The following is a 56,045-nucleotide window of genomic DNA, read 5'->3' on the forward strand; positions in this document are numbered from 1 at the left end:
GCCGCGGCGGCGGGCGCCGCGGCCGGCCGTTCCCGGCGCGTCCGGGCGTCCTGATACGTTGGTCACAGGTGCGCCGGGAAGTCTGGTCGGCAGGTCCGGCCCGACCCTGCCACCAGTGGAGCACCATGCGCACCGCCTCCCACCGCACACCCCGCCTGCTCGGACGCGGCACATGGCGCGAAGCGCTGCGCGTCGCCGACATCCTGCGCAAGGAGACCATCGGCGGGGCCCTGCTCCTGGCCGCCGCGCTCGCCGCGCTGGCCTGGGCCAACTCCCCGTGGGCGCAAGCGTACGAGGACCTGCGCGCGATGACCGTGGGACCCGCAGCCCTGCACCTGGACCTGGACCTCGCCACCTGGGCCGGTGACGGCCTGCTGGCCATCTTCTTCTTCGTCGCCGGGCTGGAGCTCAAACGCGAGTTCGTCGCCGGGGACCTGCGCGACCCGCGGCGGGCGGCGGTGCCGGTGGCCGCCGCCTTCGGCGGCGTGGCCGTGCCGGCGGCGCTGTACCTGGTGGTGGCCGGCGCGGACGCGGTACAGGGCTGGGCGATTCCCACCGCCACCGACATCGCCTTCGCCCTGGCGGTGCTGGCGGTGATCGGCCGGCACCTGCCCGCCGCGTTGCGCACGTTCCTGCTGACCCTGGCGGTGGTGGACGACCTCATCGCCATCGTCATCATCGCCGTCGCCTACACCATCCACCTGTCGGCGCTCCCGCTGCTGGCGGCCCTGGCGCCGCTCGCCGGCTTCGCCGTGCTGGTGCGACGGCGGGTGCGCTCGTGGTGGCTGCTGCTGCCGCTCGCCTTCTCGACCTGGGCGCTGGTGCACGCGTCGGGCGTGCACGCCACCGTGGCCGGGGTGCTGCTGGCCCTGACCGTCCCGGTGCCGCGCGGCGCGCGGGCGGGCGTCCCGGAGGACGGGCCCGGGCTCGCCGAGCACTTCGAGCACCGGTTCCGGCCGATCTCCGCCGGCTTCGCCGTCCCGGTCTTCGCCTTCTTCTCCGCCGGGGTGACCTTCGGCGGGCTCGACGGGCTCACCGGGACGCTCACCGAGCCGGTCGCGCTCGGTGTCGTGGCCGGACTGCTGGCCGGCAAGCCGATCGGCATCCTGGCCGCGACCTGGGGGGTGGCCCGTTTCACCCGCGCCACCTTGGACGAGGGTCTGACCTGGACCGACATGACCGGCCTGGCCGTCCTGTCGGGCATCGGGTTCACCGTGTCGCTCCTGATCGGAGAACTGGCCTTCGGCCCCGGCGGCGACGCTCACGCCACGGTCAAGGTCGCGGTCCTGACCGGCTCGCTGGCCGCCGCGCTGGCGGCCACGGTGATCCTGCGGTCGCGCGCCCGCGCCTACCGGCGCATCCACCAGGCCGAGACCGCCGACTCCGACCCCGATGGCATCCCCGGCCTCTACCGCGCGAACTGACCACCGCCGTCCGCCAGGGCCCCCTCGCGCCGATGGAGGACGCGGTCGAGACGGGTGGCGACGTAGCCGAGGGTGGACAGGGCGGTGACGATCAGCAGGTCGCCCGCGGCCAGGGGCCGGGTCCCGAGGACTTCGTGGAGCGGCGGGAGGTAGAGCCCGGCCAGCTGGAGCACGAGGGCTCCGGCGACCGCGAGCAGCAGCGCGGGGTTGGCCGAGGAGCCGGGCCGGGTGCGGGAGCCGATCGCCACCCCGAGCTGGGTGGCGCCGAGGGCGAAGAAGGCCATGCTCTGCCACGGGCGTCCGGTCTGGTGGGCCCAGATGGCGACGCCCAGGGTGACGGCGGTGAGGACGACGGCGATCCGGAGCACGCGCTGCCACAGGCCGGCCCCCAGGATGTCTGGGTGGGCGGCCGGGGCGGCCTGCTCATGGACCCCGGCAGGGCGGGCTCGCCGCCCAGGGCCACGCCCGGAAGCCCGTGGGTGAGCAGGTTGATCCACAGGATCTGCGCGGGCAGCAGCGGGAGTGTGAGCCCGGCGAACGGGCCCAGCAGCATCACGGCGATCTCGGCCGCGCCGCCGGACAGCCCGTAGACGAGGAAGCGGCGGATGTTGGTGTAGACGCGGCGGCCCTCCTCGACGGCGGCGACCACCGTGTCGAGGTCGTCGTCGGCCAGCACCAGGTCGGCCGCCTGGCGGGCCACCTCCGTGCCGCGCTCGCCCATCGCCACGCCGATGTCGGCGCGTCTCAGCGCGGGCCCGTCGTTGACGCCGTCCCCGGTCATCGCCAGCGTGTCGCCGCGATGACGCATGTTCTGGATGATGTCGAGCTTCTGCTCGGGCGTGGCCCGGGCGTACACGCTCGCGGTGCCCTCGCCCAGTGCGCCGGCGTCGCGGCAGTCGACGACCCGGCCGCCGGTCCCGATGATGCCGAGGTCGGTGGCGACGGCGCGGGCCGTCCCCGGATGGTCGCCGGTGATGAGGACGGGTCTGATCCCGGCGCGCTTGCAGGCGTCGATGGCGGAGGCCGCGGCCGGCCGCGGCGGATCGAGGATCGCGATCAGCCCGAGCAGCGTCAGCCCGCGCTCCTCGACGGTCGCCGGGACGTCGTCCAGGTCCGACGCGGCGACGGCCAGCACCCGGTAGCCGTTCTGGGCGAGCCGGTCGGCGCGCTCGCGGGCACGGGTGAGGACCGCGGTGGCGTCGGTCAGGACGGAGGTCTGGAGCAGCGCCTCAGGCGCGCCTTTACAGATCGTCCGGGCGTGGCCGCCGGGCGTCCGGTGGACGGTCGTCATGCGCTTGCGCCCGCTGTCGAAGGGCCGCTCGGCGACCCGGGGGAAGCGCTGCTGCGTCTGTGACCGGTCCAGCCGCAGCTTGGCGGCGGCGGCGAGCAGGGCGGCCTCGGTGGGATCGCCCAGCGCCTGCCACCGGCCGCGCGGGTCCGGCGTCAGTCGCGCGTCGTTGCACAATGCCGCCGCGGTCAGCAGGTCGGTGAAAGTATCGGCGCCGATGGCCCCTTCGGGGATGACCCGGCCGTCGGGGGCATAGCCGGAGCCGGTGAGCCGCGCTTCTCCGGCCGGGGTCCACACCAGCCGGGCGACCATTCTTCCCTCGGTGAGCGTGCCGGTCTTGTCGGTGGCCAGCACGGTGACCGAGCCGAGGGTCTCGACGGCGGGCAGCCTGCGCACCAGGGCGTTGCGTGCGGCCATGCGGCGCGCCCCCAGCGCCAGGCTCAAGGTGACGACCGCGGGCAGCGACTCCGGGACGGCCGCCACCACCAGGCTGATGGCGGTCACGACCATCAGCTCGACCGGCAGGCCGCGGACCAGGCCGTGGGCGAGCACGATCACGCACAGCAGCACGGTGACGCCGGCCAGCATGCGGCCGACATCGGTCAACCGCCGCTGGAGGGGGGTGAAACCGGCGCCGGTGACCATCATGGACGCTATGCGCCCGGCCGTGCCGGCCGCCCCGACCGCGGTGACCACCGCCCGTCCGCGCCCCCGGGCCACGACGGTGCCTGCGGACACCGGCCGGCCGGCGCCCTTGTCCACCGGGACGGACTCGCCCGTCAGGGCCGACTCGTCGATGAGCAGCCCGGCCGCCTCCACCAACTCGGCGTCGGCCGGGACGATGTCCCCCTCGGCCAGCACCACGACGTCCCCGACGACGACGCCGGCCGCCGGGACCTGCGTCTGCGTGCCGTCGCGGATCACGCGCGCCGTTGGAGCGGTCAGTTCGGACAGGGCGGTGATGGCGCGGTCGGCCCGGACCTCCTGAACCACCCCCACCGAGGTGTTGACCACGATCACCAGCATGATCACGGCCATGTCGGTCCAGTCGCCCGTGGCCAGGGTCAGCGCCGTCGCCACCAGAAGGACCAGGATGAGCGGGTCGCGGAGCTGCGCGGCGACGCGCCGCCACAGCGGGACGGGCGGTCTCCGGGGAAGCAGGTTCGCCCCGTCCCGTTCCAGTCGTGCGGCCGCCTCCGCGGACGACAGGCCGCGGCTCGCGGCGCTCGCGGTGACATCCTCCCTGGTCATGGGTCGCCTCCGGCGCGGCCGGCGAGTGATCGGGTCATGGTTCGAGCCTCTGACCGGCGACGCCGCGGGCACAGAGTCTTGGTCCCCCGGCGGGGCGGCGGGCCGGGCCGCACGGCCGGACGCGCGACCGCCGGTGCCCCGGATGGCGGCAGGTGTAAATTCGCAGGTAGAAGTTCTGATGGTCCTCGATGAGCCGTGGAGCGGTTGGTCGCGGAGACGACCCGACGGCCTCGTGACCGGCCTGAGTCGGACATTCTCGTCCGACATCCGAGGAGGCCGAGGTGATCACGAGACGTGAGTTCATGAAGACCGGCGCCGCAGGCGCCTTCCTCCTGGTCGCCGGGCGGCGCCTGCGCCTGGGAGGCGCAACGGCCGCACATGGCCGTACCTGACGGTCGAGCAGCGCCGCTACCGGTTCCGCTTCCTGAACGGCTGCAACGCGCGGGTCCTCGACCTGAAGATCGTCACGCGGCCCGCCGCGAAGCGCCCGGTGGCTCCGGCCCTGCCCTTCTGGCAGATCGGCTCGGACGGGGGGTTCCTGTCCGAGCCCGTCGAACTCGGCCGGCTCCTGCTCGCCCCGGCCGAGCGAGCGGACATGATCGTCGACTTCACCCGCATGCCCCAGGACGCGGAACTGTACCTCATCAACGAAGGGCCCGACGGGGCCTACCGCGGGGATTCGCGGGCCACCCCGGCCGACCCGGCGACGACCGGGCAGGTGATGAAGTTCCTCGTGCGGGAATCGGTGGAACCGGATCTCAGCGAGCCTCCCGACCGGCTCGCCCTTCCCGCGCCCGGCCCGCTCGCCCCGGCGACGAAGACGCGCAAGGTCGCTCTGCTGGAACAGACCTCGGCCACGATCGCCGGCGTCCCGCCGACGGCGGCGCTGCTCGGCACCGTCGACGGCGGGGTCAGGGCCAGGATGTGGTCCGATCCGATCACCGAGACCCCCGCGGCGGGCTCCACGGAGGTCTGGGAGATCCACAACCGGACGGTGGACGCCCACCCCATCCACATCCACGAGGCGCAGTTCGAGGTGGTCGACCGGCAGCCGTTCACCGGCGCCTCCCGGTCTCCGGAGCGTTGGGAGACGGGGTTCAAGGACACGGTGATCGCCTATCCCCACGAGATCACCCGGATCAGGGCGACGTTCGACCGGGCAGGGCTGTTCGTCTGGCACTGCCACCTCCTCGAGCACGAGGACAACGAGATGATGCGCCCCTACCGCGTGACAGGCTGAAGCCGGCCTGCCTCGCCGCGCACGCCGCGGAACGCCGGCAGCGGCCGCACGCCGTGATCCCGCCTCCGCCGCTGGTCGCGGCCGGCAGAAAACGCGTCGTACGCGGCATTTGGTGGCTGTAGCCTGACCCCTGCGGCACGTTCCAGGAACGTGAGGAGCAGGATGGCTCACCCGGATCCCGACGATCATCTCCGGCGCCGGCTGCGCACCTTGCAGCGGGTCGTGGGCGGTCCCACCGACGCGACGCTGGCTCGCCGCAGCGGGGTCGCGGCGGCCACCTTCTCCGAGGCGATGGCCGGCAAACGGCGACTGCGGGACGAATTCGTCGCCAAGGTCATCGCCGGCTGCGTGGCTTGTGCCCGCGCCGCGGGGAGAGCCGGGCTGGACGAGCAGCACGTTCTGCAGGCGCTGCGGCTTCCCGGCCACACCGCCGCGGACAACGGCATCTTCGAACGCGACGACTACCTGGACTCCTGCTCCTCGGTGCTCGACGAGGTCCGCGGACGGGCGGGAGCCACGATCGTGGTCGAGGGCCCCGCGGGCATCGGCAAGTCCGAACTGCTCGCGCGGGTGTGCGCGGAGAGCGCCGTGCGCGGGATCACCCCCTTGGTGGTGCGCGGCAACCAACTCGACCAGACGATGGCCTTCAGCGGCGTCCGGACGCTGCTCGGCCGCTGGGCGGCCGGCCACAGTGGCCACGACCGGCAGCGCCTGTTCGCCGGCGCCGCCGCGTTCGCGCGGGTGCCCCTCGGCCTCCCGCACACCCGGCGAGGTTCGGAGATCGGCCTCACCGAAGCCCTGTACTGGCTGCTGGTCAACGCCACCGACCCCGCCGGCGGCGACGAATCGCTGCTGCTGGCCGTCGACGACGCGCACTGGCTGGACGAGGAGTCGCTGAACTGGCTGGAGTTCCTCAGCGACAGGCTGGCCGGACTGCCCGTGGTGTTGCTGCTGGCCTGCCGGCCGGACGAGCCCGCGCAGCCACCGGCGCTCACCCGCGTCACCCTGCGCGCCACCTCCGTCATCCGGCCCCGGCCGCTCAGCCTGGACGCCGTGCGCGCCATCGTCGGCCGCGGCCTCGGACCTCCGGGCTCCCCTCCGGACGAGACGTTCTGCGCGGCCTTCCACAGGCACAGCGGCGGCAACCCGTTCTACCTGCGGTGGATGATCGACCTGGCCCGCGAGCGCCGGCTCGCGCCGACGGCCGGGTCCGCCGCGCGCGTCGCCCGCCTCACGCCCCGCCAGGTCGTGGTGCACCTCAACGAGCGGCTGCGCGCGCTCGGGCCGCCGGCGGAGCGGCTGGCCCGCACCATCGCCGTGCTCGGCCCCGGTATCCCCCTCGACCAGGCCGTCCACCTCGCCGGACTGACCTGTGAGGAGGGCAAGCGCGCGTACGACCTGCTCTGCAGAGCCGGGATCCTGGCCGACCACTCCAGCGTCGACTTCCGGCACCCGATCATCCGGAGCGCGGTCTACGACGACATCGACCCCTCGCAGCGCAGCGACACCCATCTCGCGGCGGCACGGTCGCTGCACCAGGCCGGCGCCGGCCTCCAGCCGGTGGCCGCCCATCTGCTGCGGGTGAACGCCGCGGGCGACCCCTGGGTGGTCGACCGGCTGGTCGCCGCGGCCGACGCGGCGATGAGCTCCGGCCTGGCGGCCACGGCGGCCCGCTACCTCGGGCGCGGGGTCGCCGAGCCGCCCCCGCCCGCCCGGCGTTGCCAGGTGCGAACGCGTTACGGGCAGGCGCTGGCACTGGGCGAGGTGGCCACGGCCATCCCCGAACTGCTCGCCGCCCGCGAGCAGGCCGCCGACGACGCCCAGGGCGTCGAGGCCGCGATCGCGCTCGCCAAGGTGTACGGCTACGCCAACCGGCTCGGCGACGCCGTCCGATCGCTCGACCGGGCCCTGGACGGCTGCCGGGACGACGGTCTCCGCGACCGCCTGCGGGCCGAGCAGTTGCTGTGGGCGACCTGGTGGGCCGACGACCCGCACCGGCCCGACCGCATGCTGCTGCTCGACCGGGCCGCCCCGCCGCTACGGGGCGCCACCCACGTGGAGCGTCTGATGATCGCCCTGCACGCGTGGAGCCTGGTGCTGCGCGGGGAGCCCCGCACCGCCGCGGCGCAGGCCATCGGGCCCGTGATCCGCGACGGCGTGTCGTTCGCCGACCTCGACCAGGGCATGGAGGTCGGCACCGTGACCGCGTTCGTCCACCTGTTCTCCGACGACCTGGCGACGGCCGGTCGCCTGTTCGAGCAGGCGGTGGACGAGTTCGACCGCAACGGCTGGCGCGGCACCCACCTCACCTTCGCCCGCGTCCACCTGGGCAACGTGGCCCTGCGGGAGGGCAGGATCGCCGACGCGGTCGCCGACGCCGAGATCGCGCTGCGCCTGGCCGACCGCACCGGCCCAGGAACGCCCGCGGAGCAGTTCGCCACCGGCACCCTGATCGAGGCACTGCTCGCGCGCGGCGACGTCGACCGTGCGGAGGCGGTGTACGGCGAGCGCCGATACGGCGCCTCTTCGGCCGACGCCTTGGTGCTCCCCATACCGAACGCGGTCCGCGGCGCCCTCCAGATGGCACGCGGCCAGACCGCCGGTGCCACCGCCACGCTGCGCCGGCTCGGGCAGTGGCTGGAACACGCGTCGCTGCTCAACCCGTCGGTGTGCATGTGGCGCTTCGACCTCGCCCAGGTGTTGCGGCACACCGCGCCGGACCAGGCCCGCGAGATCGTGGACGTCGGGACGCGGCGGGCGGAGCGATTCGGCAGCCCGCTGGTCCGTGCGCGAGCCCTGCGCACGCTGGCCGCGCTGCGACCGGCGTCGGCCGCGGAACCGCTCGAGGAGGCGGTCCGGATCCTGCGCCCCACCCCGCACCACCTCGAGCGGGCCCACGCTCTGGCCGAACTCGGCGCGGCCCTGACCCGGAGGGACCCCACGGCCTCGCCGCGGGCCGGCCGCGACGCGCGCGTGCCGCTGTCGGAGGCGCTGACCCTGGCCGACGAGTGCGGCGCCCTGGGTCTGGCCGACGCCGTCGCCCGGCGCCTCGGGGACGCTCCGCACCTCCAGCGCCGGCGGACCAACGCGCTGGACCCGCGCCGGCGACGCGTCGCCCTGCTCGCCGCGGACGGACGCTCCGAATCCGAGATCGCCTACAGCATGGTCCTCGACCTGGACACGGTCACCACGCTGCTCCGTGAGGCACACGACATCCTCGGAGTCGGCTCCCTCGCCGAACTGCGCCGCGCCCTGACGCGGTAACCGTGATCGCTGCCCCCTGAAACGGCGAGTCCTGTGACCCGGCAAGCCTTCTGCGGCGGATCGTGTGAACCGGCATGCCTCTGAACCGGTGTGCCCTTAGATCCGGCGGACCGTGTGAACCCGCATGCCGTCTGAACCGGTGTGCCCCCTGAACCGGCGGACCGTGCGACCGGCATGCCGTCTGTGGCGGCATGCCGGCCGAACCGGCACGGACCGGTCGCCGGACGCCGGAATCGTTCGGTTATTCGGCGGCGATGGCGGAGCCCCGGCGCGCTCGGTGAAATGACTCGACTCCTCCGATGACCGCGCCCCGCGGATCGGATCCCTCCAAAGGCGAAACGGAGCCGCATGTCGGGCCTCCGTCATCCTGTCCACGATCAAGGGGAAATGATGCCAAACGCAGCACATCGCGGCACGTTAGCCGGCCCGCGCAGGTCGGCGGCACGGTACGTGGGGGTCCTGAGCGCGGTCGCGCTGAGCGTGACCGCGCTCGGTGAGACCTCGGCTCTGGCCGATCCCGATCCCGCTCCCGGCGCGGGCAAGAACGCCCTCGAGGCCGTCCCGTTCAGCCACGTCCCGGCGGACATCCGGCAGAGGATGCTCGACCAGGTTCCGCTGAAGGAAGCGGCGTCGAAGATCTCCTGGGCCGTCGAGAAGGAAGGAGCGGCCGGCGGGTTCGCCGGCATCGTCCTGCAGCCCAAGTCGGTCGAGCTGTGGTGGAAGGGCAAGCTCCCCGCCTCCGTGAACAGTGCTCTGGCCAAGGCCCGCGGCGTCGCGGCCGTCGAGGTCAAGGCCGCGCGTCACTCCCGGGCCGAGCTCAAGAGGGCCGCGGCCGGCCTGCTGGCCGACCTGAGGAAGAACCCGCAGGGGGCGCTCACCCAGGTGGCCGGCTCGGTCACCGGCGCCGGGCTCGTCGTGACCACCAAGGCCGCGGCCAAGACGCTCGCCCCTCGGGCGACGACGGTCGGCGGCGTTCCGGTCACCTACGTCACGGGGGAGGTCCCGCAGGCCGACGGCCGGTACGACGACTACGCCCCCTACTACGGCGGCGGCGCGATCATCAACGACGACAACCACGCCCGGTGCACGGCCGGCTGGGCCGTCACCGACGGCGGCGGCCAGAGCTACCTGCTGACCGCCGGTCACTGCGGCCGGACCGGCGGCGGCTGGCACAACGGTTCCTGGACCACCCCCGGCACCGGCCTGTGGGTCGGAACCGGCGCCCAGGAGAACCCCGGTCACGACATCCTCCTCATCACCGCGAGCTCCGCCGGGCGCATCTGGGACGGCGACTCCTCCGGCACCTTCACCGCGGGCGTCGCCGGCTGGGACTGGGTCTACGCCAACGAGTGGGTCTGCCAGTCGGGCTCCACGAGCGGCGCCGTCTGCGGGATCCAGAACACCGCCGACTTCGCCTACGGAGGCTGGTACCTCGACGCCTACGGCAACACCGAGTACTGGTCGGACCTCATCGTCGCCCGCCGCACCGACGGCGGGCTGCCGAGCCAGGCCGGCGACAGCGGCGGCCCGGTCTTCGCCCTGAGCGGCGACTACAACGTCGTGGCGAAGGGAACGGTCACCGCCCACAACGGCTCGACCTTCTACTACCAGGACTTCGCCACGGCCGTCCGCGACTTCGGCATCTCCGTGAAGACCGGCTGAACCACTCCGCGGTTTCGACAACCTCATGAAGCCGGCCGAGCCGGCCCGCGACTCCGAGCCTTGCGCCGTGGACGCGGCGGCCGCTGACGTGAAGAGGGCGGACGCGAAGGCACACCCCGCGCCCGCCCCCTGGTCCACGGCCGGCGGATGCGGAGGTGGACCTCCCGCTCGCCCCCGCCCACGGTCGCGTCGCGCGATGCCCCGTGACCGCGACCTCGTCCAGGACTCTTCGCCGGAATCAGGCCGGATCGGCCCTCATTTCCGCCCGGCGGTCAAGGTGTCGTCCTGTCGCCACCGCAGTTCGTCGAGCACGTCCACCACGCCGTTGACCCGCCCGATCATGGCCACGATGGTCCGGGCCTCGCTGTGATGGGCGATCTCACCGCCGACGGTCACCACACCCTGCGACACCGAGACCCGGACCCCTGAGGTGTCCATCCACAGGGGGCCGCTGAGGATGTCGTCGCGGATCTCGGCGGCGATGTCGTCGTCGGTGCGCGTGAAGACCTTCAGCACGTCGTGACGGCTGACGATGCCCACCAGCAGGCCTTCCTCGTCGACCACCGGCAGCCGTTTCACCCCGTGCACGTCCATGGCCCGGGCGGCGGCCACCACACTGGCGTACGGCCTGCAGGTGATCGCCGGCGTGGTCATCAGCTCGGCGGCCGTCTCGCCGCGCGCCTTCTCCTCCGGGTCGGAAGCGCCGCCGATGCGCCGGCGCAGCCTGGCCCGCAGGGGAGGCCGGTAGTCCTCGCCGTAGTAACGCTGCCTGAACTCCTCCTTGCGCAGCAGATCGGCCTCGGAAAGGACGCCGATCACGTGTCCTTCGCCGTCCACCACCGGCACGGCGCTCACGCCGTGGCGCACGAGCACCTCGGCCACGTCCTTGAAGGGGGTGCTGCCGTTGACGGATGCGACCTGCCAGGTCATCACGTCCCGCACCTTCTTGTGCATGATCGGCTCCCTCCGGGCGCCGGCGTGGCGCCCGTCTCTCGCTGCGAGCGTCCCCGTCCGCGGCGGCGCCCACGCCCCGCCCACGCTCCTCTTCATCGAATCGTGGAACGGGATCAGCGGCGAAGAGACGAAGGTCCCCGTGCCCCAAGACATTCGGCCCCACCGGATCCGGATGGGCGGACCAGGCCTGCTCTGAGGGGGGAGCCGTCTCGACCACGTGGCTCACAAGCCGGTCGTGCTCCCTGGGCGTGCGCGACTCGCGGCGCTGCACCGTGAATCTCGGGGGTCCAGAGCAGGTTGAGGTACCGGGCGGGAGTGTGATCCGGCGGCGGCAAAGATCACATTCGAACCTGTGTACGACTCTGTGGAAACTGTGGATAACCCGCGGCATGCGATGGGGCGGGATGTGTGCCGTTGTGCACGTAAGCGGCGTTGTGTGGATTCGTACGTATAGACGCGGCGACGGTCGGCCTAACGTCTGGGATGTCCGAAACGAGCGATTCGGCGCCTCCCTCACGAAAGAAGCTTGTGATGAACGTTCAGCAGACCACCCGAACGACGACCTCCTGGCAGCGTCTGGCCGGCCGTGCCGCGGCCGGCGCGGTGACCGCGGTCCTGGCCGTCGGGATCGCGGCGATCCCCGCCGGTGCGGCGACCAGCCCGGCCGCGACCTCCACCGCCTCCACCGCCTCGGTGTCCGCCGCGTCCGCCGTTTCGACCGCCGGGCACGTGAGCTTCAGGCCCAAGAGCTACTACTTCGGTGCGGTGCTGCTGGGCAGGAACGAGGTGCGTGAGCCGGGCAAGAAGGTGAACGACCGGGACGGTGTCGCGGTGGCGAAGTTCCGCATCCAGGGAAACCGGATGTACTACCTGGTGCAGTGGAAGCGGACGGGCAGGCCGACCGCGTTCCACATCCACCGCGGCAAGGCCGGTGTGAACGGCCCGGTGGTGATCGATCTGCTGCACGATGGCACGATTCGCGGCAACTCCGCCTTCGGTTCGGTGCGGGTCAAGGACCTCAGCGTGCTGGCCGGGATCAAGAGGAACCCGGGGAACTGGTACGCCAACATGCACACCAAGCAGTTCGCCGACGGCGCCGTCCGCGGCCAGCTCCTCAAGACCGGCCGCTGGTAACCGGTCACCCGCGCGGAATCACGCACCGGTTCGGCAGGTCATAGGCCGGGCGTGAGGTGAAACGAAAGCCCACGTCGTGGCGAATAGAGATGTGGCCGGAGGCGCGTAACGCCTCCGGCCACATCGCCTTTCACGGGTCCCGTACGACCTCCTATCCCGCTTCCACCACAGCGGCGACGGATCAACCTCTCCATGACCGCCACGGACGGGCCGGGCGATGGCGTCAGAGGCCTCCGTGATTCCGGCCTCGGCCTCGAGGCCTCCTGGATTCCGGCCTCGGCCTCCGACCGCCCTTGCCGATGGCCCCCGCGACGCACTGAACCAGGAGCTCCCGAAGGAGCGACACCTCATCTCCTCCCTCCAAGGTACCCTAGGGGGGTACAGTATCTCCATGTGTTGCGTCGGCGGCGACGGTCGTCGCCGAGGGCAAGCTCGAGGAGAAGTCGATGAGCGTGGTCATCTGCACGGTTGAGGGCATGACCTGCGGCACCCGCGTGCCCTCCGTCAAGGAAGAGGCGGCGGCGGTGCCCGGTAGGACGACTGCCGAGATCGGCCTGGCCGGAGGCTCGCTGACCGTGGAAGGCGGCGGCCTCGTCGAGAAGACGCCGGTCATGGCCGCACTCCACGAGGCCGGCTACGCAGTGGCGGGTCGGCCATGAACGCCGGCGTCAGGTTCGGCGGATACGTCCTGGGCCTTGCCGTGGTCTTCGGTGGCGCCCTTGGCCTGGGAAAGGCGGTAGGACCGGTGAAGAGTACGTCCGAGGGACACAATGCGGCGCACGTCCCGGCGCGGAGCGCCACCCGCGAGGCGGCGCCGGCTCGGCGGCCGGCGGAAGATACCCCCGCGGGGCTCCAGGTGGCCCAGAGCGGCTACACCCTCACGCCACTCACCACGGGCGTCAGGCCGGACGCGGCGACCGACTTCCGCTTCACCGTCACCGGCCCCGACGGCCGGCCGGTCACCGATTATCAGGTCGGGCACGAGAAGAAGCTCCACCTGATCGTCGTGTCCCGCGACCTGCGAACATTCCAGCACCTGCACCCCGCTCTGACCTCTGACGGCATGTGGTCGGTCAAGCTCACGCTGCCCGGTGCGGGCGCCTACCGGGTGTTCGCCGACTTCGCGCCCACCGGTGGCAGCGCGATGACGTTGGGCGCCGATCTGCTGGTGGCAGGCGATTATGAGCCGAAGGCGTTGCCGGCGGTCACTCGCAAGGTCGACGTCGACGGCTACTCCGTCAGCCTCGGCGGCGACCTGACTCCCGGACGGTCGAGCAGGCTGACGTTGCGGGTGACCAAGAAGGGTGAGCCGGTGACCGATCTGGAGCCGTACCTCGGCGCCTATGGGCACCTGGTGGCCCTGCGGGCCGGAGACCTTGCGTACCTGCACGCCCATCCCGACGGCGCGCCCGGCGACGGCCGGACCAAGGCCGGACCCGAGATCGTCTTCCATGCCGAGGTGCCCAGCGACGGCGACTACCGGCTGTTCCTGGACTTCAAGCACGAAGGCCAGGTCCGCACCGCCGGCTTCACCCTGCGCTCCGCGCGGACGGCGGCTCAGACGCCGACGAGCCCCGAACCGGCGACCGCCAACCCCGAGCCCAGCGGACACGGCGACCACGGCCACTGAGCGAGAGAAACGAGAAAGTGATGTCCTCCCGCACCGATACCGCCGGAACGCGGTCGGACTTCGATCGGCGGCATGGCTCGCGCGTCTCGCGTCACCGCATCGAGCGCAACCTGAACAAGCTCGCCGGGTGACGCCAACGGTTGAGCACGCCACCGACGTTCTTCCGATACGAGTGCTGTTCACCACCTGATGGTGATCGGCCCCACGAGCATCGGGCGGTCAAGGATCTCCGGTGTGAACGGCACCCCGGTGACCTTTGCCGCCAATGCGAAGCCTCTCGGCACGGCGGTGTCGTAGTTGTCCTTCCAAGCGGTGTCCCAGGCGGCCTCGTCCTCTGGTTTGTCCAGCCCCATGCCCAGCTCCAGCATGGAGCGGTTGAGCCGGTCAGGATCGGAACCGTAACGCTCGTATGGGTGCCGCAGCCGGTAGCCGGTGACGACCGTGCCGTCGATCGCGTACTCGAAGCTGTGCTCGGCGGCGTAGTCGTGCCGGGTGACCGCAAGCACCTCACAGCCCCGCGACAGCTTGGTCACCACCTCGTGGAGCGTGACCAACCAGCCGTAGGGCTCGATGGCCACGCACCATTCACCGACCTGGACGACACCCACGTAGCCGCCGCCATCCCCGCCGTCCGTCTCCTCGACGAAGTCCAAGGCCTTCTCGTCGAGCCCGTCGAAGTCGGACTCCTCGCCGGAGTCCTCGCCACATTTGAAGCGGCGCACCACCTCCGCCGGGTCGAGCCCGCGGAAGAAGGCCACGCTGAAGATCACGCCCAGGCGTCCGCCACCCTCGTTCTCGCACACGTTGAGCCACTGGAACGGGGCCAGGAAGTCGGTTGCGGTCATGCGCGACATGGTGGCAGGCCGTCCCGACAATCTGATGTGACCCGGGTTCCGTGAAGTCGGCCCAGTTGTCTGTCATGCCGGCAGGGTCTTTGAGTGCAGCATCTCGTATCCGACCGGTCTGCACCTGACCTACGAACCGACCCGGAAAACAGTGATCGCCCGAGCCGAGCTCGGGCGATCATGTAGAAAGTGAGTCCGAGGGGCGACACCCTCGATACGTACATGCCCTTCACCGCATCCACAATGCTCGTTCTCCCTGGTCGAGAGGGGTGAGGCGAGGTGGGCCCAACCACTCGGGCGGTGCACCGGAGCTACGAACTGCTGATGGCGCAAACCCGTCGAGTTTCCTCAGATCCAGCTAGTGACGGACCAGCCATGGCCGGCGACGAGAACGAAGAGGAGGCCGAACCGTCAGTGGTGGACCGTGGCCGTCTCCGCGACCACGGCATCGTGGATCTCCACAGAGCGGCATGGCTATGGGCGCAGTCGAACCGGCTCCCGGACGGGGCTCTGCCTTCCGGGAAGGCCATAGTTCAGAGCCACTACGCGAGGGTGGAGCAGCGTGATATCCCCAAGCCTCAGTTCGTTGCCGCTGATCCCAATCGTGATGTCAGAGACACTGAGAGCGAGACACTGAGAGCTGCCTCCGAGGACGCGGCGCAGCTCCGGACTGTCGCTGCCGGCGAGTTTCCCGGTGAGGACGCGCATCGTCGGATGGATTGCACACTTCCCTTCCACGAGTAGCCTCGCCATGCGAAGGAAGACCCGATCCAGCCCGGGAAGCTCATCCGGTATCGGGAAGAAGACGTCGCAGTGGCGTTGGACGACGTCTAAATCATCAGCAAGTGTCCTCCAGCGCCGTACCTGCGCCAAGTGAGCTACCTTCTCCGGCGAATCGCGCCTCGTGAAGGCGAGCAGTCCACCGGTCCGCGGCGGACGCTCAGCGGCGCCGCCGACCGACCTCGACCGCGAAACCCTCCACACCGTGGAAAAGGTCCTCGACCGCCCGGCGCTGGCCGCCGTCTGAGTGACCACGGAAACCCATGCTTTGGCCTGCGGGACTCGTGGTCGGGGACGACTGCACCTCACTGTGAGACGGAACTCAGGTACGTGGCGACGACAGACCTCGAGCCGACGCACTGGCGATCCTCGGTGCGGCGAAGACCCGTCACTGAACACCACGACGACCAGGAGGAACGAACTGCGTCAACATGAAAAGGTTGACAACCGGCACGGGAGGATCATGGTCCAGCTTCTACAAAGCGATCCAGGACTTCTTGTCCCTCAACCAGCATCAACCGGGCCAAGTTGTCACCCTTTTCGGTATTGGCGAGCCAAACATCCGTCAAGCCGAACACCCAGTTTCGATTCTCGCCTTCACTCAAGATCCGCTCGAAGGCTTGACGGGGACTCAAGCCCCAGGCCTCGAATCCAGAGTCTCCGATATTTCCGGCAACAGCTAGGGCGTTCTTGAGGAGAACTTCCAGTGCGCTCAGTGCCATCTTCCTTGACTCGTCAGGTCCGGCGCTGGACACGATCGTCGCTCGATACATCACATGGCCGAGCGTCACCCAGTCATCCAGCCCCTCGTCCAGAACCTCTGCTATCAAAGCGCGGACATGCTCGTTCAACAGGATATGCACCTTAATTGGTCTGCCGGATGTGCACCTTGAGTAGTCTCCCGTTTGGGAGGCGTTGACCGAACTCGGTGGCCAGCCAGGCGTCCAGCGATGGAAGGACCTCGGCCTCCCGCAGGTACACGGTCTTGGGACGGTCCACCTTGTTGGCCAGCGCGTACTCGGCGGGGTAACGGCAGCGGTAGTGGGGCTGGTGGTTGTTCCGGTTGCCCTGCATCCGACGGTGGAAAGGACCGTCTCCTGGCCGGCCGGCTGCCGACGCTTACACCGCCGCTACGAACGCCGGGCCGACCACTTCGCGTCCTTCGTCGCCATCGCCGCAGCCCTCATCTGCTACCGCCGCCTCACCAAATGAGTCGTCGTCTTAGGTGGGACCCTGGCGGAGCACAACCAGCAGGGGGCTTCCACGGCTGCGTGTTCGTGTTCGACGGTGCCGCGCTGGCCAGCGAGAACACGGCATGCAGCACGTCGTCGGGCACTGGCTCGGGGCGGAACGCGCGGACCGAGCGACGGTCCGGATCAACCGCTCGGCGTATTCGGGCAGCAGAACATCAGTAGACATCGCTCTCCTTCTGGTCATGCTGCGGGGGTGTGTCCGGGCCGGTCGGCGCGGACGGTTGCTCGTCCGCCGGCAAGAACGTGTCGAGGAGCCTGTCGACGGCGGTCACCAGGCCGGTGGCCGAGCGGGCGGGGTCGAAGATCTGGCTGGTGATGTGGGCGCCGTCGACCAGCATCTGGATGAGGTAGGCGACCTGCCCCGGATCGGCCACCGGCAGTGGCTGGACGAGTTCGGTGAACAGTTCGAGGTAGTGGCGCTTTTGCTCCTGGGCCGCCACGCGCACCGGATGCGCCCGGTCGGGGAACTCCACGACGACGTTCGCCAGCGGGCACCCGCGATGTCCGGGCGCCACGATGGCCTCGGCGATCCCCGCGACCACGCGGCGTAACTGTGCGCGCGGATCATCGGGGTAGGCCGCGCGGACCGCCTCGATGACCTCACGCGGCGAGATGCCCCGTTCCCGTAGGTATGCCACTGCCAAATCGTCCTTCGACCCGAAGGCCCGGTAGATGCTCGGCTTGCCCACCCCGGACCGCTCGGCGATCTCCGCGACGCCGGTGCTTCGGACGCCCTCCTGATAGAACATCTCGCGAGCGGCGTCCCAGACGCGCTCTCCCGCCGGTGTCAGGCTCATCTGCCCTCCTGTCGTACCGATCGGTACGGTACCGTACCGACGGTACGCCCTACGTCAACCTGCTCCAGCTGGATCTCGATGGACTGCAGAGCGCCGTTGCTGGTCGCAGCCGATTCACGTGCGACTGCTCCCTCCGCGCGGGCGTGCTCCAGCTGTTCGGTCAGCTCCGTGAGCTCGTCCTTGCTGCGGCGGCGAACGCCGGCGAGTTCGGGCTCTCCGATGCGCCGTCGGTCGACGAGTTCGACTACGGCTCAACGCGCTGGCGGACCTCACCGCCGGACTGCTCAAGCAACTCGGCGTGACCCGGTACGCGATCGCCGTTCAGGACCACGGCGCCCCGATCGGCGGGCGGCCGACGATCCGCGACCCGGATGCGGTCGTCGCGGTGATCAGCCAGAACGGGAACGGCTACGACGAGGGCTTCGTCGCCGACACCTGGCAGGGCATCTGGCACTACCAGCGGGACAGCAGAAGCTCGAGGGTCGGCTTACGGAGTCCGCCTTCGAGACGCGAAAGGGTGCTCTCGTTGACCCCGGTCCGCCGGGCCACGCCGGCCAGCGTCATACCGCGCCCTCGTCGCAGCTCGCGCAGCCGCCGTCCCACCAATGTCAGGACATCGGCGGCCGTAATCCCCATGGCCCCCGCCTCAGGACGTACGCCAGGCGAACAGCGTGGAGTCGTGAACGTCCACCGTGACACCCTCGCGGATCATCGTTCGCGGCCGCTGGTCGGCCACCAGGACTTCGAAGTCGCCCTGCAGCGCGGGTAGCAGGTCCGCGGCGAGAAACATCGCCGAGCCCCGCCGAGATTCCGCCGGTCAGGGCACCGCACACCGGGGCCGCGGCCGGCGCGCCCACGTTGAAGAACGCCAGGCATGCGCCGCCGACGACAACGGCTGTTGCGGTGATGACCAGTCCGGTGATGAGCTTCTTCCAGAATCCGGTCCAGAACCCGCTGACGCTGATGTCGCCGCGCGGCACCACGACGACGACGCCGTCACCGACGAGCTGGATGCTACCGCCGTACCGGATGTCGTTCGCCGGCTGCTGGTAAAAGCCCACGGGGTGGCCGTGAACGAGGATCTGACCTGCGAACACTGACTGACCTCAGCCGCGACGGCAGGTCGGCCGGGCCCTGCAACGGCCACCGCGACCACCCGAACGAATGTGATCGCCCATCGAAACACCGCCGACTCCCTCACCGCATGCGGGAACTCGATCGCTAGATCGTTCCGCGCTCCCTCGACAAAGCAGAATGGACACTCGGCGGAATCGGCGGTGCCCACGGCCCCGAATGGCGCGGCTACGCCGCGAGTACCACCGCCTGCTCGGCAACGGCTACTACACCCCGCCCACCCGAGCTCGACTGCGCGTTCGAGGCCATCTGCGAGCCTCCAACGCATCGTCCGCCGGCGTGACCATGGCGCCGAGGTCGCCAACGCGGCCGGCCGCCGGGTCATCTTCGCCCACCGCGACGGCGGTCAGCGGCGACAATCGTCCCGACGACAACGGTGCCGGGTTACGCGTCCGGCGTGATGTCGGTGGAGAAGGCCACCTCGCGGCCGTTCTCGACATCGGCGGTCAGCGCGTCGATGCGGGTCTTCGCCAGCCCATACGAGTCGGAGCCGAGCAACTGGTGCAACGGGGCCTTGCCGTCGGCGGCCACGTCCATGATCGCGGCGGCGGCCTTGACCGGATCGCCGAGCTGGGTGCCGGGCATCGCCAGATGCGCCTTGGTCATCTCCCGGATCGCCTCGTAACCGGCGATCGTGGCCGACGGCAGGCCGAGAGAGGTGGTGCGCAGGAAGTCGGTGCGCGTGTAGCCGGGCTCGATGAGATTCACGTCGATGCCGAAGCCGGAGACCTCGGCGGCCAGTGCCTCGGTGAGGCCTTCCAGGGCATACTTTCCGGCGCAGTAGAGACCCCAGCCCGGGAACGCGGTCATGCCGAGGATCGATGAGATGTTGATGATGCGGCCGCCGCGCCGTTCCCGCATGGCCGGCAGCACCGCCCGTAGCACGTTCCAGACTCCGAAGATCTGTACGTCGAACATCTGCCTGGCCTCGCTGTCGGAGACCTCCTCGACCGCGCCGAGGAAGCCATACCCCGCGTTGTTGACCACCACGTCGATCTGACCGAACCGCTGGGTCGACTCCTCGACGGCCGCCGCGACGGCCGCCTCGTCGGTGAGGTCGAGCTCGAGGATCAGCAGCCGCGACCGATCGGCGTCGCCGAGTGCCTCGTCGAGGCGCCGCGCCGTACGAGTGGTGGCGGCCACGGTGTCGCCGCGACGCAGCAGTTGAGTGACCAGCTCCAGTCCAAGCCCACTCGACGTGCCGGTGACGAACCAGGTGGTGGGGTATGACATGGGGTTCCTCCTCGTGATGTTCGGATCTCGACGGGTTCCATCCTGCGAGCTGCACCGCCAGCGCCGACAGGCCCGATCTGGCCCAGTGCTACCTGGGAATGCCATGCCCCCTCACGCTCTTCTCGCGGGAAAACGTGCCGCGCGATAATTCCTGGCATGGCGGCGAACACGGACCTGAGCGACTTTCTGCGGACGTGCCGGGCGAATACGACCCCCGAGACAGCCGGGATCGTCGCACCGGACGCGGCACCCAGGCGGCGGGTACGCGGGTTGCGTCGAGAAGAGGTGGCGCATCTCGCCGGAGTGAGCGTCGACTACTACACCCGCCTGGAGCAGGCGCGCCACAGCACCCCGTCGGACGCGGTCGTTGACGCCCTGGCACGGGTGTTCCGGCTGGATCCGGCCGCCCGCGCACACCTGGCCGACCTCGCGCGACCGGCCCGGCAACGCGCCAGGCAGCCACCGCCGCAGCGCGTGCGCCCGGCCATGCAGCAGATGATCGCCTCGATGACCGAGCACCCGGCAGTGATCCTGGGCCGGCGCACCGACGTGCTGGCCGCGAACCTGCTCGCCCGCGCCCTGCTCACCGACTGGACGCGGCTGCCGGCCCGGGACCGCAACTACACGCGGTGGATCTTCCTCGATCCCGGTGCCCGCGCCGCTTTCCTCGACTGGCCGTCCGTGGCCGCCGACGTCGTCGGCACGCTGCGCCTTTACGCCGGCCGCAACCCGGACGACACCAGGCTCAGCGAACTGGTCGGCGAACTCACGATCAAGAGCCCTGAGTTCCGTAGTGGGTGGAACAGCCACAAGGTGCACGAGCGCACTCACGGCACCAAGCACATGATCCACCCCGCCGTTGGGCCGATCACCTTACGGTATGAAGCCTTGACGCTGCCCGGCGACGAGGACCAGACACTCTTCCTCTACACCGCCGACCCTGGCAGCCCGTCACAGGAAAACCTGCGGCTGCTCGGCTTGACAGTCAGTGAGTACCAGATCACGGCAAGCCGCCGGTCAGGTAATTGAGCCACCTGGCGACGGCATGGTCCATTGCGCTCACTCATGCCCCAGCAGGAACTTACGGTGAGAACGAAGGGATGGGCAATCGGTTCGTGTCGCCCCTCGGACACCAACCTTTTGCACATGTGGAGGTCAGGAGAAATCCGGGCCTCCACTAGCTGTTTCTGAGGCCGGAACGTCAGCCGCAGCCCGATCTGAGCGTAGACCTCGGCCTTGTCGGCCGGGTCGGCCTCCTGGAGCACCTGAACCAGGTCTCCAAGTGCAGTGATCACTTCGTCGATCTCTTTCCTTGACATACCGCGCCGCCCGGCGGCTTGCGCGGGCCACACGTCGGTGAACTTCGAGGAGGTCGACGTACGGTCCCGGCTGCTGGAACTGACCGTGGTCGGGGACCGGACAAGTGCATCGACGCGGTCGGCCTCGAGGCCACCCACGGCAGCGCGCACATCACCGCGTACGACCGGCTCAAGCAGGCCGTGAGGTTGGAGACCGCCCGCCCGCACGCGGTGCGCCAAGCGATCCTGTCGTGTCGCAGCGGCGGCGTGGTCTCGGTGATCGACGTCTATGGGGGCCTGCTGGACAAGTTAGCCGCCGGCGCGTGGATGAACCGGGCGCTGACCCTGCGTACCGGGTAACGCCACGTGCAGCGCTACATGAAGCCGCTGCTGCAGCGCATCGAGCGCGGAGAGTTCGATCCCACCCGGGTCATCGCCCACAGGCTGCCGCTCGACGAGGCGGAACGCGGCTTCGAGTTCTTCAAAAACAAGCAGGATAACTGCCAGAAGGTCGTCCTCAAACCCTGACGACCACCCGCATCCGGCCGCCGCGGCGAGCGTGTTGGCCGGATGCGGGTCTGTCCGGCGGCGCTGGTCTGCGGTGCCCGCCCAGCAGCGCGGATGAGTCCTGCCCCGGGGCGGGAACTACGCGTCCTTCTCGTCTCGCCAGCCGCCGGGCTCGGGATGGTAGCCGTAAGCGGCGGCCCGCACCGTCTCCTCGTCCTCCAGCCCGGAGCCGATCGTGCCGCCGACGGTGGCCAGCGAGCTTATGATCCAGGCCAATATCAGGTAGTCGGTGAAATCGACCGACCGCTGCAGGGTCCGTTCAAGGACGGATGTGTCGATCAGCAGCGCTGCTGCGAGTATCGTTCCGGCGAACAGCACCAGATAGGACACCCCGGTGGCCAGGGTCAGGGTGAGGATCGTGCCCAGGTTGAACAGCCGGGCCAGCTCAGCCGGTGTCTCGCGGTCCGGTTTTTTCCATAGGTCGTGCGCGACGATCAGCCAGGCCACCAACGCGGTCAGCCCGAGAATCATGATCACGGTGAGGCGGAGTCCGCCGAGCGCATCGCCCATCTGCCAGATGGTGCCGGTGGTGAGCGCGAACGCGGCCGTGCCGAAGGCGCCGACCAGCAGTTTGGACAGGCCCAGCAGGGCGCGCCCCGGGCGGTTGGCCCGGACCATTCCGGTCACCAGCCGCACCCGGCCGATCAGCCGCGAGGCGACGTAGCCGAGTTCCCCGGCATCGGCTCCGCCGACCACCCGGTGAATGGCGGCGACCTGGCCGGTCAGCTCGGCCGGTGCCCAGCCGGCCATCAGCACCCGCTCCTCGGCGGCGTCGATGAGTAGCCGACCCACCAGACCCGGAACGGCTGCGCGGACCGCTCGCAGCTGGCGCAGCCCCAGCGCCGGCAAGGACACCATCGCGACTCGGCGCCGGGCGGACGTCTGCGCGACCAACGGCACCCTCTCGGTGTGCAGCGGCAGGTCGGTCAGGCAGATCGCGACGTCCCACCGGGCGTCGGCGCGCCGACGAGCAAGATCGTCGAGTAGCCCCTCAACGCCGCTGTCGCGTCGCGGAGCCACTTCACCCCAGCCTTCACGGACGATCCACCGCACGTCCGCGTCCACCTGCTCGGCGAGCCGATCGGCCAGCTCGGCGGTGAGCCGCTTAACCACCAGGGCCGGGTAGTCCGGCGGAGTGGCCACGAGTCCGACGACGATCTCTGGCCGACGCTGATCACTGGTGGCCATTGGCGCTCCTCGCCGGTAGCCGGGCGAAACCCCGGGACCGACTACCGACTGTCGCGTGACACATGCATAGTGTATTGGGTCATGCCCCTTATGGCCGTCAAGCAGCCGGCCATGCGCTTCGCTGTTATCGCTGGACCGCGACCGCCTTGACTTGGACATCAAAGTCTCCATCAATCCCGGCGCGGTTCAACCTTGGACCGCACCCCAACCCCAGCAAGGCGGCCGACGGCAAAAGACTCCATGGCCTGGCACCGGACCCGGCCACCGGCCAGGTGGTTCGCCGGATCTTTCACGAGTTCATCGCCGGTAAGGGGATCTACGCCATCGCCGAAGGGCTCACCCGCGACGGCATCAAGTGCCCCTCCGCCAGCGATCGCGGCCGGAACCGGCACCGCGAAGGCATCGCCTGGTCCAAGGGTGCCGTCCGAGTCCTTCTCACCAACCCCCGCTACACCGGCCGTCAGGTGTGGAACAAACACCGCAAGGACGAGGTCCTCATCGACGTCCACGACGTCGCGCTCGGCCACATGACCAAGCAGCGCTGGAACGACGCCGGACAGTGGGTGTGGTCCGACCAGATCACTCACGAGTCGCTGGTCACGACCGAGGAGTTCCAGAAAGCTCAGGCCGTCCTCGCCGGCCGCGGTCGCGGTCCCACTGCCCACATGCCGCACCCCACTCGCCGGAGCTATGCGCTACGTGGCGTGCTGTTCTGCGGTTACTGCGACCGTCGGATGCAGGGCAACCGGAACAACGACCAGCCGTACTACCGCTGCCGTTACCCCGCCGAGTACGCGCTGGCCAACAAGGTGAACCGTCCCAAGACCGTGTACCTGCGGGAGGCCGAGGTCCTTCCATCGCTGGACGCCTGGCTGGCCACCGAGTTCGGTCAACGGCACCGGGAGGAGACCGTCCGCTTCCTCGCCGAGCACGGGCAAGGCGGTACGGACACTGCTGCCGAAGCGGCCCGGCAGAAGATCGCGGAATGTGACCGCAAGCTTGCCCAGCATCGCGCCGCGCTGGAGGCAGGCGCCGATCCCGCCCTCATCACCCAGTGGATGGCCGAGACTCAGGCGCAGCGGATAGCGGCCCAAGCCCAGCAGCGGCAGGCCGCCGGACAGCGCCGCATGTCCAGAAAGGAGATCGACAAAGTGATCGCCGCACTTGGAGACCTGGTTCAGGTGCTCCAGTAGGCCGACCCGGCCGACAAGGCCGAGGTCTACGCTCAGATCGGGCTGCGGCTGACGTTCCGGCCTCAGAAACAGCTAGTGGAGGCCCGGATTTCTCCTGACCTCCACATGTGCAAAAGGTTGGTGTCCGAGGGGGGACTTGAACCCCCATGCCCCGTAAAGGGCACTAGCACCTCAAGCTAGCGCGTCTGCCTATTCCGCCACCCGGACAGTGGTGCCTGCACGTTGGAACGTCTTCCCGCGTCGGCTGAACTAGGTTAGCAAACTCCGGGCACTCCTTCATACCGGTAAGCCGGAGGGGAGGATGCGCTATGCCGGAGATGCTGGTAGGTGCCCCTTGGCGGCAGGATGGGGGTGTCAGCCTGTACTTGACCGAAGGAGCAGGGGATGACCGCGTTCAACGGCGAGGAGGAGGTCGTAGAGCTGTGCCGCGACCTGATCCGCATCGACTCGACCAACGCTGGGGACAACGCGGGCCCGGGAGAGAGGGCCGCCGCGGAGTACGTCGCGGAGAAGCTGGCCGAGGTCGGCCTGGAACCGCGCATCCTCGAGAGTGACGACAAGCGGGCCAACGTGATCGCCCGCATCGAGGGTGAGGACTCCGGGCGGGAGGCGTTGCTGCTCCACGGGCACCTCGACGTGGTTCCGTTCAACGCGGACGACTGGACCCATCACCCGCTCAGCGGTGAGATCGCCGATGGGTGCGTCTGGGGACGCGGCGCGGTGGACATGAAGGACATGGACGCCATGATCCTGGCGGTCGTCCGGCAGCGGCTCAGTGAGGGGCGCAGGCCGCCGCGCGATGTGGTGCTCGCTTTCACGGCCGACGAGGAGGCCGGCGGCACCTATGGTGCGCAGTGGCTGTCCAACGAGCACCGTGACCTGTTCGAGGGGTGCACCGAGGCGATCGGCGAGGTCGGCGGGTTCAGCGTCTCCGTCGGCGAGGCCAGGAGGCTGTACCTAATTGAGGCGGCCGAGAAGGGCATCGCCTGGATGACGCTCAGGGCCGCGGGCCGGGCCGGGCACGGGTCGATGCTCAACAACGAGAACGCGGTGACCGAGCTGGCCGAGGCCGTCGCGCGCATCGGGCGTCACGAATGGCCGGTGCGGCTGACCCCGACCGTGCGCAGCTTCTTCCTGGAGGCCTTCGAGATCGAGCTGGAGGCCGATGACGCCGAGGCGGCGGTGGCCAAGCTCGGGTCGCTGGCACGCATGATCGGCGCGACGCTGCGCAACACGGCCAACCCAACAATGCTCGACGCCGGCTACAAGGCCAACGTGATCCCCCAGACCGCGACGGCGCATGTGGACGGGCGCTTCCTGCCCGGCTACGAGGAGGAGTTCTTCGCCACCATCGACGACCTGCTGGGGCCCAATGTGACTCGGGAGTTCGTCTATCACGACGTCGCGGTCGAGACGGCCTTCGAGGGGCCGCTCGTGCGGGCGATGGCCGGCGCGTTGCAGGCCGAGGATCCCGGGGCGCGAGCCGTGCCGTACACGCTGTCGGGAGGCACGGACCTCAAGGCCTTCAGCCGGATGGGGATCCGGGGCTTCGGGTTCGCGCCGCTGAAGCTGCCCGCCGACTTGGACTTCTCTGGCATGTTCCATGGCATCGATGAGCGGGTTCCGGTGGATTCGCTCAAGTTCGGGGTGCGAGTTCTTGACCGTTTCTTGGACGGCTGCTGACGTGTTCCGCGAAAAAGCGTTGCCATAACTCAAAGTGCTGCTAGCGTGACTCTCCGTTGAGGGGCTGGTTCCAGGGTCCGTCCTGCGAAAGCGGGGCGTTCAAGGAGTTCAAGGAGGTCACGTGGCACGCATGCCGGAACATCGGCGGAGGGCTCAGTCGCCCACCGTCACCGGTCGCGTGCCCGTGATCGTTACCGATGATCAGATCCAGGTGATCGTGACGCGGGAAGGCCGGATGGCACGGTTCGTGGCCGGCTCCCGGTTCGTTCGCCTGGTGGCCATCGGCGGTCTGATCGCCGCCGGCTGGCTCCTGGGTGTCGTCTTCGGTGCCGTCGGCGCCGGTCCCGTGGCCGCGGAAGCCCGCGTCCCCGCGAGACAGGTGCCGTCGGCGAAGGCTGTCGAATATGGTCACGGCCATCAGGCGGTAACCGCCGGGGCTGTGGAACACGGTCGGTCGGTCGGTGTCGCCGGGGCTGTGGAACATGGTCGGTCGGTTGGAACTTCCGATGTCGCTGGGCGTGGTCGTCCGGTGATGGCGGGGGGCCTGGCGGTGCTCGGTGGTCCGGCCATGGCCGGTGGTGCCGGAGCGCGCGTCGGCCGTCTCGCCGAGGGCGATGGTCTGGTCGACGCCGATGATCTTCTTGATGACGCTCCAGCGGGTCATCCCGACCGCAGGACGGGTCGTGCGGGGTCGCCCATGAGCGGTGATCTCCGTGGGGTCACTTCCGAGCGCGGTGATGGCTCCGCCACATCTCATGTCGCCACCGGGCCGGCCTCCGCCGGCGGTTTCCCCACGGTGCGCGTCGACGCTCCGGCTGATGCCGGGGCGATGGCAGGCAGGATGGTCGACGGGCTCACCAGCCAGTCGAAGCCCTTGTCTCCCCAACCGTCCACCGCCGACCACTCGGCGGGGGCCAACGGGTTCGTTCCCAGGCCCGGCTCGGGTCCGTTCGGGTCGGGGTTCGGGGACGTCGCGAGGTCGGTCTTCGACCCGCGGCTCGCGGTCGCGCCCGCCGAGATGGCGAGTGTGCTCGCCCCTGTCCTCCGCGCGGTAGCGGACGACCCTTCTTTCTCTCCTGATTGACCCCACTGCTGTGCCGGCCTGGGAGGCGTCAGCCGTCCGACCGGTCGCGGAGCGTGCCGTCGGTCCCCGTCGCGGGAGTGACCATGCCGGCTCCGCGCGGGTGAAAACGTCAGTCTCAGCATCGCGATGATCTCGGGCTCACCGCCCACCGTGCGATCCTCACGAGCTCGTCCACACGAGCCCGGCTCCGCGAACTTCTTCGACTGCTGCGTGACCTCGGTGGTCCGGCCCTATTGGTCTGGTGAGGGCGCTGTGGGTGAGGTGGGCGCGGAGGCCACGATCGGCCCGCTCGTCGTCACCGTCCAGGTGGTCGGCGCAGGTCCGGGCCGGTCGGGGCGGAGGCCGGCGCGCACCGATGCGCTCGATCCGGCCCCTTCCATCTCGGCTTCCTCAGAAGCCGGTCCGGTTCCCGCGAGTTCCGTGTGGACGGTGGTGGCGGGTCGGCTCCGTTCGTAGCCGTCCGGCCATCGCTCGTCCGGGTGGACGGCGGCGGGCGGACGATCGGGCCGGTCGAGTGGCGTGGTCCGCGCCTTTCGGGGCCTCGGGCGGCATGGTCCCGAGTGCGTCGCGGTCTGTCAGGTACTTCCCCCAAGAAACCTCTGTCAGGTACTTCCCCCCAAAGAACCAAGGAGCGATCTGTTATGCGTACGTGGGCGAAGGGTTCTGCCCCCGCGGCTCTTCTCGCGGTCGGCGTCATGGCTCTGGGCAGCGGCACCGCCGTGGCCGACACCTCCGGCACCGGCTCGGTGGGCGGCGGCAACCAGGTGAACCTTCCCATCACCCTCCCCATCGACATCAGCGGCAACGCCGTCGGCGTGATCGGCGAGTCCTCGGCCTCGTCCCGCGGCGGTTCGTCCGTCCAGGGAGGCTCCGGGTCCGCCGGCATCCAGGGCACCACCTCGGGCCGCGGCAGCGTGCTGGGCGGCAACCAGGTCAACGCGCCGATCACGGCCCCGATCAACGCCTGCGGCAACGCCGTCTCTCTCGTGGGGCGCTCGGACGCGGGCTGCCGGGGCGGTGCGACGGTGAAGAACGCCGGTGGCGGCGCGGGCGGCAACAGGACCGACGGCCGGCACAGCGTGCTGGGCGGCAACCAGGTCAACGCGCCGATCACGGCCCCCATCAACGCCTGCGGCAACGCCGTGGCGATCTTCGGCGAGGCGACGGCGGGATGCAAGGGCGGCGCGTCGGTCGTCAGGGGCGGCGCCGGTCGCGGCGCGGGCGGCAACCGCACCTCCGGGCACGGCTCGGTTCTGGGCGGCAACCAGATCGTCGCCCCCATCACCGCGCCGGTCAACATCTGCGGCAACTCGGTCGCCCTGATCGGCGGGGCGTTCTCCGGCTGCCAGGGCGGCGCCCACGTCAAGGGCGGCCACGGCGGCAACGGCTACAACGGGCACGGCCCGCGTCCCGGCTCGGGCGCCGGCCACAACCTCACCGACGGGCGGCACAGCGTCCTGGGCGGCAACCAGATCGTGGCTCCGATCACCGCGCCGATCAACGTCTGCGGCAACGCCGTCGGCAACGGCAACGCGGGGTGCCCCGGCGGCGCCACGGCCCGTCCCGCCGGCCAGGGCGGCGCGGGCGGCAACCGCACCTCCGGGTACGGCTCGGTCCTGGGCGGCAATCAGATCGTCGCCCCCATCACCGCGCCGGTGAACGTCTGCGGCAACGCCGTCGCCGTGATCGGCGAGGCCTTCGCGGGCTGCCGCGGCGGCGCCTCGGTGAAGGGCGGCGCCGGTCGCGGCGCGGGCGGCAACCTCACCGACGGGCGGCACAGCGTCCTGGGCGGCAACCAGATCGTGGCTCCGATCACCGCGCCGATCAACGTCTGCGGCAACGCCGTCGCCGTCCTTGGCGACGCCGCCGCCGGGTGCCTGGGCGGCGCCCGCGTCGGCGGCGGCGGGCCGTGCCAGCGGGTGCCCGTGCCGTGCGGGCCGGCGTACATGGCGCACAGCTCCGGCCAGGTCGCCGGCGCCAAGGCGGCGGGGCTCGGGCTGCTGCCCGAGCTGCCGCTGGTGCCGTCCCTGCCCGGGCAGAGCGGGACGATGATGCGGCAGTCCGGGCCCGCCGGCGTGCCGCCGAAGGCCGACCCCCTGCCGCTGCTGCCGACCCTGCCTGGTGGTGCCCGTGAGGGCGGCAGTGGGCCGTTGGAGCAGGTCACGGGCGTGGTGGCGAACAGCCCCGTGGGCGAGGCCGTGTCGTCCACGCCGGTCGGCGGTGTCGTCGACGGCAAGGCGGCGCGGGAGCTGCCCATCAACCCGGGCCTGATGAGCGCCGAGCAGCCGGTGGGCCTGACGGGCATGAACTCCGGCTCGCTGGTCGCCCTGCTGGCCGGCGCCCTGTTCGCGGCCTCCGCCACGCTCTTCGCGGGCACCCGCCGCCTGCGCCTGCGCCGGAGGTGACCGGCGGCGGTCCCGCCGTCCGGTGATCACCTCGGGAGAGGACGCCGGACGCGGCCGTGGGGTGATCGATGGCGGTGCCACCGTCCGTTGGTCACCCCCAGACCCGGTCGCCGGGTTGATCGGGGGGCGGTCCCACCGTCCGGTGATCACTGTGGGGCGGTGTCCGGGGTGAGCGGCAACGTTTCAGCGTCCGCTGATCGCCCCAGGTCCGCGTGAGAGGCGGCCGTCCGCGCGGCGGGCTGTGAGACTGATCACTCTGCCCGGCCTTGGAAGGTCTTATAGGCCGGGAGTGATTCTCGTGAGCGTGTGTCCGAAATGGTCGCCTCGCTGGAGTCGCGTCACCGGACGGGGCCCTTGTGAGATGACGGCCCGTCGTGAGACGGGCCTCGTCGAGGAGGGCTCGTGCCGGAGACGCCGTCCCGGCTCGCTTCCCAGACACTCCGTAACGGACCAGGCGTCCGGCGGAGCCACAGACGCCTCGCCGCCCGCGAGAGCGGCCACGGTGCCCGGTCATCGTGCCGGGCTCGCGCGGTGAGGCACAGAAGCTTTGCCCGTTCCGGGGGCGCGGCCCGGGACGGGCAAAGCCATGCCCGGGCGTCGGCCGGTACCAGGGGGTGGGGGGGCCGTGTTCGGAGGGCGATCGGGGTCCAGGGGGTGGGTCGGTGGCGCTGTGTTCGGGGGGTGGTGGTTCTTCCCGGGGCGGTGTGACGGGAAGTGGGGCGGTGGCCGGGGGGTTACAGTTGCCTGGGCGGCGGCTACAGGGTGCTGGCCACGCGCAGGATCTTGCGGCGCAGCCGTACATGGCGGCGGCCATCGGGATACAACCGCAGGCGGTCCAGCTCCCAGTGTCCGTATTCGGCGTGTTCGGTCAGCACGCGCCGGGCGGCTTCGCGGCTGGTCCCGCGTGGCAGATACAGGTCCAAATAGGAGTACTCGAGCACAGCGGTTAGTCTCCGAAGGGTGTGCAAGGGGACGCTGGCACTCTCTGGGCTCTATTCTGCGTCCTCGTGGGTATCGGGTCCAGGTAGGTGGAACACCGGTAAGTGACCGGGTAGTCCGACGGGGAGAAGTTTCCGGCGGCGGGTTACCTTCATGCCTGTGACGGATCACATCGGCCCGCCTCCCACGGCGGGCCGTGCGGGATCGGCAGGGGAATGACAGCGAACAGCGAGGTAGGAAGCAGCGTGCCAGCCAAGAACGGCAACGCCGGCGGAACCCGCCTGGTGATCGTGGAGTCGCCTGCGAAGGCGAAGACGATCGCCGGGTACCTCGGGCGCGGCTACATCGTGGAGTCCAGCATCGGCCACATTCGAGATTTGCCCGAAAAGGCCGACGACATCCCCGAAAAGTTCAAGGGCGAGGCATGGGCCAGGCTCGGGGTCAACGTGGACAACGAGTTCGAGCCGCTCTACGTCGTCAACCCGGACAAGAAGTCGCAGGTCTCCAAGCTCAAGCAACTGCTCAAGGACGCCGACGAGCTCTACCTCGCCACCGACGAGGACCGCGAGGGCGAGGCCATCGCCTGGCACCTCCAGGAGGTGCTCAAGCCCAAGGTGCCCGTGCACCGCATGGTGTTCCACGAGATCACGCCGCAGGCCATCCAGGACGCGGTGTCGAATCCGCGCACCCTCAACCTGCGCCTGGTGGACGCCCAGGAGACCCGGCGCATCCTGGATCGCCTCTACGGCTACGAGGTCAGCCCGGTCCTGTGGAAGAAGGTCAAGCCGCGCCTGTCGGCCGGCCGGGTGCAGTCGGTCGCCACCAGGCTGGTCGTGGAGCGCGAGCGCGAGCGCATCGCCTTCACCTCGGCCGACTACTGGGACCTGCGCGCGCTGTTCGACATCGGCCGCGACGAGGACCCGCGCAGCTTCGGCGCGACCTTGACCTCGCTGGACGGCCGCAAGGTCGCCCAGGGCCGCGACTTCGCCAGCACCGGCACGCTCAAGAGCGCCGACGTCCTGCACCTCGACGAGCAGGCCGCCCGCGCCCTGTCGCAGCGCTTGGAGAACTCTCCCTACGCGGTCACGTCGGTCGAGAGCAAGCCGTACACGCGCCGGCCGTACGCGCCGTTCCGCACGACCACGTTGCAGCAGGAGGCCAGCCGCAAGCTCGGCTTCTCGGCCAAGTACACGATGCAGGTGGCCCAGAAGCTCTACGAGAACGGCTACATCACCTATATGCGTACCGACAGCACCACGCTGTCGGAGACCGCGCTGGCCGCCGCCAGGAGCCAGGCGGTGCGGCTGTACGGCTCGCAGTACGTCCCGGACAAGCCCAGGGTGTACGCGAGCAAGGTGAAGAACGCCCAGGAGGCCCACGAGGCGATCAGGCCCTCCGGGGACGAGTTCCGCACGCCGGGGGAGACCGGCCTCAGCGGCGACATGTTCCGCCTGTACGAGCTGATCTGGCAGCGCACGGTGGCCTCCCAGATGAAGGACGCCGTCGGCGAGTCGGTGAGCGTCCGCATCGCCGGCACCTCCAGCACCGGCGAGAAGGCCGAGTTCAGCGCCTCCGGCCGGACGATCACCTTCTACGGCTTCCTCAAGGCGTACGTGGAGGGGGCCGACGACCCCTCGACCGACCGGGACGACTCGGTCAGCCGCCTGCCCAACCTCGCCCAGGGCGACGCGCTGACGGCGCTGGAGCTGGAGGCCGAGGGCCACTCGACCCGCCCGCCGGCCCGCTTCACCGAGGCCTCGCTGGTCAAGGAGCTTGAGGACCGCGAGATCGGACGCCCGTCGACGTACGCGTCGATCATCGGGACGATCCTCGACCGGGGGTATGTGTTCAAGAAGGGGACGGCGCTGGTGCCGTCGTTCCTGGCCTTCGCCGTGGTCAACCTTCTCGAGCGGCACTTCGGCAACCTGGTCGACTACGACTTCACCGCCGAGATGGAGAAGGTCCTCGACGACATCGCCAACGCCCGCGCCGAGCGGGTGCCCGAGCTGCGCCGGTTCTACTACGGCGACCAGGGTGACGACGGGCTGAAGGAGCTGGTCAGCGACCTCGGCGAGATCGACGCGCGCGAGATCAGCTCGTTCTCGATCAGGGGCACTGACATCGTCATCCGGGTCGGCCGGTACGGGCCGTACCTGGACCGGGACGGCGCCCGCGTCAACGTCCCCGAGGATCTCGCGCCCGACGAGCTCACCGCCGACAGGGCCGAGGAGCTGTTCACCCAGCCGAGCGGCGAGCGTCAGCTCGGCACCGACCCGGCCACCGGGCGGGTGATCGTCGCGAAGTCCGGGCGTTTCGGCCCGTACGTGACCGAGATCCTGCCCGAGGAGGAGCCGCCGCCCGCCGAGGGCACCAAGCGGAAGGCGAAGAAGGACGTCGCCAAGCCGCGCACGGGGTCGCTGCTCAAGTCCATGTCGCTGGACACGATCACCCTGGACGACGCGCTGAAGCTGCTGTCGCTGCCGCGCGCGCTGGGCGAGATCGACGGCGAGGAGGTCACGGCGCAGAACGGCAGGTTCGGCCCCTACATCAAGAAGGGGACGGACTCCCGGTCGCTGGCCTCGGAGGACGAGCTGTTCACGGTCACGATCGACCAGGCCAAAGAGCTGTTCGCCCAGCCCAAGACGCGGGGCAGGGGCCGTGCGGCCGCCGCTCCGCCGCTGCGTGAGCTCGGCGTGGACCCGGTCTCCAAGCAGCCGGTCGTGGTCAAGGAAGGCCGTTTCGGCCCGTACGTGACCGACGGCGAGACCAACGCGTCGCTGCGCAAGGACGACTCGGTGGAGCAGATCACGATCGAGCGTGCCGCCGAGTTGCTGGCCGAGCGCCGCGCGCGGGGCCCGGCGCCTAAGCGCCCGCGGGCCAAGGCGGGGGCGAAGGCCGGCGCCAAGTCCTGAGATACCGGGATGTGTGAGCGGGGCGTCGCCGATACGGCGGCGCCCCGGTCTCCTTCGCGGTCCCGGTAGTCGCCCGCGTCGCGCAGGCCGGTCCCCTTCGCGGGCCCAGTAGTCGCCCGCGTCGCCCAGGCTGGGCGCCTTCGCGGGCCCATGGCGGGCGCTGCGGTGTTCAGGCGAACAGGGTGCGGCCCCAGTAGTCGCCCGCGTCGCGCAGGCCGGGAGGGCAGGCGAACAGGGCGCTGGAGACGTGCTTGATGTACTCGTTCAGCTTGTCCTTGCGCGCCAGTTCCATCTGGATCGGCACGAACTGCTTGTGCGGGTCGCGCTGGTAGGCGATGAAGAACAGCCCCGCGTCGAGCCGTCCGAGCCCGTCGGAGCCGTCCACGTAGTTGTAGCCCCGGCGCAGCAGGTGGGCGTTCCCGTGCGTGGACGGGTGCGCGAGCCGGACGTGGGAGTCCATCGGGATCATCGGCGTGCCGTCGGGCTTCTTGGCCGCGAAGTCGAGCTGGTCGAACTCCTTCTTCTTGCCCAGCGGCGCGCCCTCGCCCTTGTCGCGGCCGAAGATGTCCTGCTGCTCGGACAGCGAGGTCCGGTCCCAGGTCTCGATGTTCATGCGGATCTTGCGGGTCACCATGTAGCTGCCGCCGGCCATCCACGCGGGGCCGTCCCCGGGGGCCACCCAGAGCTGGTCGCGCAGCAGGGCGGCGTCCTCCAGCTTGAGGTTGGCGGTCCCGTCCTTGAAGCCCATGAGGTTGCGCGGGGTGGCCTGGGCGCGCGAGGTGGAGGACGTGCGGCCGAAGCCGAGCTGGGACCAGCGGACCGACACCTTCCCGAAGCCGATGCGGGCGAGGTTGCGCACCGCGTGCACGGCGACCTGCGGGTCGTGGGCGCACGCCTGGATGCAGATGTCGCCGCCGGAGATCTCCGGCCGCAGGTCCTCGCCGGGGAACTTCGGCAGGTCGGCCAGCGCGGCGGGCTTCTTGGCGGTCAGGCCGAACCGGTCGTCGAACAGCGAGGGCCCGAAGCCGATGGTGATCGTCAGCCCGGACGCGGGCAGACCCAGTGCCTCGCCGGTGTCGTCGGGCGGAGCCTCCACGGCGCCGCCGACCGCGCCGAACGTCCCGGCGTCCTTGCCCTGGGCCATCCGCGCGGCCGCGGCCGTCCACTCCTGCAGGAGGTCGACGAGCTCGGCGCGATTCTTGGTGATGACGTCGAAACTCACGAAGTGCAGGCGGTCCTGCGCGGGCGTGACAATGCCGGCCTGGTGCTCGCCGTAGAAGGACACCGGGTCGGAGGTGGAGGCGGCGGCCGCGGGGGCGGGCCCTTCCATGACGCTGCGGGTGGCGAACGCGCCCGCGCCGGCGGCCGCGACGCCCGCCGCGCCGATGCCGAGCAGCCTGCGCCGGTTCATCTGCGTCATCGGACCTCCCCTGCCCGCGCGCGGCGGCGGCGAACGCGCGTCACTTGGCCACCACCGCGGCGACCCTGCTGATCGGCTCGGCCAGCGCGTTGATCGCGTCGGAGAGCTCCTTGAGGTCTTCCTTGGACAGGTCGGTGTGCAGCTTCCAGCCGTCGCCGTCGTGGTGCTTCTCCAGCGTCGCCTCGGCGGCGGCGAACTTCTCGTCCAAGGTCTTGGCCAGGGCGGGGTCGCGCTCGTCCAGGACGGGGCGCAGAGCGGCGACCGCGGCCTGCGAGCCTTCGAGGTTGGCGGCGAAGTCCCACAGGTCGGTGTGGGAGTAGCGGTCCTCCTCGCCGGTGATCTTCCCGGTGGCGACCTCGTCGAGGAGCTCCTTGGCGCCGTTGGCGAGCTTGAGCGGCGGCACCTTTTCTGACGAGGCCAGCTCGACGATCTTCTTCACGTCCGCCATCAGCTTGTCGGCGACGGGGCCGTCCTTGCTGATGTCCTTGGTGATCCACAGATCCTTCTCGATCTTGTGGAACCCGGTCCACTCCTCGCCCTTGGCCAGATCGCCCTCGCGGGCGTCGATGGCGGGGTCGAGGTCGCCGAAGCTCTCGGCGACCGGTTCGATGCGCTCCCAGTACGTCCGCGCGACCGGGAACAGCTTCTTGGCCTTGTCCATGTCGCCCGCCTTCACGGCGTCCACGAACTCCTGGGTCTTGGTGAGCAGCGTGCCGGCCTGGCTCTTGACGTACCGCTGGTAGTCGGTGGTGGCCTGGGCGAGCTTGGCGTCGCCGCTGAGAGGCGCGGCGGCGCCGCTCACCTTGAGCGGGTTGCGGATGCCCTTGCCGATCATGCCCGGCTTGCAGGCGGTCTCGTAGGTGCCGGCGGGCAGTTCGATGAGGACCTCACGGGTGAGGCCGGGGACGACGTTCTCCACCTCGCCCATGACGCGGTCGCCCGCCGCGTAGACGTAGAACTCGGTGACCTTGGTGCCGCCGTTGGTCACCGCGAAGGTCGAGGTGCCGGCGGGCAGGTCGGTCGCCGAGACCTTGCAGTCGGTGTCGGAGGCGGCGACGCTGATCTTGCCCGGTTTTCCCCCTGCCTGGGCGGAGGTGTCCGCGCCGCCGCCCGTCGAGGAACACGCGGTGAGCCCCGCCAAGGCCAGCGCGCCGGCGGTGAGGACGAGGGGGGTGCGCATGATTCTCCAGAGATGGTCGAGGTGGTGCGGCCGGGACGCGGCGCGGCGGGGACGTCTGTTCATGAGATGGCGTCTGGTCATGGGGAGCGTCACGAGGAGGTGGACGCGGGCGTCGCGGACGGCGCGCGGGAGGCGTCCTTCTTGCGGGGCGGCACGAGGAACAGCACCAGCACCGGCACGAGGTAGGCGACCCAGGCGATCGTCTCGAGGATGGTGGGCTGCGGGGTGAAGTTGAACATGCCGCTCAGCAGCGTGGTGTACCAGGCGTCCGGGGGAAGGGCGCCGGACAGGTCGAACGCGGGAGCGGTCAGAACCTGCACCACGCCGGACTCGATGAGGTCGTGGACGCCGTACTTGAAGATGCCGGCCGCCACGATGATCAGCAGCAGGCCGGTCCAGGTGAAGAACTTGGTCAGGTTGATGCGCAGCGCGCTCGCGTACAGGGCCCAGCCGAGCACGACGGCGGTGAGCAGGCCCAGGCAGATGCCGATCAGCGGGGACGCGCTGGTGGTGGCGCCCTGTGCGGCGGCGAAGAAGAGCAGCGCGGTCTCGAGGCCCTCGCGCGCCACCGCGAGGAAGGCCATCACGACGACGGCGGTCGCGCCGAGGTTGAGCGCCTCGGTCAGCTTGGCGCGCAGGTCGCCGGACATGCGCCGGGCCGCCGTCCGCATCCAGAAGATCATGAAGGTGACGAAGACGGTGGCGGCCAGCGAGGCGATCGCGTCGAAGAACTCGTGCGAGCGCGAGTCGAGGTTGGCGGCGGTGAAGGTGAGCAACGCGCCGAAGGCCACCGACAGCGCGACGGCGGCGGCGACCCCGGCCCACACGAGCGGCAGCCGTTCCCGCCGGTCGCTCTTGACGAGGAAGGCGACAAGGATCGACACGACAAGGGTCGCCTCAAGGCCCTCTCGAAGACCGATGAGATAACTGGCGAACACCGCTGCTCCTCGACGCTTGCTTAGCCTTACCTAAATTAGGACAGACTTACCTTAGCCTTGGCAAGAGCGCGCCCGTCAGCAGGGGCGCCCCTTTTCTCGACGGCAGGGAAGGCCGGCCGGCGCCTCCTCGGCATCCCGTTCCCCGCGGCCGGCGCGGGAACGCGTCCAGGCCGGCAAAGCCTGGAGGCCGCCGACGTCCGCCCGGCGGGCGCATACGTTCGGGAGAACGTCATCTCGAGGCGAGTGTCTGTTCACCGTGGGGAGGCTGCCCGAGATGTGCCGTACGTACCTCCGGGTCGGGCGATTTCTCCCACTCTGGGAGCGGCATGCATGTCGCGGGAGGCTGGCTGTGTCGCAGAGGTGACACTTGAGTGGCCCGAGTGCCGTCCGGTGCCTGAGAGATCATCCGGCGATCGACCGCACGCGCCGGGCGGGGCCGGGTCCGCGCTCGTGGAACCAGGAACCTGTCCTACTTTTCGCCACATCTTTCCTGCGAGGGGCAGGGACTGGTAATACCCTCAGGTGAGGACCACGCGGGCGAATCCGTCTTGCGCGCGATCCGCCCCTTGCCCAGCGAGCACCTGGATACGCTGACATCATGACCACCTCCGGCCGGTCCGCCTCGCGTCGCAGACCTCCCCACGTGCTGGCGAACGCGCCCTTCCGCCGGCTGTGGACGGCCATGGCGGTGTGCAGCCTGGGTGACTGGCTCAACATCATCGCGATCACCGCGTTCGCCGCGTACCTGACCCAGGGAGCGGGGTACAAGGCGCAGAGCCTCGCCATCGGCGGCGTCTTCGTCGTCAAGATGCTGCCCGCCATCGTGCTGGGGCCGCTCGCGGGCGCGTTCGCCGACCGGTTCGACCGGCGCCTGACCATGTTCCTGGCCGACCTCGCGCGCTTCGCGCTCGTGCTGTCGATCCCGCTGGTCGGCAGCTACCAGTGGATCATCATCGCGACGTTCCTCGTCGAGTGCGTGAACCTGTTCTGGGTGCCCGCCAAGGACGCCACCGTCCCGAACCTCGTGCCCAAGGACCGCCTGGAGGAGGCCAACCAGCTCAACCTGCTGGTCACCTACGGCACCGCGCCGGTGGCCGCGGCGCTGTTCGCCGTGCTGTCGGTCAGCGTCGAGGTGCTCGGCAAGGCGGTCCCGAGCATGGCCCTGGAGCCCGCCCACCCCGCGCTCATCGTCAACGCCCTGGCCTACCTGGTCTCCGCGTTCCTGATCTTCACGCTCCGCAGCATCCCCAAGGGCCACACCGCCGCGGTCGCCACCCCCTCGGTGCTGCGGCAGATCGTCGACGGCTGGCGCTTCGTCGGCGGCAACCGCATGGTCCGCGGGCTGGTCATCGGGATGCTCGGCGCGTTCGCCGCCGGCGGGGCGGTCATCGGCGTCGCCAAGGTGTACGTCGTGGCGCTCGGCGGCGGGGACGCCGCGTACGGCACGGTCTTCGCCGCCGTCTTCCTCGGCATGGCGTCCGGCATCTTCTTCGGCCCCCGGCTGCTGCGCGAGCTGTCGCGGCGGCGCCTGTTCGGGCTGGCGATCGTCACGGCCGGCGTCGTGCTGGCCGGCACCGCGCTGATCCACAACCTGGTCATCGTCGTCATGCTGGTCGTCGTGCTCGGCGCCTGCGCGGGCATCGCCTGGATCATCGGGTACACGCTCATCGGCCTGGAGGTCGAGGACGGCATCCGCGGCCGCACCTTCTCCTTCCTGCAGTCCATGGCCCGGGTGACCCTGCTGCTCGTGGTCGCCGTCGCCCCGGCCCTCGCCGGCGTGTTCGGCACGCACGTCATCACGCTCGGCGCCCACCTGGACTACCACTTCGACGGCCCGAACCTCGTCATGCTCATCGGGGCGCTCGTCGCGATCGTCGTCGGCGCGCTCGCGCTGCGCCACATGGACGACCGGCGCGAGGTGTCCATAACCTCCGACCTGATGGCCGCCTTCCGCGGCGAGCGGTACGTGTCCGAACCCGCCGAGCTGTCGCACGGCCTGTTCATCGCCTTCGAGGGCGGCGAGGGGTCGGGCAAGACCACCCAGTCGCGGCTGATCGCCATCTGGCTGCGCGACCAGGGCTTCGACGTGGTGCAGACCCGCGAGCCGGGCTCCACCAAGGTCGGCATGCGGCTGCGGGCCATCCTGCTCGACTCGGCGCACCAAGGGCTGTCCGCGCGGTCGGAGACCCTGCTGTACGCGGCCGACCGCGCCGAGCACGTCGAGAAGGTCATCCGGCCCGCCCTGCACCGCGGCGCGATGGTCGTCTGCGACCGGTACGTCGACTCCTCGCTCGCCTACCAGGGCGCCGGGCGCGAGCTCGACCAGCAGGACGTCGCCAAGGTGAACTCCTGGGCCACCAGCGGGCTGGTCCCCGACCTGACCGTGCTGATCGACGTGCCGCCGTCGGTGGGGCTGACGCGCATGGCCTCGCCGGCCGACCGCATCGAGGCCGAGCCGCTGGAGTTCCACGAGCGGGTGCGCCGGGAGTTCCGCGCGCTGGCCGCCGCCGAGCCCGACCGCTACCTCGTCGTGGACGGGCAGCGCACGCAGCAGGAGATCTCCCTGCTGATCCAGGACCGCGTCCGCGAGATCCTGCCCGACCCGGTCCCCCAGGAGACCGAGGCCATCACCGGCACGATGCCCGCCATCCGCGACTAGTCTTGCCTGCGTGACGGTCTTCGACGACCTGGTCGGCCAGGACGAGGCGGCGGACGTTCTCGGACGTGCCGCCGCGGCCGCCGCCGAGGCCCTCGCGGGAGGGCGCGGCGCCGGCATGACGCACGCCTGGCTGTTCACCGGTCCCCCCGGGTCGGGCCGTTCGGAGGCCGCCCGGGCATTCGCCGCGGCGCTGCTCTGTCCCGACCAGGGCTGCGGCCACTGCGACCTGTGTCACCAGGTCGCCATCGGCTCCCACCCCGACGTCGAGACCGTGCGGCCCGAAGGGCTGTCGTACAGCGTCAAGCAGACGCGCGAGCTCGTGCTCCGCGCGGCGGGCGCTCCGACACTCGGCCGGTGGCGGGTCATCCTGTTCGAGGACGCCGACCGCTCCACCGAGGCGGCCGCCAACGCGCTGCTCAAGGCCATCGAGGAGCCGCCGCCGCGCACGGTGTGGCTGCTGTGCGCGCCGTCCCCGGACGACATGGTGATCACGATCCGGTCCCGGTGCCGGGTGGTCACCCTGCTCACGCCTTCGACGGCGGCCGTCGCGCACGTCCTGGCCACGCGCGACGGCGTCGCGCCCGAGGTGGCGGAGTTCGCCGCGCGGGCCACCCAGGGGCACATCGGCCGGGCGCGGCGGCTGGCCCTGGACGAGGAGGTACGCCGCCGGCGCGAGGCCGTCCTGTCGCTGCCGCGTTCGCTCACCGGCGTCGGCGAGTGCGTCGACGCCGCCGAACGCCTGGTCAAGACCTCCGCCGAGGACGCCGAGGAGGCCACCGCGCACCTCAACCAGGCCGAGACCACCGAGCTGCGCAAGATCTACGGCGAGGGCTCGTCGGGCAAGGGTCTCAACAAGGGGCTGGTGCGCGGCGGCGCCGGGGCGATCAAGGAGCTGGAGGACCGGCAGAAGTCGCGCGCGACGCGCATCAAACGCGACTCGCTCGACGTCGCCCTGCTGGACCTGGTCGCCTTCTACCGCGACGTCCTGGCCGTCCAGTTCGGGGCCGAGGTGGAACTGTCCACCGAAGACCGCAGGGCCGACCTGGTCGCGCTGGCGCGGTCGAGCCCGCCCGAGGACACCCTGCGGCGCATCGACGCGATCATGCTCTGTCGCGAGCGGCTGGCCGCCAACGTCAACCCCCAGATCGCCGTCGAGGCGATGGCCGTCTCCCTCTGGCGTCCCTGACCTCAGGCCGGACCGGTCGCCTGGATCGTCGACTCCGACTCCGACTCCGACGGTGACGGTGTCGGGCCGGGAGGGAGGCCGGCCTCGGCGAGTCGTTCCATGAGCTCGCCGGCGAGGTGCAGGATACGGCGCTCCGCCGGGGACAGATGGTGCTCCATCGCCCGGCCCAGCCACGCGTCCCGATAGGACATGTCACGCACGAGGGCGGCCATGCCCTCGGGCCTGAGGGTGATCAAGGACTGGCGTCCGTCGCCCGGGTCGCGTTCGCGGGCGACCAGCCCCTCGCGTTGCAGCTCGGCCAGGACGCGGGTCATCGACTGCGCCTGCACGCGTTCCAGCTCGGCGATCGCCTTGGGCGTCATGCCGCCCCGGTGGTACAGATGCGAAAGGACGCTGAGCTTCGCGCTGCTCAAGACCCCTTCTGGCCGTTCGGCCCGCAGCCGCCTGGCCAGCCGCATCGCTCCCCGCCGTACCGCCGAGACCTCGGCCCGCGCATCGTCCTCTTCCACGATCAGATAATACGCTTTCTCGTACTATCTAGCCGCCAATCGCGGGAATCTGATACGTACATGCTTATGATGCGGCGCATACGCTTCGGCCGCCGGTCCGTGCTGCCGGACCGCTTCGCGGTGTTCCAAGGGTTCCGCGCGTTCGTCGCCGCCGTGGGGACGTTCGCCACGCTCGCCGTCCTCGCCCGCTGGGCCCACGCGTCGTCCGGTGTGCTCGTCCTCGGTGTGGTGATCGCCTTCTCCCTGGACCGGGTCTCCCGTGGCGGGGCCGGCTGGAAGGGTCCGCTGGTGATCCTCGGGCTCCCGGCGGTGACCGCCTGCGTGGCGGTCGCCGGCGCGCTCATGCTCGTCAGTCCCCTGGTGGGGAGCGCCCTGTTCGTCGTGCTCGTCTTCGTGTCGATCCACCTGCGGCGGTACGGCCACGTCGCGTCGGCGTTCGGGCGGTTGTTGGCGCTGCCCCTGCTGGGCCTGTTCATGGCACCGGTCCCGGTCGGCGGCGACCCACTCGCCGCGCTGGGTTGGTCGGCGGTGGCGGCGCTCGTCGCGGTCGCGTGGAACGGCGTCGCGGCCGTGACCATGGCGCGTCTGCGTCCCCGACCGGCGCCTCCCCGCGACGGGACGGCCGCCGTCCCACTCCCGTCGCCGTCGCCGTCGCCGTCGCCGTCGCCGTCGCCGTCGCCGTCGCCGTCCCCGCTCTCGTCCTCGGCGGCGGCGTCCGGGCTCGTGCACACCCGGCTGGCCGCGCAGTCGGCGCTGGCCCTGGCGCTCGCCTTCACGGCCGGCCACCTGCTCTTCCCCGCCCACTGGCCCTGGACGGTGGTCACGGCCCTGGTGGTCACCATCGGAGCCCGGTCGCGGGGCCACGTCCTGCACAAGGGTGCCCAGCGCTTCGCCGGCGCCCTGGCCGGGGCGGGCACGGCGACGTTGATCGCCGGTCCGGTCACGGGGCACCCGGTGGCCGCGGTCGTGGCGATCTTCGCGTACCTGCTGGTGGGACTGATCCTCCGCCAGGTGGACTACGCGTACTGGTCGTTCTGCATGACCAGCATGCTCGCCCTGCTGTACGGGCTGCTGGGCCAGGCCGGTCCGGCGTTCCTTGGCGAGCGTCTGCTGCAGATCGTGCTCGGCACCGTCTGCGCGGTCCTCCCGGCGTTCGTCCTGCTGCCGATCAGAACCGAGGCCGTCGTGCGCCGGAACCTGTCGCGCACACTGGAGGCGCTCGGCGATCTTCTGCAAGGCCCGCCGGAGCAGGAGAAACGCGCGCGGTTCGACGAACAGGCCGCGGCGTTGAAGATCGCCGCCGAGCCTCTGGTCGCCCTGCGGCACGTCCTGCGGCCGTTCGTCCCCGTGCTGCCCGCGCACCGGACCCGTCCGGGGCTGGCGGAATGCGCGGAGGACCTGGCCGCATGCGGCGACCCGGTCGCCACGCTCACCGCCCCGCCACCGCCGCGTTCGTCTTCCACTCCTTCGGCGACCGCGGCACCCGCCACCCCGCCCGCCGCGGCGGAGCCCGGTCCGTCCTCCACTCCGTCCCACCACGCGGCCCGGATCGCGTTGCGCAGGAACATCGGAGCCATCCGGCTGACTCTGGGCCGTCGCCCCGCTCCCGCGTGGGTGCCCGTCGAACTCCCGCCGCTCGACCAGGACCAGCCGGCGGGCCAGGGCGCCGATCCGGTGCTGCGGGCCCTGGTCGAGCTGGAAGGCAGGCTGCGGTCGGTGTACGCCACCCTCACCGCCGGCCACGGCGCCTCCGGCATCCCTGGCGCCGCCGCCGCGGCGGACGCCCCCGCCGCCGCTCCGCGATGAGCGGCGCCGTCCCGAAGGGTTGCCTCCTGCGACCGATCTGCGCGTAATGTGGGCCGGAAGCGCGCAGGCGCTGGCCGTACCGGGCGTGACGGCTAGGAGGCGGAGGCGTTCCGTGGGCATGATCATGGCCGTTAGCTTCACCCGCTACGGACGGCTCTACTATCTCGATCCCGGCGACCACAGTCCCAAGGTCGGCGACAAGGTTCTCGTGCCGACCGAGGCCGGGGCGGAAGTGGCCGAGTGCGTGTGGGCGCCGCAATGGGTGAGCGACGACGTCGAGGGCCTGCCCGTCTGCGCGGGCATCGCCGGCGAAGACCACCTTGAGCGGGACGAGGGCAACCGGCGGCGGCGCGCAGAGGCCCGCAGCGTGTCCAAGCGCCTCATCAAACGGCACGAGCTACCGATGAAGATCGTCGGTGTCGACTACCTCGACGCCGAGAACGTCTACACCGTGTACTTCTCGGCCCCGCACCGGGTGGACTTCCGGGCCCTGGTCCGCGATCTCGCCCGCAACCTGCGGGCGCGCGTGGAGCTGCGCCAGATCGGCCCGCGCGACGAGGCCCGCCTCCAGGGCGGCATCGGCCCCTGCGGCCGTGACCTGTGCTGCGCCACCTTCCTCAAGGACTTCGAACCCGTCTCGGTCCGCATGGCCAAAGACCAGGATCTTCCGGTCAATCCGCTCCGCATCGCGGGGGCCTGCGGGCGGCTGATGTGCTGCCTGAAGTACGAGCACCCGCTGTACCAGGAGTTCCGTTCGGCGGCGCCGCGCGTGGGGGCGGCGGTCGACACGCCCGAAGGGGAAGGCACGGTCATCGGCCACAACGTGCCCTCCGACTCGGTCGTCGTGCGCCTGAACGACGGGGGACGCCGGTGCGCCTGCTCCCGGGCGAGCGTGTGCTCGCCGCGCCAACAGCACGACGCGAGGTACGGCGGACGGGATACCGTCGAGGAGTGAAAGCCCACGTCGGCGGGGTACAACCAAGACGCCGCGCGGTTGATCGACAGCCGGCATCGCACAACGGGGGAACGGCCCGCGGGGCCTCTGTGACAGAGGCCGGCGGGAATCAGCGGCAAGGGCCCGCCGACGGGCACGCCGCGACGAAGACGTCTACAACGGGGGATGGGTGGCGGCGCGATGATGCGCTTTTCCGGCGCTAGCCGTACGGCTACCGCATTTGTGGCGGCGATGCTGTTCGCCTCGGCCTGCTCGGCGACGGGCGACGCGGGCAACCGCGCGGACGGGCCGACCTCGGCCGGTGGGGACGCCGCCAAGGCCCCCTCGGCCGCGCTCGCGCCCTACTACGGGCAGAAGATCGCGTGGACGGACTGCAAGAACGGCTTCCAGTGCGGCAAGCTCGAAGTGCCCCTGGACTACGCGGCCCCGTCCGGCGACCGCATCGCGATCAGCGTGATCCGCCTCCCCGCGACCGGGAAGCAGCGCATCGGGTCCATCATCCTCAACCCGGGCGGACCGGGCGGCTCCGGCATCGAGTACGCCCGCGCCGCCAAGACCGTGCTGACGCCCGCCATCCTCGCCCGGTTCGACACGGTCGGCTTCGACCCGCGCGGCGTCGGGGAGTCCGCGCCGGTCCACTGCCTGTCCGGCCCCCAACTCGACAAGTTCATCGGGCTGGACGGCACGCCGGACGACTCCGCCGAGGTCAAGGAGCTCGCCAAGGGCGCCAAGGACTTCGCCGAAGGATGCCAGGCCAAGTCGGCCAAGCTCCTCCCGCACGTCGGGACCGCCGACGCCGCCCGCGACATGGACGTCCTGCGCGCCGTCCTCGGCGACCAGGGCATGACGTACCTGGGCAAGTCGTACGGCACCTACCTGGGCACCGTCTACGCCGACCTGTTCCCGAAGAGGGTGCGCGCCCTGGTGTTGGACGGCGCCATCGACCCCGCCCTCGCCCCGGTCCCGACGGTCAACGCGGCCCAGGCGCGCGGCTTCGAGGTCGCGTTCCGCTCCTTCCTCGCCGACTGCTTCAACCAGACCACCTGCCCGTTCTCCCCGAAGAACACCGACGCCGCGCTCGCGCAGCTGACGACCCTGCTGAAGAGCACCGACGAGCACCCGCTGCGCAACAACACCGGGGACGGCCGCAAGATCGACGAGTCGTGGACGACCCTCGGCATCGTCACCGCCCTGTACGACAAGCGCTCCTGGCCCGTGCTCCGCACCGCTCTCGCCCAGGCCTTCCGCGGGGACGGCACCACCCTGCTGCGACTGGCCGACATCCTGGTCGACCGCCACCAGGACGGCAGCTACTCCAACCAGACCGAGGCCAACATGGCCGTCAACTGCATCGACCACCCCTACCCACGAGACACCGCCGCCTACGAGGACGCCGCCCGCGCGGCGCAGCAGGAGTCCCCGCACTTCGGCGCCTACGTCATGTGGGGCTCCCTGCCGTGCGAATACTGGCCGGCCAAGCCCATCGGCACCGACAAGCCGCTGAAGGCCGCCGGCTCCCCGCCCATCCTCGTCGTCGGCACCCAGCGCGACCCCGCCACACCGTACGAGTGGGCCAAGGCACTGGCCTCGCAGCTGTCCTCAGGGGTGCTCCTGAGCTATGACGGCGACGGCCACACCGCCTACCGCACCGGCTCCAGCTGCATCGACGCCGCCGTCGACCGCTACCTGCTCACCGTGGCCACACCCAAGACCGGCACCCTCTGCCCCAAGGTCACCTGACCCCGCCATCCGCCCGCCACCGACGTGAGCGAGAACGCCCGGAAACCTGTAGACTTCCACACGCTGCGGGTACCCCGTGGCACGCCGCCTTAGCTCAGTCGGCCAGAGCGACGCACTCGTAATGCGTAGGTCAAGGGTTCGATTCCCTTAGGCGGCTCCACCTCACAGGCCCCTTGCGATCACCGCAAGGGGCTTTTTGCTGACACCCTTGCTGACAGGCGTGTTCAGGCGGCGGCCACTCCGGGTGGTGCACCTGCAGGATGTCGAACGTCTCGTTGACCCAGGTTGGCTCCACGGCAGTCGAAAGACACGTAGAGCGGCGCTACGCCTCGTACACCCGGGTCAACAGCTCCATCAGCTGTTGGCCTTCCGCCGCGCTGAGCGGCGCCAGGAGCGCGGCGTTGGCCCGCTCCGCCAGCTTCGCGCACCGCTCCAGGGTTTGCGCGCCCGTCGGTGTCACCGTCACCGCGTTCTTGCGGCGGTCCTGCGGATCGGGTTCCCGTACCGCCAGCCCGGCTTTTTCCAGGTCGTTGAGCAGGAGGACCACGTCCTTCGCGTCGAAGCCCAAGCGGCGTACCACATCCGCCTGGGCGACCGGGCCGTACTCGGACACCGCCGCGAGCACGGCGTGATGCTGCAGTTTCAGCCCTTCCTCGGCGATCGCCTCAGCGACCAGGCTCCGGCCGCGCGCCGCGACCCGGCCGGCCAGCCAGCTCGGCAGGGACTGGATGTGCGCCAGGGCGCGCGGGCATTCGGTGGGAGTCACGACGGCAAGCTATCCCAAAGTCATTGGACTTTCCAACGACTTGCCCCATAGGTTGAGCATCCATTGGGAATGCCAATGATCCTGCACGCTCATGTCACATGCCGGAGGTGTCCATGCGTCGTGTCCGCTATGAGGTCAGCGGCGGCCCCGCGGTTCTGTTCATCGAGGAAACCCCTGTTCCGGAGCCCGGCCCGGGTGAGCTGCTCGTCCATGCCGAAGCGGTCGGTGTCACGCTGCCGGCCGTACGGAAGGTGCGCGAGGGCGCCAAGCCCGTCCCGCTCGGCGGTGAGGTGGCAGGCACCGTCACCGCCCTCGGCGAAGGGGTCACCGGTTTCGCCGTGGGCGACCGCGTCACCGGTCTCTCCTTCTTTCATGCCTATGCCGAACTGACCCTCATCCACCACACGATGGCCTCCGCGATTCCCGACTGGGCTACCAGCGTCGACGCCGTGGCCCTGGTCCGCAGCGGCCTGGTGGCACGCGGCGCCTATGAGGCCGGCCGCCCCCACCCCGGCGACGCCGTCCTGGTCACCGCAGCGGCCAGTGCGGTCGGCACCCTCGCCCTGCAGTATGCGAAGGCAGGCGGGGCCTGTCGTGTGGTCGCGGCCGTCAGCAGTGTGGACAAGGCGGAGTTCGTTCGCGCCCTCGGCGCCGACGAGGTCGTGCTCTACGGGGACGAGTCCTGGGGCGATCCGGTCGACATCGTCATGGACGGGGTCGGCGGAGAACTCCTCAGCCCCGCGGTGCGCGCTCTGGCCCCCGGCGGCCGTCTGGTCGCTTTCAGTTCGGGCGGCGGCACAATCGACGCGTATGAGCTGCTTATTCGGAGCGCGTCGGTCATCGGCTTCCAGATGGCGGCCATCGCCCGGGGCAAGCCCGAGGTCTACGCGCGCTGGCTTGACGAGCTGTGGGAGCTCCACCGCAACCGCACGCTGCGCCCCCGCGTATTCGCTGAAATCCCGCTCGCCGAAGCAGCGCGCGCCCACGAGATCATCGAGTCCCGCCGCAACCTCGGCAAGGTCGTTCTGGTCCCCTGAGACCAGGATGCGGGCCGGCGTCGACCGCGACGACATCCACGTCGACAGGCATGCTGACGACGTACCGCGACGGCGGTGGATGGCCACAGAGGACGATCATGGTGGCAGGGGTTCTGACAGGTGCGATGGGACGTCCAGGCACGTCGGGCGACGAGTTGGTTCTGACTCGTGATGCGTAGTCAAGGGTTCGATTCCCTTAGGCGGCTCCAGCTCACAGGGCCTTGCGATCACCGCAAGGGGCGGCGGGATGTCGCGAAGGGCCATGTCGAGCCGTCTTCGGCTCACCTGTGCCAGGGTTGCGGTTATGACCGATACTCCGTGGGAGCCGCCGTTGGCCGGTGACGAGGCCGCGCACCTGGTGGGCGCGCTCGAGCGACTGCGCACCACCTTTCGCTGGAAGGCGGACGGCCTCGACGAGGACGGGCTGCGGACCCGTGTCGGCGCCTCCACGCTCACCCTCGGCCGTCTCCTCAAGCACCTGGCCGTGGTGGAGGACCACATGTTCAACGTCAAGTTCCAGGGCAAGTCGATCGGCTCACCGTGGGAGGAGCACTGGGAAGGCGGCGACGACTGGCAGTTCACCTCCGCCGACACCGACGAACCCGAGCACCTGTACCGGTTGTGGGACGACGCCGTCGCCCGTTCGCGCGCGACGCTGGAGGCCGCGCTGGCCGACAGCGGCCTCGACCAGCTCGCTCACATCTCCACTCCGGGTGGGGAGCACGCCAGCCTGCGTCGGCTGGTCTGCGACCTGATCGAGGAGTACGGCAGGCATACCGGCCACGCCGACCTTCTCCGCGAGGCGGTCGACGGCCGGGTCGGCGAGGACCCTCCTCCCGGCTGGCACCCGGTGAGCTGAGCATCACGCACGGGATCGCCGGCACGGCGACGACCAGGGGCGTCGCTTTCCGTCTTCGTTGGGTCGCTTCGCCCACACGAGGAGCCGCCTTGCGTTTCCACCTCTTGGGGGCGCTTGCTTGAACCGCCTTCTTGGGGTTTCCGGTTACGTGGGCGAGTGCTGGGACAGTGCGTTGAAGGCCGTCGTCGCTTGCTGGTCGAGGTGGATCCGGGTGACCGCGACGTTGTCGGCCAGGTGGGCGAGGTTGCGGGTGCCGGGGATCAGCAGCGTGGCCGGGCTGTGGCCGAGTAGCCAGGCCAGCCCGGCCTGAGCAGGGGTGATGCCGAGGCGTCCGGCGTGCGCGATGACGACCGGGTCGTCGGTGACGCTGGGCAGCCAGTCGAAGGCCGATCCGAGCGGGCAGTACGGCACCCAGGCGATCCCTTGCTCGGCGCACTCGGTCAGCACGTCCTCGTGGTCGCGGGTGAGGACGTTGTACAGGTTCTGCACGCAGACGATGCCGGCCGGGAGGGCTTGGCGCAGCTGCGCGAGGTTGACGTGGCTCAGGCCGATACCGCCGATCTTGCCCTCGTCGCGCAGGGCGATGAGCTCGGCGAGCTGGCTGTCCAGGTCGACCAGTTGGTCGCCACTGGCGATGATGCCCGGTGGCACGTCGGCCCGGCGAAGGTTGACCACCGCGAGGCGTTCGGTGCCGAGGGCGCGCAGGTTGTCCTCGACCGACGCCCGCAGTTCAGCCGGCTTCTGGGCGGTGACCAGCCGCTCGGTCGGATGGGTCACCGCGCCGACCTTGGTGACGATCCGCAGGCTCTCGGCGTAGGGATGCAGAGCGGTCCGGATGAGGTCGTTGGCCGTGCCGTAGAACTGGGCCGTGTCGAGGTGGTCGACGCCGAGTTCGATCGCGCGGCGCAGAATCTTGACGGCTTCCGCGGGGTCGCCGTGTTCGAGCTGCATGGCGCCGAAGCCGGTCCGCAGGACATCGTGATCGCCGAGCTTCCCGTACGCGTACGCATGTGTCGTGGTCATGATCGTGGGCCTCCGGATACGATGACCGTAAGCGGAATCGATTCCGCTCAGTTCGGTCTGACCCTAGCAGAAGCGGAACCGATTCCGCTTGTGAGGTTGAGGTGATCGCGGTTTCCGAGTCCGAGCGACGCCCCGGCGCCCGCAGGGACGCCCAGCGCAACCGCCAGCGCATCATCGACGCGGCCACCCGCGCCCTCACCGCCGGTCCAGAGCCGGTCAAGATCGAGGCCATCGCCCGCGAGGCGGGGGTCGGCGTCGGCACCCTCTACCGCAACTTCCCCTCTCGCGACGCCTTGGTCGAGGAGGTGTACCGCAGCGAACTCGCCCGCCTGTGCGCCATGGCCGCGCACCTGGTGAGCGATCTCCCGCCGGCCGACGCCATGCGCGAGTGGATGCGCCGCTACCAGGACTTCGTCGCCACCAAACACGGCATGGCCGAAGCCCTGCGCGCGGTGATCGCCAGCGGTGCGATCACCTCCGGCCATACCCGCGAGCATCTCGAGGTCGCCATCGCCACCATCCTCGACGCAGGCCGGGCCGACGGCAGCCTGCGTGCCGACGTCCGACCGGCCGACGTCTCCGCCAGCATGGCCGGCATCATGCTGACCGCCGCCGACGTCGCCCAGGCCACCCGGATGCTGCAACTCCTCGTCGACGGCCTGCTCGCCCGCGATCGGTCCTGAAGGAGCCGCCCGCCGCCCGCCTTCGCCTCTCTGGCCGGCCGTACGACCGCACCGCCGGCACCACCTTGTCGCGGGCGCCTGGGTGACAGGGCTGGAGCGACGCCAGACCGCCCTGCCCGAACCCGCATGGCCGGCTCTGGCGGGTTTTCCGGATTCGCGGGGCAGGCGCGACGAAGTGGCGTGGCCGGATCGGGACACGCGGACAACCGGGGCTCTTCATGTCCCGTCTCCCCTTTCGTCACTTCACTCACACAAGGAGCCATCTTGCGCGCCCGCCTCTTACTCGCCGGGGCCCTGGTGTCCGGCGGCCTGGTCGTCCCCTCTCTGCCCGCCGCCGCTGCCGCCGCGCCGCGCGGGGCCCTGGCCGCCACGGTGAGGGCGGTGGTCGATGGCGACACCGTGGATGTGGTCTACAAGGGCAGGACACTGCGGGTGCGCCTGCTGGACGTCAACGCGCCCAACAAGGGTCAGTGCTGGGCGGCGGCCGCGACCGCGCACACCGCGGCCCTGCTCGCCCCGAGGACGACCGTCCGCCTGCTCAAGGACAAGACGGCGCGCGACTCCGCCGGCCGGTACCTGTTCTACGCGTGGAACACCGCGGGAACGTTCGTGAACCGCAATTTGGTCCGCTACGGGTACGCCAAGGCGGGCCAGATGGGGGTCAACGACAGGTACATCAAGCCGTTGCGCGAGGACCAGGCCGCGGCCAGGGCCGCCCGTCTGCGCATCTGGTCGGGCCGGTGCGACGGCGGCCCGCAGGCCACCCCCAAGCCCAGCCCCAAACCCACTCCCAAGCCCACCTCCGAGCCGCCGCCCCCGCCGTCCGGGAACGACCCGCGCTTCCGGACCTGCGCCGAGGCCAACCGCAACGGCTACGGCCCGTACTACCGCGACAAGGACCCGGAGTACCACTGGTACCAGGACCGCGACGGCGACGGCATCGTCTGCGAACGGTAGCCGCGCGCCGGCCGGTCCACCCGAGGGGGGCTGTCAGTCGAGCCAGATGACGATGCCGGTCAGGCCGTTGAGGACGGCGGCGACGCCGGCGCGCAGGGCGCGGGCGGCGCGGTCGGGGGTGAAGGTGGCGGGGTCGTACTCCGAGGACATGCCGAGTCCCTCGCCGCGGAAGGACGCGCCGGTCCAGTCGGCGGCGGTGACGTTGGCGGTGGGCTCGGCGAGTTCGGCGCCGATCACCAGGAACCGCTGGTCGAGGTGGTTGGGGGTGACCATGGCCAGCGGGTCGACCAGGTCGTTGCCGGCGCTGACGACCAGGTCGGGCTTCAGGCGGATCGCCTCGCTGATGCGGGCGATGTACTGGTCGGGCCGGGTGGCCGTGACGGTCTTGAGGCTGACGCGCTCCTGCTCGGCCCACTGCGTCACGGCGTTCACCAGCGTCCTGGTCTGGGGGTCGGTCCCCGCGGTGAGCAGCACCACTCGGTAACCCTCCGACGGACGGGTCGCGTCCCACGAGCCGGGGCGCGGGGTGATCGTCGCCTCCGGGGCGGGCGGCGCGGACCGGTCGAGGAATCCCGGACCGAGGGCGCCCATCGCGCTCGGCCTGGCGTGCGGCCGGGACCAGTCGTCCTCGGAGCCGCATCCGCCGGCCGGCAGGACGGCGGTCGCGACCGCCACGGCCAGCATTCCGGCGGGCAGACGTCGAGAGCGCATGGGGTCGTCCTTCGGGCGTGACGGGAGGTGCGTCTACTTCCTACCTCATTGCGAGCCCTCATCCACTATGGGCGATATTTCGGTAAGACGTGGTTCTTGGCCCGTTTCCAGGTGCGCCGCCGCTCGTTCATGTCGGCCGAGCAGATTGCGTTCGCCAACCGAAAAGGAGTCACATGTTCCGCGCCACCCGGCGTCGTGCCTGTGCCGTCGTCGCCGCGGTGGTCGTGGCCGTTCTGCTCAGCGCCGTACCCGCTCTCGCCCATGGATTCAGCTCGACCGTCTACGTCGACCTCACCTCGCCCGGCACCGGGCACGTCCGCGCCCGGCTCGGGCTGGAGTACGACCTGCTCGTCGTCTCCGCCGCCGACGCGCAGAAGGATGATCCGCTCTTCCGGGCGGGGACCGCGGCGTTCGAGGCCGGCGACGCGGCGCGGCAGGGCGCCGCGCTCGACGCCCATGCCGCCTCCGTGCTCGCGTACGTGACCGGGCGCTTCGGCGTCACGGCCGAGGGCGAGGCGTGCGCCCCGTCCCAGGACGGCGGGTACACGATCGAGCAACGCGAGGGCGTCCCGTACGCGGTGCTGGTGCTCGACTACCGATGCCCGGAGGCGGCCGAGTCGCACGAGGTGCGCAGCGGGCTGTTCCCGGACTCCGAGAGCTACGTGCGCGACAGCAAGACGGTGGTCACCTACGGCCTGGACCTGACGTCGGGAAGCGCCGCGCTCGATGCGAAGCATCCGTCGTTCTCCACGCACCAGTCATGGGCCGAGCGCTTCTGGGAGTTCTTCCGGCTCGGGGCCGAGCACCTGCTCACCGGGCTGGACCACATCCTGTTCCTGCTCGCGCTCATCGCGGGGTCGCGCCGCCTGCGCGAGATCGTGCTCGCGGCGACGACCTTCACCCTCGCCCACTCCGTGACCTTCGTCCTGGCCGCTCTCGGCCTGGTGCGGCTGCCGGCGTCGTTCGTCGAGCCCGTCATCGCGCTGTCGATCGCGGTCGTCGCGGGCTGGCATCTGTGGCGGATTTGGCGGCGCCGGTCACACGCCACCGACCTCGTGACCACCGGGCGCGGTCACTTCGGGTTGGACACCGCGGGCTGGACGCGCCTGGCGGTGGTCTTCTGCTTCGGCCTGGTGCACGGGCTGGGCTTCGCCGCGGCCCTGGGCATCGACCAGGCCTTCTCTTGGACGCTCCTGTGGTCGCTGCTGGTGTTCAACGTGGGCATCGAGGTCGTCCAGCTGGCGATCATCATCGCCGTCTTCCCGCTGCTCGCGCTGCTGCGCCGCCGCCGTCCGGTCGCGGGCCTGTGGACGACGGGAGCGGTCGCGGCGGGCGTGTCGGTGATGGGCCTGGTGTGGTTCGCGCAGCGCGTTCTCGGCATCTGAGATCGCATGCGCGTTCCAGGCACCTGAGATCGCATCACAACTTCCGGCACGCGCAACAGTACGCCTGTCTCATGTTCACCTTGAGGACACCGACGTCGGAAACCGTGACAAAGCTCCACAACACCCTCAAATGGACGGAAACCTGATGAAGCTCGAAAACCGGGCACAGGGCCCCGGGATCGTCCGACGCCGGCTCGCCCTGGGCGCCACGGCGGCGGTCATGGGCGTCAGCGCGGTGCTGGGCGGTGGCCTGACGGCCGCGGTCCACGCCACCGCCGGCGCGACGACCACCGGAATCATCCTCGGCGTGGGCGCCGACGAGTCGCAGCGCGTCGTGTCCTGGTACTCCTCGGCCGGCACCGCGCAGGTGGTCCAGGTCGCGCCGACCAAGCAGGTGCGCCACGGCGAGTTCCCCAAGCACACCACCACCTTCCCGGCCACGGTCACCGCGAACGTCGTCAACGGCGGCTACAACGCGCACGCCACGATCGACGGCCTGAAGAAGAACACCGCCTACTCCTACCGCGTGGGCACCGAGGGCAACTGGTCCCCGGCCTACTCGTTCAAGACGCGCGACTTCAAGGGCGACTTCGACTTCCTGTTCTTCGGCGACCCGCAGATCGGCTCGTCCGGCGACACCGCCAAGGACGGCGCCGGCTGGGCGGACACCGTGAACGTCGCCCTCGCCGCCAACCCCAGGTCCGAGCTGCTGGTCTCCGGCGGCGACCAGGTCGAGAGCGCCAACACCGAGACGCAGTGGGACGCCTTCCTCGCCCCCGACAAGCTGCGCCAGTACCCGTGGGCCGCCACCATCGGCAACCACGACGTGGGCGGCAAGGCCTACGAGCAGCACTTCTGGACGCCCAACACCGACCGTTCGGCGCCCTACTACAACGGCGACGCGGCCACCCGGTCCGGCGGTGACTACTGGTACGTCTACAAGGGCGTGCTGTTCATCGACCTCAACAGCAACGCCTACGCCGCGGGCTCCGACGCCGCGCACATCAGCTACGTCTCCAAGGTCGTCAAGGAGCACGGCGGCGAGGCCAAGTACACGGTGCTCGTGTACCACCACTCGATCTACTCCCCGGCCAGCCACGCCAACGACGCCGACAACCAGCTGCGTCGCCAGGACTTCCCGACCGCCTTCTCCAACCTGGGCGTCGACCTGGTCCTGCAGGGCCACGACCACAGCTACTCGCGCAGCTACGTGATCAAGAACGGCCAGAAGGCGAACAAGGCCGAGCAGCCCGGCGCCGCCGAGGTGGCGCAGGGTCCGGGCGGGGTCATCTACGTGACGGCGAACTCCGCTTCGGGTTCCAAGTACTACGACCTCACCGCTCCGAACACCACCAAGGACCCGAACTACGGCCCCGACCCGCTCAACCCCAAGAGCCACTGGGCCAACTCGGTCGAGAACCAGGAGCACGTCCGCACCTACGTCAAGGTGCAGGTCCGCGGCGACCGGCTGGTCGTCGAGAACCTGCGCAGCGGCACCTGCGCCGCCCCCAACGCCGCGGTCGAGCTGGGCCAGGAGTCCTGGTGCGGCCCGAACAGCGGCGCGGGCCCCGCGCAGCCGGTCGGCTCCGCCGTCGACAAGGTGGTCATCCGCCCCTACAGCGACGACCACCACGACAACGGCCACGGTGACGACCACGGCAACGGCCACGGTGGCAAGGGCGAGGACCAACAGCCCGCCGCGACCGAGGCCGCCTGGCTGAAGTAACCGGCCGGGAGCGATGCCGGGGACGCTCACGCTGAACCGGCCCGCCCCCGTTCCCCCTGGTGGGACGGGCGTCTTCGGGCGCCCGTCCCATCGCACGCGTTCCACCCGCCGTGGGGTGAGCGTCCGGACGCCCGCTCCGCCGCACGCGTTCCACCCGCCGTGGGGTGGGCGGCCTAGGGGGCCCGCCCCGCCGCACGCGTTCCACCCGCCGTTCCAGACCGTTCGAGGATCACCAGATGCGCCCGCCCAGACCGCGTACGACCCCAGCCCTCGCCCAGGCCACCCTCGTGGTGCTGCTCGCCGTGCTCGGCCTGCTCGGCGCGGGGGCCGGACCCGCCGCGGCGGCGGACGGCGACGCCTCCTGGACGGTCGGCACGGCCGCCGGCGACTTCGGCTCCGGCCGGGAGAACTACCGTTACACCCTCGACCCGGGCGGCCGGCTGCAGGACGGCCTCGTGATCGTCAACCACGGCGCCACGCCGCTCCACCTCGCCGTGTACGCCGCCGACGCCTTCACCGCCGAAGGCGGCCGGCTCGACCTGGTCGCCAAGGACGCGACCTCGACGAAGGTGGGCGCGTGGGTCCACGCGGACCGGCCCGACGTGACGGTCGCGCCCGGCAGGTCGGCGGAGGTGCCCTTCACGGTCGCCCTGCCGGACGACGCCGCCCCCGGCGAGTACATGGGCGGCATCGTCACCGCACCGGCCGGGGCCGGCGAGGGGGACGGGCGTCTCGGCATCCGCATCCGCCTGCGCGTCGGCGGCGCGCTCAAGCCGCGCCTGTCGGCGGAGGACCTGCGGGTGCGCTACTCGGGCACGCCCGATCCGTTCGGGAAGGGTGAGGCCACCGTCACCTACACGGTGCGCAACACCGGCAACGCCATCCTCGCCGCCCGGCAGGCGGTGTCCCTGTCAGGACCCTTCGGACGCTTCGGCGTCCGCGCCGGGCAGATCGGCGACTCGCCCCAGTTGCTCCCGGGTGACACCTGGAAGGTCTCGGTTCCGGTGCGCGGGGTGACCCCCGCGCTGCGCCTGACGGGGACGGTCGCCCTCACCCCGCTGCTCACCGACGCCGCCAACTCGGTCGCCCCGCTCGCCGTCGTCCAGACCACGGCCGACGCCTGGAGCATCCCCTGGACGCTGCTCCTGCTCGTCGTCCTCGTCGTGTGCGGCCTCACCGTCGCCGCTCTGGCCATCCGCCGCCGGCGCCGGGCGCGGCCCGCGCGGACCGGGTCAGCGGCGGCGCTTCGCCCAGTGGACCAGCAGGATTCCGCAGGCTGACGGGAAGGCCTCGGCCAGCTCGTAGGAGTCGTGGGCCATCGAGGCGTCGAAGATGCGGGGACCGTCG

At 70.6% G+C, this 56,045-nt stretch carries 50 protein-coding genes, 2 tRNA genes and 2 pseudogenes (1 of these 54 running past the window's edge); 32 read left to right on the forward strand and 22 right to left on the reverse strand.

Translation table 11 applies throughout. From position 1 onward, the window contains the following. The first annotated feature begins 125 nt into the window (after nt 1–125). Complete coding sequence (nhaA, locus tag ACWEN6_RS29890; RefSeq protein ID WP_452574815.1) at nt 126–1,424, forward strand: Na+/H+ antiporter NhaA; 1,299 nt, start codon at nt 126–128, stop codon at nt 1,422–1,424. Here nhaA and ACWEN6_RS29895 read toward each other — a convergent pair. Continuing rightward, a pseudogene (locus tag ACWEN6_RS29895) lies at nt 1,409–4,230 on the reverse strand (cation-translocating P-type ATPase). The gene nhaA and the pseudogene ACWEN6_RS29895 sit on opposite strands and share 16 nt — an antisense overlap. A gap of 223 nt (nt 4,231–4,453) precedes the next feature. On the opposite strand from ACWEN6_RS29895, the gene ACWEN6_RS29900 reads away from it, so the two are divergent. From ACWEN6_RS29900 to ACWEN6_RS29910, 3 genes are all read left to right on the forward strand, one after another. Continuing rightward, nucleotides 4,454–5,203, forward strand: a complete 750-nt coding sequence (locus tag ACWEN6_RS29900; RefSeq protein WP_452574817.1) for a multicopper oxidase domain-containing protein — start codon at nt 4,454–4,456, stop codon at nt 5,201–5,203. 162 nt (nt 5,204–5,365) lie between these two features. Next, a complete protein-coding gene (locus tag ACWEN6_RS29905) occupies nt 5,366–8,467 on the forward strand; it encodes a helix-turn-helix transcriptional regulator (RefSeq protein WP_452574819.1) in 3,102 nt (1,033 codons plus the stop codon). A gap of 450 nt (nt 8,468–8,917) precedes the next feature. After that, nucleotides 8,918–10,129 (forward strand): hypothetical protein, encoded by a 1,212-nt coding sequence (locus tag ACWEN6_RS29910; RefSeq protein ID WP_452574821.1) that lies wholly within the window; start codon nt 8,918–8,920, stop codon nt 10,127–10,129. 255 nt (nt 10,130–10,384) lie between these two features. On the opposite strand, the gene ACWEN6_RS29915 is transcribed toward ACWEN6_RS29910, so the two are convergent. Next, nucleotides 10,385–11,083 carry a CBS domain-containing protein gene (locus tag ACWEN6_RS29915; protein ID WP_452574823.1) on the reverse strand — a complete coding sequence of 233 codons (699 nt, stop codon included), beginning with the start codon at nt 11,081–11,083 and terminating at the stop codon, nt 10,385–10,387. A gap of 531 nt (nt 11,084–11,614) precedes the next feature. Between ACWEN6_RS29915 and ACWEN6_RS29920 the strand changes: the two genes are divergently transcribed. From ACWEN6_RS29920 to ACWEN6_RS29930, 3 genes are all read left to right on the forward strand, one after another. Beyond that, nucleotides 11,615–12,217 (forward strand): CHRD domain-containing protein, encoded by a 603-nt coding sequence (locus ACWEN6_RS29920; protein ID WP_452574825.1) that lies wholly within the window; start codon nt 11,615–11,617, stop codon nt 12,215–12,217. Nucleotides 12,218–12,663: 446 nt separating this feature from the next. Further along, nucleotides 12,664–12,876: a heavy-metal-associated domain-containing protein gene (locus tag ACWEN6_RS29925; protein WP_452574827.1), complete on the forward strand. Its 213-nt coding sequence runs from the start codon at nt 12,664–12,666 to the stop codon at nt 12,874–12,876. Nucleotides 12,877–12,962: 86 nt separating this feature from the next. Next, nucleotides 12,963–13,847 carry a hypothetical protein gene (locus tag ACWEN6_RS29930; protein WP_452574829.1) on the forward strand — a complete coding sequence of 295 codons (885 nt, stop codon included), beginning with the start codon at nt 12,963–12,965 and terminating at the stop codon, nt 13,845–13,847. 179 nt (nt 13,848–14,026) lie between these two features. Here ACWEN6_RS29930 and ACWEN6_RS29935 read toward each other — a convergent pair whose 3' ends face one another. Continuing rightward, nucleotides 14,027–14,692, reverse strand: coding sequence for a DUF6461 domain-containing protein (locus tag ACWEN6_RS29935; RefSeq protein ID WP_452574831.1), 666 nt, complete (start codon nt 14,690–14,692; stop codon nt 14,027–14,029). Nucleotides 14,693–15,067: 375 nt separating this feature from the next. Here ACWEN6_RS29935 and ACWEN6_RS29940 point away from each other — a divergent pair, with 375 nt between their 5' ends. Continuing rightward, nucleotides 15,068–15,436 (forward strand): hypothetical protein, encoded by a 369-nt coding sequence (locus ACWEN6_RS29940; RefSeq protein WP_452574833.1) that lies wholly within the window; start codon nt 15,068–15,070, stop codon nt 15,434–15,436. Between the two features lie 497 nt (nt 15,437–15,933). Here the strand turns inward: ACWEN6_RS29940 and ACWEN6_RS29945 are convergent, their stop codons facing one another. Continuing rightward, nucleotides 15,934–16,323: a hypothetical protein gene (locus tag ACWEN6_RS29945; RefSeq protein ID WP_452574835.1), complete on the reverse strand. Its 390-nt coding sequence runs from the start codon at nt 16,321–16,323 to the stop codon at nt 15,934–15,936. A 13-nt stretch (nt 16,324–16,336) separates the two neighbouring features. Then, entirely contained in the window at nt 16,337–16,546 is a 210-nt protein-coding gene (locus ACWEN6_RS29950; RefSeq protein ID WP_452574837.1) for a hypothetical protein, read from the reverse strand. A 6-nt stretch (nt 16,547–16,552) separates the two neighbouring features. On the opposite strand from ACWEN6_RS29950, the pseudogene ACWEN6_RS29955 reads away from it, so the two are divergent. Beyond that, a pseudogene (locus ACWEN6_RS29955) lies at nt 16,553–16,684 on the forward strand (IS5/IS1182 family transposase); the annotation flags it as partial. Here the strand turns inward: ACWEN6_RS29955 and ACWEN6_RS29960 are convergent. Together ACWEN6_RS29960 and ACWEN6_RS29965 are read right to left on the reverse strand one after the other, a co-directional pair. Then, complete coding sequence (locus ACWEN6_RS29960) at nt 16,674–16,808, reverse strand: hypothetical protein (protein ID WP_452574839.1); 135 nt, start codon at nt 16,806–16,808, stop codon at nt 16,674–16,676. The pseudogene ACWEN6_RS29955 and the gene ACWEN6_RS29960 sit on opposite strands and share 11 nt — an antisense overlap. Before the next feature lie 72 nt (nt 16,809–16,880). After that, complete coding sequence (locus ACWEN6_RS29965) at nt 16,881–17,522, reverse strand: TetR/AcrR family transcriptional regulator (protein WP_452574841.1); 642 nt, start codon at nt 17,520–17,522, stop codon at nt 16,881–16,883. Between the two features lie 143 nt (nt 17,523–17,665). On the opposite strand from ACWEN6_RS29965, the gene ACWEN6_RS29970 reads away from it, so the two are divergent. Then, nucleotides 17,666–17,824: a hypothetical protein gene (locus ACWEN6_RS29970; protein ID WP_452574843.1), complete on the forward strand. Its 159-nt coding sequence runs from the start codon at nt 17,666–17,668 to the stop codon at nt 17,822–17,824. Between the two features lie 151 nt (nt 17,825–17,975). Here ACWEN6_RS29970 and ACWEN6_RS29975 read toward each other — a convergent pair whose 3' ends face one another. Both ACWEN6_RS29975 and ACWEN6_RS29980 read right to left on the reverse strand, forming a co-directional pair. Further along, nucleotides 17,976–18,158, reverse strand: coding sequence for a helix-turn-helix domain-containing protein (locus ACWEN6_RS29975; RefSeq protein ID WP_452574845.1), 183 nt, complete (start codon nt 18,156–18,158; stop codon nt 17,976–17,978). Nucleotides 18,159–18,168: 10 nt separating this feature from the next. Further along, nucleotides 18,169–18,312, reverse strand: a complete 144-nt coding sequence (locus ACWEN6_RS29980; RefSeq protein WP_452574847.1) for a hypothetical protein — start codon at nt 18,310–18,312, stop codon at nt 18,169–18,171. Between the two features lie 116 nt (nt 18,313–18,428). Between ACWEN6_RS29980 and ACWEN6_RS29985 the strand changes: the two genes are divergently transcribed. Beyond that, nucleotides 18,429–18,575, forward strand: a complete 147-nt coding sequence (locus ACWEN6_RS29985) for a hypothetical protein (protein WP_452574849.1) — start codon at nt 18,429–18,431, stop codon at nt 18,573–18,575. A 465-nt stretch (nt 18,576–19,040) separates the two neighbouring features. On the opposite strand, the gene ACWEN6_RS29990 is transcribed toward ACWEN6_RS29985, so the two are convergent. Continuing rightward, complete coding sequence (locus ACWEN6_RS29990; RefSeq protein ID WP_452574851.1) at nt 19,041–19,889, reverse strand: SDR family NAD(P)-dependent oxidoreductase; 849 nt, start codon at nt 19,887–19,889, stop codon at nt 19,041–19,043. A 156-nt stretch (nt 19,890–20,045) separates the two neighbouring features. On the opposite strand from ACWEN6_RS29990, the gene ACWEN6_RS29995 reads away from it, so the two are divergent. The 3 genes from ACWEN6_RS29995 to ACWEN6_RS30005 all read left to right on the forward strand — a co-directional run bounded on the left by ACWEN6_RS29995 (nt 20,046) and on the right by ACWEN6_RS30005 (nt 21,715). Beyond that, nucleotides 20,046–20,918: a helix-turn-helix transcriptional regulator gene (locus ACWEN6_RS29995; RefSeq protein ID WP_452574853.1), complete on the forward strand. Its 873-nt coding sequence runs from the start codon at nt 20,046–20,048 to the stop codon at nt 20,916–20,918. Nucleotides 20,919–21,388: 470 nt separating this feature from the next. After that, nucleotides 21,389–21,547 carry a hypothetical protein gene (locus ACWEN6_RS30000; RefSeq protein ID WP_452574855.1) on the forward strand — a complete coding sequence of 53 codons (159 nt, stop codon included), beginning with the start codon at nt 21,389–21,391 and terminating at the stop codon, nt 21,545–21,547. Nucleotides 21,548–21,553: 6 nt separating this feature from the next. Further along, nucleotides 21,554–21,715 (forward strand): hypothetical protein, encoded by a 162-nt coding sequence (locus tag ACWEN6_RS30005; RefSeq protein WP_452574857.1) that lies wholly within the window; start codon nt 21,554–21,556, stop codon nt 21,713–21,715. A gap of 117 nt (nt 21,716–21,832) precedes the next feature. Here ACWEN6_RS30005 and ACWEN6_RS30010 read toward each other — a convergent pair whose 3' ends face one another. Next, entirely contained in the window at nt 21,833–22,942 is a 1,110-nt protein-coding gene (locus ACWEN6_RS30010; protein ID WP_452574859.1) for a hypothetical protein, read from the reverse strand. Nucleotides 22,943–23,004: 62 nt separating this feature from the next. Here ACWEN6_RS30010 and ACWEN6_RS30015 point away from each other — a divergent pair, with 62 nt between their 5' ends. Further along, nucleotides 23,005–24,135, forward strand: coding sequence for a recombinase family protein (locus ACWEN6_RS30015; protein ID WP_452574861.1), 1,131 nt, complete (start codon nt 23,005–23,007; stop codon nt 24,133–24,135). A 118-nt stretch (nt 24,136–24,253) separates the two neighbouring features. Here ACWEN6_RS30015 and ACWEN6_RS30020 read toward each other — a convergent pair. Beyond that, nucleotides 24,254–24,342: transfer RNA gene (locus tag ACWEN6_RS30020), tRNA-Leu, on the reverse strand. Between the two features lie 177 nt (nt 24,343–24,519). On the opposite strand from ACWEN6_RS30020, the gene ACWEN6_RS30025 reads away from it, so the two are divergent. Beyond that, entirely contained in the window at nt 24,520–25,818 is a 1,299-nt protein-coding gene (locus tag ACWEN6_RS30025) for a M20/M25/M40 family metallo-hydrolase (RefSeq protein ID WP_354918224.1), read from the forward strand. A gap of 40 nt (nt 25,819–25,858) precedes the next feature. Here the strand turns inward: ACWEN6_RS30025 and ACWEN6_RS30030 are convergent, their stop codons facing one another. Further along, entirely contained in the window at nt 25,859–26,482 is a 624-nt protein-coding gene (locus ACWEN6_RS30030; RefSeq protein WP_452574863.1) for a hypothetical protein, read from the reverse strand. A 165-nt stretch (nt 26,483–26,647) separates the two neighbouring features. Here ACWEN6_RS30030 and ACWEN6_RS30035 point away from each other — a divergent pair, with 165 nt between their 5' ends. Then, nucleotides 26,648–26,902 (forward strand): hypothetical protein, encoded by a 255-nt coding sequence (locus ACWEN6_RS30035; protein ID WP_452574865.1) that lies wholly within the window; start codon nt 26,648–26,650, stop codon nt 26,900–26,902. A 641-nt stretch (nt 26,903–27,543) separates the two neighbouring features. Continuing rightward, entirely contained in the window at nt 27,544–29,307 is a 1,764-nt protein-coding gene (locus ACWEN6_RS30040) for a chaplin family protein (RefSeq protein WP_452574867.1), read from the forward strand. A gap of 755 nt (nt 29,308–30,062) precedes the next feature. Here ACWEN6_RS30040 and ACWEN6_RS30045 read toward each other — a convergent pair. After that, nucleotides 30,063–30,248, reverse strand: a complete 186-nt coding sequence (locus ACWEN6_RS30045) for a DUF5703 family protein (protein ID WP_354842792.1) — start codon at nt 30,246–30,248, stop codon at nt 30,063–30,065. A 243-nt stretch (nt 30,249–30,491) separates the two neighbouring features. Here ACWEN6_RS30045 and topA point away from each other — a divergent pair, with 243 nt between their 5' ends. Next, nucleotides 30,492–33,158 carry a type I DNA topoisomerase gene (gene topA, locus ACWEN6_RS30050; protein WP_452574869.1) on the forward strand — a complete coding sequence of 889 codons (2,667 nt, stop codon included), beginning with the start codon at nt 30,492–30,494 and terminating at the stop codon, nt 33,156–33,158. 169 nt (nt 33,159–33,327) lie between these two features. On the opposite strand, the gene efeB is transcribed toward topA, so the two are convergent. The 3 genes from efeB to efeU form a co-directional block, all read right to left on the reverse strand. Then, a complete protein-coding gene (efeB, locus tag ACWEN6_RS30055; protein WP_452574870.1) occupies nt 33,328–34,578 on the reverse strand; it encodes an iron uptake transporter deferrochelatase/peroxidase subunit in 1,251 nt (416 codons plus the stop codon). Nucleotides 34,579–34,618: 40 nt separating this feature from the next. Continuing rightward, a complete protein-coding gene (gene efeO, locus ACWEN6_RS30060) occupies nt 34,619–35,758 on the reverse strand; it encodes an iron uptake system protein EfeO (protein ID WP_354842783.1) in 1,140 nt (379 codons plus the stop codon). An 89-nt stretch (nt 35,759–35,847) separates the two neighbouring features. Further along, on the reverse strand, nt 35,848–36,696 hold the full coding sequence (gene efeU / locus ACWEN6_RS30065) for an iron uptake transporter permease EfeU (protein ID WP_354842780.1): 849 nt from the start codon (nt 36,694–36,696) through the stop codon (nt 35,848–35,850). A gap of 598 nt (nt 36,697–37,294) precedes the next feature. Here efeU and tmk point away from each other — a divergent pair. Both tmk and ACWEN6_RS30075 read left to right on the forward strand, forming a co-directional pair. Continuing rightward, nucleotides 37,295–39,355 carry a dTMP kinase gene (gene tmk / locus ACWEN6_RS30070; RefSeq protein WP_452574872.1) on the forward strand — a complete coding sequence of 687 codons (2,061 nt, stop codon included), beginning with the start codon at nt 37,295–37,297 and terminating at the stop codon, nt 39,353–39,355. 10 nt (nt 39,356–39,365) lie between these two features. After that, on the forward strand, nt 39,366–40,541 hold the full coding sequence (locus tag ACWEN6_RS30075; RefSeq protein WP_452574874.1) for a DNA polymerase III subunit delta': 1,176 nt from the start codon (nt 39,366–39,368) through the stop codon (nt 40,539–40,541). Nucleotides 40,542–40,543: 2 nt separating this feature from the next. Here the strand turns inward: ACWEN6_RS30075 and ACWEN6_RS30080 are convergent, their stop codons facing one another. Next, nucleotides 40,544–41,050, reverse strand: coding sequence for a MarR family winged helix-turn-helix transcriptional regulator (locus tag ACWEN6_RS30080; RefSeq protein WP_452574876.1), 507 nt, complete (start codon nt 41,048–41,050; stop codon nt 40,544–40,546). Between the two features lie 66 nt (nt 41,051–41,116). Here ACWEN6_RS30080 and ACWEN6_RS30085 point away from each other — a divergent pair, with 66 nt between their 5' ends. From ACWEN6_RS30085 to ACWEN6_RS30100, 4 genes are all read left to right on the forward strand, one after another. After that, nucleotides 41,117–42,856: an FUSC family protein gene (locus ACWEN6_RS30085; protein WP_452574878.1), complete on the forward strand. Its 1,740-nt coding sequence runs from the start codon at nt 41,117–41,119 to the stop codon at nt 42,854–42,856. Between the two features lie 118 nt (nt 42,857–42,974). After that, nucleotides 42,975–43,811 carry a PSP1 domain-containing protein gene (locus ACWEN6_RS30090; RefSeq protein WP_354843173.1) on the forward strand — a complete coding sequence of 279 codons (837 nt, stop codon included), beginning with the start codon at nt 42,975–42,977 and terminating at the stop codon, nt 43,809–43,811. Between the two features lie 231 nt (nt 43,812–44,042). Next, nucleotides 44,043–45,551 (forward strand): alpha/beta hydrolase, encoded by a 1,509-nt coding sequence (locus tag ACWEN6_RS30095; protein ID WP_452574880.1) that lies wholly within the window; start codon nt 44,043–44,045, stop codon nt 45,549–45,551. Between the two features lie 83 nt (nt 45,552–45,634). Then, nucleotides 45,635–45,711: transfer RNA gene (locus ACWEN6_RS30100), tRNA-Thr, on the forward strand. Nucleotides 45,712–45,873: 162 nt separating this feature from the next. On the opposite strand, the gene ACWEN6_RS30105 is transcribed toward ACWEN6_RS30100, so the two are convergent. Further along, nucleotides 45,874–46,317, reverse strand: a complete 444-nt coding sequence (locus tag ACWEN6_RS30105) for a MarR family winged helix-turn-helix transcriptional regulator (RefSeq protein WP_452574882.1) — start codon at nt 46,315–46,317, stop codon at nt 45,874–45,876. A 98-nt stretch (nt 46,318–46,415) separates the two neighbouring features. Here ACWEN6_RS30105 and ACWEN6_RS30110 point away from each other — a divergent pair, with 98 nt between their 5' ends. Both ACWEN6_RS30110 and ACWEN6_RS30115 read left to right on the forward strand, forming a co-directional pair. Beyond that, nucleotides 46,416–47,354 (forward strand): quinone oxidoreductase family protein, encoded by a 939-nt coding sequence (locus ACWEN6_RS30110; protein WP_452574884.1) that lies wholly within the window; start codon nt 46,416–46,418, stop codon nt 47,352–47,354. Between the two features lie 304 nt (nt 47,355–47,658). Then, nucleotides 47,659–48,213 (forward strand): mycothiol transferase, encoded by a 555-nt coding sequence (locus tag ACWEN6_RS30115; protein ID WP_452574886.1) that lies wholly within the window; start codon nt 47,659–47,661, stop codon nt 48,211–48,213. 144 nt (nt 48,214–48,357) lie between these two features. Here the strand turns inward: ACWEN6_RS30115 and ACWEN6_RS30120 are convergent, their stop codons facing one another. Then, complete coding sequence (locus ACWEN6_RS30120; protein ID WP_452574888.1) at nt 48,358–49,236, reverse strand: aldo/keto reductase; 879 nt, start codon at nt 49,234–49,236, stop codon at nt 48,358–48,360. A 101-nt stretch (nt 49,237–49,337) separates the two neighbouring features. Here ACWEN6_RS30120 and ACWEN6_RS30125 point away from each other — a divergent pair, with 101 nt between their 5' ends. Beyond that, entirely contained in the window at nt 49,338–49,919 is a 582-nt protein-coding gene (locus ACWEN6_RS30125; protein WP_452574889.1) for a TetR/AcrR family transcriptional regulator, read from the forward strand. Nucleotides 49,920–50,183: 264 nt separating this feature from the next. Further along, the gene (locus ACWEN6_RS30130) at nt 50,184–50,876 is read left to right on the forward strand and encodes an excalibur calcium-binding domain-containing protein (protein ID WP_452574891.1); all 693 of its coding nucleotides are present in this window, start codon (nt 50,184–50,186) and stop codon (nt 50,874–50,876) included. 33 nt (nt 50,877–50,909) lie between these two features. Here the strand turns inward: ACWEN6_RS30130 and ACWEN6_RS30135 are convergent, their stop codons facing one another. Beyond that, the gene (locus ACWEN6_RS30135) at nt 50,910–51,587 is read right to left on the reverse strand and encodes a hypothetical protein (RefSeq protein WP_452574893.1); all 678 of its coding nucleotides are present in this window, start codon (nt 51,585–51,587) and stop codon (nt 50,910–50,912) included. A 173-nt stretch (nt 51,588–51,760) separates the two neighbouring features. Between ACWEN6_RS30135 and ACWEN6_RS30140 the strand changes: the two genes are divergently transcribed. The 3 genes from ACWEN6_RS30140 (at nt 51,761) to ACWEN6_RS30150 (ending at nt 55,978) form a co-directional block, all read left to right on the forward strand. Then, nucleotides 51,761–52,972, forward strand: coding sequence for a HupE/UreJ family protein (locus ACWEN6_RS30140; protein WP_452574895.1), 1,212 nt, complete (start codon nt 51,761–51,763; stop codon nt 52,970–52,972). A 145-nt stretch (nt 52,973–53,117) separates the two neighbouring features. Beyond that, complete coding sequence (locus ACWEN6_RS30145) at nt 53,118–54,698, forward strand: fibronectin type III domain-containing protein (protein ID WP_452574897.1); 1,581 nt, start codon at nt 53,118–53,120, stop codon at nt 54,696–54,698. A 236-nt stretch (nt 54,699–54,934) separates the two neighbouring features. Next, nucleotides 54,935–55,978 (forward strand): WxL protein peptidoglycan domain-containing protein, encoded by a 1,044-nt coding sequence (locus tag ACWEN6_RS30150; protein WP_452574899.1) that lies wholly within the window; start codon nt 54,935–54,937, stop codon nt 55,976–55,978. Here ACWEN6_RS30150 and ACWEN6_RS30155 read toward each other — a convergent pair. Beyond that, nucleotides 55,931–56,045, reverse strand: partial view of a dihydrofolate reductase family protein gene (locus ACWEN6_RS30155; RefSeq protein ID WP_452574900.1) — the final stretch only. The gene runs 482 nt beyond the window's last position; 115 of the gene's 597 nt are visible here — the last part of the coding sequence; its start codon lies beyond the right edge, outside the window; the stop codon is at nt 55,931–55,933. The genes ACWEN6_RS30150 and ACWEN6_RS30155 overlap by 48 nt on opposite strands.

Source organism: Sphaerisporangium sp. NPDC004334, assembly GCF_053602655.1.

What these genes read in the sequence shown, in the direction of transcription:
- nhaA (WP_452574815.1), top strand. Translation starts at nt 126, where the DNA reads ATGCGCACCGCCTCCCACCGCACACCCCGCCTGCTCGGACGCGGCACA.
- ACWEN6_RS29905 (WP_452574819.1), top strand. Translation starts at nt 5,366, where the DNA reads ATGGCTCACCCGGATCCCGACGATCATCTCCGGCGCCGGCTGCGCACC.
- ACWEN6_RS29915 (WP_452574823.1), bottom strand. Translation starts at nt 11,083, where the DNA reads ATGCACAAGAAGGTGCGGGACGTGATGACCTGGCAGGTCGCATCCGTC.
- ACWEN6_RS29920 (WP_452574825.1), top strand. Translation starts at nt 11,615, where the DNA reads ATGAACGTTCAGCAGACCACCCGAACGACGACCTCCTGGCAGCGTCTG.
- ACWEN6_RS29925 (WP_452574827.1), top strand. Translation starts at nt 12,664, where the DNA reads ATGAGCGTGGTCATCTGCACGGTTGAGGGCATGACCTGCGGCACCCGC.
- ACWEN6_RS29935 (WP_452574831.1), bottom strand. Translation starts at nt 14,692, where the DNA reads ATGACCGCAACCGACTTCCTGGCCCCGTTCCAGTGGCTCAACGTGTGC.
- ACWEN6_RS29940 (WP_452574833.1), top strand. Translation starts at nt 15,068, where the DNA reads ATGGCCGGCGACGAGAACGAAGAGGAGGCCGAACCGTCAGTGGTGGAC.
- ACWEN6_RS29950 (WP_452574837.1), bottom strand. Translation starts at nt 16,546, where the DNA reads ATGCAGGGCAACCGGAACAACCACCAGCCCCACTACCGCTGCCGTTAC.
- ACWEN6_RS29965 (WP_452574841.1), bottom strand. Translation starts at nt 17,522, where the DNA reads ATGAGCCTGACACCGGCGGGAGAGCGCGTCTGGGACGCCGCTCGCGAG.
- ACWEN6_RS29975 (WP_452574845.1), bottom strand. Translation starts at nt 18,158, where the DNA reads ATGGGGATTACGGCCGCCGATGTCCTGACATTGGTGGGACGGCGGCTG.
- ACWEN6_RS29980 (WP_452574847.1), bottom strand. Translation starts at nt 18,312, where the DNA reads ATGTTTCTCGCCGCGGACCTGCTACCCGCGCTGCAGGGCGACTTCGAA.
- ACWEN6_RS29985 (WP_452574849.1), top strand. Translation starts at nt 18,429, where the DNA reads ATGACCAGTCCGGTGATGAGCTTCTTCCAGAATCCGGTCCAGAACCCG.
- ACWEN6_RS29990 (WP_452574851.1), bottom strand. Translation starts at nt 19,889, where the DNA reads ATGTCATACCCCACCACCTGGTTCGTCACCGGCACGTCGAGTGGGCTT.
- ACWEN6_RS29995 (WP_452574853.1), top strand. Translation starts at nt 20,046, where the DNA reads ATGGCGGCGAACACGGACCTGAGCGACTTTCTGCGGACGTGCCGGGCG.
- ACWEN6_RS30010 (WP_452574859.1), bottom strand. Translation starts at nt 22,942, where the DNA reads ATGGCCACCAGTGATCAGCGTCGGCCAGAGATCGTCGTCGGACTCGTG.
- ACWEN6_RS30015 (WP_452574861.1), top strand. Translation starts at nt 23,005, where the DNA reads ATGCATAGTGTATTGGGTCATGCCCCTTATGGCCGTCAAGCAGCCGGC.
- ACWEN6_RS30025 (WP_354918224.1), top strand. Translation starts at nt 24,520, where the DNA reads ATGACCGCGTTCAACGGCGAGGAGGAGGTCGTAGAGCTGTGCCGCGAC.
- ACWEN6_RS30030 (WP_452574863.1), bottom strand. Translation starts at nt 26,482, where the DNA reads ATGACCCGCTGGAGCGTCATCAAGAAGATCATCGGCGTCGACCAGACC.
- ACWEN6_RS30035 (WP_452574865.1), top strand. Translation starts at nt 26,648, where the DNA reads ATGGCAGGCAGGATGGTCGACGGGCTCACCAGCCAGTCGAAGCCCTTG.
- ACWEN6_RS30040 (WP_452574867.1), top strand. Translation starts at nt 27,544, where the DNA reads ATGCGTACGTGGGCGAAGGGTTCTGCCCCCGCGGCTCTTCTCGCGGTC.
- efeB (WP_452574870.1), bottom strand. Translation starts at nt 34,578, where the DNA reads ATGACGCAGATGAACCGGCGCAGGCTGCTCGGCATCGGCGCGGCGGGC.
- efeO (WP_354842783.1), bottom strand. Translation starts at nt 35,758, where the DNA reads ATGCGCACCCCCCTCGTCCTCACCGCCGGCGCGCTGGCCTTGGCGGGG.
- tmk (WP_452574872.1), top strand. Translation starts at nt 37,295, where the DNA reads ATGACCACCTCCGGCCGGTCCGCCTCGCGTCGCAGACCTCCCCACGTG.
- ACWEN6_RS30085 (WP_452574878.1), top strand. Translation starts at nt 41,117, where the DNA reads ATGATGCGGCGCATACGCTTCGGCCGCCGGTCCGTGCTGCCGGACCGC.
- ACWEN6_RS30090 (WP_354843173.1), top strand. Translation starts at nt 42,975, where the DNA reads ATGATCATGGCCGTTAGCTTCACCCGCTACGGACGGCTCTACTATCTC.
- ACWEN6_RS30095 (WP_452574880.1), top strand. Translation starts at nt 44,043, where the DNA reads ATGCTGTTCGCCTCGGCCTGCTCGGCGACGGGCGACGCGGGCAACCGC.
- ACWEN6_RS30110 (WP_452574884.1), top strand. Translation starts at nt 46,416, where the DNA reads ATGCCGGAGGTGTCCATGCGTCGTGTCCGCTATGAGGTCAGCGGCGGC.
- ACWEN6_RS30115 (WP_452574886.1), top strand. Translation starts at nt 47,659, where the DNA reads ATGACCGATACTCCGTGGGAGCCGCCGTTGGCCGGTGACGAGGCCGCG.
- ACWEN6_RS30120 (WP_452574888.1), bottom strand. Translation starts at nt 49,236, where the DNA reads ATGACCACGACACATGCGTACGCGTACGGGAAGCTCGGCGATCACGAT.
- ACWEN6_RS30135 (WP_452574893.1), bottom strand. Translation starts at nt 51,587, where the DNA reads ATGCGCTCTCGACGTCTGCCCGCCGGAATGCTGGCCGTGGCGGTCGCG.
- ACWEN6_RS30140 (WP_452574895.1), top strand. Translation starts at nt 51,761, where the DNA reads ATGTTCCGCGCCACCCGGCGTCGTGCCTGTGCCGTCGTCGCCGCGGTG.
- ACWEN6_RS30145 (WP_452574897.1), top strand. Translation starts at nt 53,118, where the DNA reads ATGAAGCTCGAAAACCGGGCACAGGGCCCCGGGATCGTCCGACGCCGG.
- ACWEN6_RS30150 (WP_452574899.1), top strand. Translation starts at nt 54,935, where the DNA reads ATGCGCCCGCCCAGACCGCGTACGACCCCAGCCCTCGCCCAGGCCACC.